Genomic DNA, 57,671 nt, shown 5'->3' with positions numbered 1-57,671 from the left:
GCCCTCGTGCTCAGCGAGTTCGCGGGGGCCGCCGACGAACTGCAGGACGCGTTCCTGGTGAATCCGCACGACGTGGACGGGCTCAAGGACACCCTGCTGCGGGCGATGCGGGCCGAACCCGCCGACCTGCGTGCCCGGATGGGCGCCATGCGCGAGCACCTGCGCGGGCACGACATCATCGCGTGGGCCCGGGCGTACCTGACCGCGCTGGACGACAGCGGGCGGCTGGCGAACCAACTGCCCCTGGCCGGGGGGCCGAAGGCGCGCGGCGCGGCGGCGAAGGCGCGGGCCATCATCCCCCGCTCCCGATCCGTGGCCCGCCGCCGCCCCCCGGCCTGACCACCCCACTCCCTGACAGACAACCGACTCGGCAAGGCACCCCCACAGACCTTGCAGACTTCCGGTGCGCCGCTCACCCCAACTCACCAACTTCGGCGGCCCACCCCGCGCCAACAACGCCCCCGACACGGAACGCGCGGCTCCCAGGGCACCACCCACAGATCTTGAAGACTTCAGGTACGCCACTCACCCCAACTCACCAACTTCGGCGCCCCACCCCACGCCGACAACAATCCCCGCACAAAGCGCGCACCTGCCCAGGATGCCGACCACAGATCTTGAAGACTTCAGGTGCGCCGCTAACCCGAACTCATCAACTTTGGTAGGCCAGCCCGCGACGGCAGGTATCTGGGCTGGCCGGGCCGGAAGGATCCCGGGGTCGCCGATGCGTCGTCAGGGCTGGTGGTTTGGGTCGTGGGGGTGGCCCGAATCGCGGCTGGCCCGAGTCGCGGCTGGCCCGAGTCGCGGCTGGCCCGACGCGGGTGCCCCGAATCGCGGGTGCCCCGAGTCGCGGGGTGGCACGGATCGCGGGGTGGCACGGATCGCGGGGTGGCACGGATCGCGGGGTGGCACGGATCGCGGGGTGGCACGGATCGCGGGGTGGCACGGATCGCGGGGTGGCACGGATCGCGGGGTGTGGGGTTATGGGGTGGTGGGGGGCAGTTCCTTGCCGAGCCAGTCCAGGATGGCGTCGATCGGCTCCGCCCAGCCCGCGTCCAGCATGAGGTCGTGGCCCATGCCGGGGAACAGCAGCGGCGCCGCGCCGAAGCGGGCGGCCGTGCGGTCCAGCGCGGCCCGCGGCACCACCCGGTCGTCCGGACTGCCCACCACGAGTACGGGCGGGGAGCCGACCGGCCGGGGCGCGGCCCGGTGCGCCAGCAGCTGCCACTGGGCGCGGGCCCCCGCCGGCACCAGCCGCCCCCGGTACGCGTCCGCCTGCTCGACCGGCAGTTCCGGGCTGAACAACTGGCGCCGGCTCAGCCGCAGCGCACCACCGACGATCGCGGGCAGCGTGCCCAGCGGGTTGGCGCGCAGCGCGGCACCCAGCCCCGCCCAGCCGTCCAGCACCGGCGCGACGAGCACCCCGGCGCGGGCCGGGTAGCGGGCCAGGGCGCGGGACACCACCAGCGCCCCGGCGCCGTGCCCGATGAGGACGGCCTGGCGGGGCAGGCTCGCGGCCGTCTGCACCACGTCGTGGGCGTACGCCCGCAGGTCGCCGCGCTCCCGCAGGCCCACCGCGTGGGCGGGGAAGCCGCGCCGGGCGGCGTGGCCCAGCCAGTGCTCGGTGAACGCCCACGGGCCGTGCCCGAGCCCCGGCACGAACAACAGTGGCGGCCGGCCCTCGTCGCCGTCGGGCAGGGCGCTGCTCAGCTCCCGGGCGACCGGGCGCACCGGGGAACTCCAGTCGGCGAACCGCAGCAGGTCGGATCTCACGCCGGCTCCAGGCGGGTCAGAAGGTCCTCCAGGGCCCGCAGGTAGCGTGTGGATTCCACCGCGAACCAGTCGCGTGGCGCCGGCCCGGCCCGGCGGCCCGACCAGCCGCGCGGCGCGCGGGTCGACTCGCGGCGCTGCACCTGCGCGGCGCGGGCCCGGTCGGTGGCGTACAGGCGCAGCCAGCGGGCGACGGCGACGCTCTGCCAGTGCGCCAGCGGCAACAGCCCCGCGTCCGGCTCCAGCAGACCCACCACCGCGAGGGTGGGGTGTTGCCGGGCGAACGCGTGCAGGTGCAGGTCGGGTCGCCCCTCGGCGTCGGTGTCGAGCAGTTCCGGGGCGAGGAACTCGAACTGTGGCCGGTAGCCGGTCGCCGCCACCACCAGGTCCGGCTCGATGTGCCGCCCGTCGGCCAGCGTGACGCCGACCGCGTCGAAGCGGGCGATGTCCGGCACGGCGACGATCCGGCCGTCGTGCAGGTACTCGGCCAGCTGGCCGTTGCGGACCGGATGTCCCAGGTCGGGGCGGTGCGGCGGCGGTGCGACGCCGTGGCGGGTCAGGTCACCCACGACCAGGCGCAGCGCCCGGCGGTAGAGCCACCGGCGCAGCGGCGACGGCACCCGGCGGCGCAGCAGCCGCGCCTGCACCTGATCGACGGGGCGCCCGGCGAGGTACCGGGGGCCGTACCAGTGGCCGCGCCGGGTGGAGTGCCACACCTCGGCGGCGTGCTGGGCGCCCGCGACCGCGAGGTCGCAGCCGGTGTTGCCTCCCCCCACGATCAGCACCCGGCGCCCGCGCAGCTGGGCCGGGTCCTTGCACATCGCCGCGTGGATCAACCGGCCCCGGTAGGAGTCCGCGCCGGGGAACTCGGGCAGGTACGGCGCCCAGTTGTGGCCGTTGGCGACGACCACCGCGGCGTACCGCTGGGTGTGGGAGGCGCCGCCGCCGGGGCTCTGCGTGGTCACGTCCCAGCTGCCGTCGCCGGCCGGCACCACCGAGACCACCTCGGTGCCGAACCAGATGTGCTCGGCCAGGCCGAAGTGCTCGCAGTAGCGCTCCAGGTAGGACAGCAGGCGGGTGTGGTCGGGGTAGTCCGGCCAGGTGTCCGGCATCGGGAAGTCGGGGAACTCGGTACGCGCCCGGGAGGTGACCAGCCGGGTGCCCGCGTACACGGGGCTGCGGTGGTGGCGCCAGTTCCAGGCGCCGCCGACGGACGTCTCGCGTTCGTAGCAGTCGACGGCGAAGCCGTGCTCGCGCAGGTTCTTGATCGCCGCCAGGCCGCTGGCGCCCGCGCCGATCACACACACCGCCGCGCGGCGGTCCGCGACCTCTCCGGTGTCGTGCACGCGAGGATCCTTGCAGAATGCGGGGCTACGAGGAAGGCAGCAACAGATCCGCGAGGACGGGCAGGTGGTCGCTGGCCCGCCGGGCCCGGTCGGTGTCCACCACCTCGTGGGCGGCGACGACGACGTCGGGCGAGACGAACAGCCCGTCGATGCGCTGCCGCGGCAGGGTCGCGGGGAAGGTCGGGGCGCCGCCGCCGTCCACGGTGTCGGTGAGGCCGTCGGCGACCGTACGCCAGGCACCGCCGCCCGGCCCCTCGTTCAGGTCGGCGCCCACCACCAGCGGGCCGTCCAGCGCCGCGACCGCGGTCTTCCACCGCTCGGCCTGGCTGGGCCGTTCCGCCGGGTCGGTGGCCAGGTGCGAGCCGGTCACGGTGAACCGCGCGCCCTTGACCGAGCAGCGCGCGAACGCCGCGCCGCGCAGGTGCCGCCCCGGGGTCAGCGGGTAGCGCAGGCACCACGTCTCATGCACCTTGACCCGGAGGTTGACCAGCAGCAGGTTGCCCAGCGACGGCAGCCCGCCCGCCGCGACGACCAGGCCGAAGTCGTCCGCGAGGGCGGCGCACTTGTGCCGCCAGCGGAACCGGCGCGGCGCCTCCTGCACGATCATCAGGTCGGGGGCGAGGTCACGGACCAGGCCGACCAGGGCGGCCCGGTCGTCACGCAGGCCGTGGACGTTGTAGCTCAGTACCCGCAACGGAACCCCGGCCACCCGCCCGCTCCTGTTACCTAGATCCGCCGGGCGAGGTCGGCGGCGCCCACCACCCCGGCCGCGTTGCCCGCCTCCGCCGGCCTGATCTCGGCCACCGGGAAGCGGCGCCGCTGGGCCAGCTGATCCCGGTACGCCCGTTCGGTGGGGGCCAGCAGGAGCTCCCCGGCCTCGACCACGCCGCCGCCGACCACCAGCACCTGCGGGTCGAAGACCTGCGCCAGGTCGGCCAGCGCCACCCCGAGCCAGTAGCCGACCTGCGCGAACGCGTCGCGGGCCACCTCGTCGCCTTCCTGGGCGGCCTCGGTGACCATGCGGCCGCTGATCCGGTGCGGGTCGCCCTCGGACAACACGAGCAGGCCGGCGCCGCGCTCCGGGTCACGCATCGCACCCGCCCGCGCGAAGCGGACCAGGGCGTTGCCGCTGGCGTACTGCTCGATGCAGCCCAGCCGGCCGCAGCCGCAGGGGTGGCCGTCGGGCACCGACTGGATGTGGCCCAGCTCCCCGGCGATGCCGTTCGCACCGCGCCACAGCGCGCCGTTGAGCACCACCCCGCCGCCGATACCCGTCCCGACGGTGATCATGACCATCGAGTCCTCGGCCTGGCGGGCGGCGCCGAAGCGGAACTCGGCCCACGCCGCGACGTTCGCGTCGTTCTCCAGCACGGTGGGCAGGCCGACGGCCTTGGCCACGTAGTCGCGCAGGGGCTCGTCGTGCCACGCCAGGTTCGGCGCGAAGAGCACCGTCGACCCGGTCGCGTCGATCCACGCGGCGGCGCCGATCCCGATGGCCATGGCGGACGGGTACGCCGCGGCCAGCTCGGCGGCCACGGCCACGATCGTGTCCCGGGTACCGGCCTGGTCGTCGGCGGGCGTGTCCCGGCGCACCTGCGCCAGCACGTTGCCCTGCTCGTCGACCACCCCACCGGCAACCTTGGTTCCGCCGACGTCGACTCCGATGGTCAGCGTCACGCTGCCCGTCCCCTCTGTTGGTTCACCCCGCGGCGCCGGCTGGGGCGTCGTCGCCCGTGCCCGCGGCGCGGTCCTCGGTCGCCGCTGCGACCGGCGTGGTCCCGGCCCCCGCCCGTTCGGGCTGGGCCGCACGGCCGGGAACATCATGATCGACGGTGGGCGACGGCGCCATGTCGGGAACGCCACCTTCGGCGTCGGCGGTGGCGGCGGCCCACGGATCTTCGTACGGGCGGGGACGGGGACCGGCGGGGCGGGGCGCTGCGGACCCGGTGCGCAGCGTCCCCCGGCCCGCCCCCCGACGGACACCGGGCGTGGGCGGGCGGGTCCCGTCGGGCCGCCCGGCTGCCGGGGGCCGCTCCGCCTCGGCGCGGGTGGCGGCGGACCAGGTGGTGTCGGGGTCGGGCGCGGGGCGCGGGACCGGCCCGGGGGTTTCTGAGCCACCCGGGTGCGGGGCCGCAGGGCGCTGCGCGGCCATGGCCGAGAACGCGCGCAGCAGGCTCGCCAGGCCCGTGGCGAAGTCGCCCGCCCCGGTGGCGAGCCGCTCGGCCATGTCGGGGCTGGGGTCGCGCAGATTGGTGATCACCCGGCAGATCGGGCACACGCAGCACTCGGCACTCCCGGTCGCCCAGCCCCCGGCGTGGTGGTCGGCACCGGCCTGGCCAGCCGACCGCTGGGCGAAACCGCTCTCGCCCGACTGGCGGGCCGGACCGGTCCCGCCACCGCGCTGCTGGGTGGGACGGGTCTGGTCGTCTGGCCGCGGGCCAGGGTCCGGTTGATCGTCGACCGTGCGGCTGGTGTCCGGCTGCGGGGGACCCGGCCGCGGTGCGTCGGATCGTGGGCTGTGGCCGGGGTGGGCCTTGGTGGTGTCGGGGGCCGGGTGCGCACCGGTGAACTGGCCCAGCAGGCCCGCGACCGTGTCGCCGAGCAGGCCGAGACCGTCGGCGACCCGGGCGGCCGTACCCGAATGGGTGTCGTCCCGGCCGTCGCCGGCGCCGGGGAATCCGTGCTGCCCGGCCATGGCGAGCACCGTGGCGACGAGTCGCTCGGCCTCCTGCCGCGCCGACCCGGTGGTGCCTGGCATCTTCGTGCTCCTGCCTGCCCTGCCGGCCGCTCAGGCCCCGGCGAGGCTCTCGACGCGGCGTTTGAGCTGCTTCAGCGCCGTATCCATGATCATCTTCTCGGCCTTTCGGCGGAACATGCCGAGCATGCCGATCGCGAGTTCCACCTCGAGGGTGTACGTGACCGTGGTGGTGCCGTCGCCGTTGTCGGCCAGGTCGTAGGAGCCGCGCTGGGACTTCTGCGTCTTCGACGGGGCGACCAGGTGCCACTCGACGCGCGACAGGTCCTCGGCGTACTCGTACTGCAGCGTGTACTCGTCGTTCATCACGCCCGCGTCGATGACGTAGCGGACCTGGCTGGCGTAGCCGTCCTCGTACTCCTCGATGACCTCGACTTCCTTCATCGCGTCCGCCCACTGCGGGTACGCCGGGAAGTCACAGATCACCGCGGCCACCCGGTCGAGGGGCGCATGGACCTGGATGGACTGCGTCGAGGTGTCCGCCATGCTCGGAGGCTACCGCGTCCCGGCCCGGATCCCGGCCACCGGGCCCGGCGGCGCACATCGCGGGGCGCGGCCGCAGCAGGGCTACCATCCGTCACGTGCCAACCTCAGCTAGCACCCCCGCGCGGGTCCAACCGCTCGCGGTGGCCGCCCGTATCGTCATGCTCGCCCTGGTCGGTGCCCTGACCCTGATCGCCACCCAGGATCTCGCGGAGCTGCGCTGGATCGCCCTGCTGGCCGTCGCCGCGCTGCCGGCGCTGCTCACCCCGGACCACCGGATCGCGGCGCCGCTGGGCCGGTTCGCGGAGGTCACCATCACCGGCCTGGCGGCCGGGTCGGTGGCCGCCGCCGCGGACCTGACCGGCACGGTCGACGCGGGCTTCGGCGCCGAGGCGGTGCTGCCGTACCTGGCGGTGCCGCTGCTCACCGCGGCGCTGCGGCGCCGGCCCACCGAGGGCGCGGCGCTGCTGGGCGTGGCCGCGGTGGCGATGGTCGCGGGCGGGCTGATGGGCGGGGACGTCCCGCCGATCACCCAACCGGGATATCTGGCCGCCTGCGGGCAGTGGCTGGTGCTGGGCGCGATCGTCACGTTCGCGGCCGACACCATGCGCCAGCTCATGCAGCCCGCCGAGCAGCAGCCGCAACCGTACGCGGAGGCCACCCGCCTGCTCACCCAGCTGCGCAGCGTGGCCCGGTCCCTGCCCGGCGCCACCCTCGACCCGGGCGGCATCTCGGAGCACCTGCTGGAGGAGTTGCGGGCGGCGGCGCCGGGCAACCGCGCGGCCGTGCTGTCGGCCAGCGGGGGTGGCCGCCTGGTGGTGCTCGCCCAGACCGGCGCCGAACGCGTCGACTGGGAGGTCACCCTCGACGCGGACTCCGCCATCGCGGACGCCTGGGCCTCCCAGCAGCCGCAGGTGGCCAGCCGGTCGCAGGCCCGTACGCATGCCGGCGCGGAGGTGTCCTCGCTAGTCGTGCCGCTGGTCGCGGGCGTACGCACGATCGGGTTGGTGATCCTGGAGTCCGACGTGCCGCAGGCCTACCCGCCGGCCGTGGTGTCGGGGGTGCTGGAGGTGACCGGCCCGGCGGCGTTGCGGCTGGAGGCGGCGCTGCTGTTCGACGACGTCCGGTCGCTGGCGACCAACGAGGAACGCCAGCGACTCGCCCGGGAGATCCACGACGGAGTGGCCCAGGAACTGGTCATGGTCGGCTACGGGATCGACAACGCGCAGGCCACCCTCCCCGAGGGAGCCGAGGAGACGGCCGAGGAACTGCGGATCCTGCGTGGCGAGGTGACCCGGGTGATCACGGAGTTGCGGCTGAGCCTGTTCGAGCTGCGCTCGGAGGTGGACCGCAACGGCGGCCTGGCCGCGGCGATCGCCGAGTACGCCCGCACTCTGGGCACCTCGGCGGGGCTGCGGGTGCACTTCACGTTCGACGAGTCGACGGCCCGGCTGCCCGCCGCCACCGAGGCGGAACTGCTGCGCATCGCCCAGGAGGCGATCACCAACGCGCGCAAGCACGCCGGTGCGTCTAATCTGTGGGTCACCTGCACGGTGGACCCGCCGTACGCGGAGATCGAGGTCTCAGACGACGGCAAGGGTTTCGCGGACGACCGCCCCGACGGGAGGTACGGCCTTGCGATCATGGCCGAGAGAGCGGAACGTATCCGGGGCCGTCTGGAGATCAGACCGCGACACCCCAGCGGGACAACCGTTGCGGTAAAGCTTGGAACTTCGACTCGGCGCGATAGCGTGCGGGATAGCGTTTCTGCACCAGAAGGAGAGTAACCCGAGCATGTCGACCAGTCCGCTGCCGACGACCCGCACCAAGGTGCTGCTTGTCGACGATCATGATCTGATCCGTAAGGGGCTGCGGCACGCATTCGAGCGGGACCGGCAGTTCGAGGTCGTCGGTGAGGCGGCCACGGCCGCGGAGGCGGTCCGGCAGGCCGGTGCCCTGCAGCCCGACGTCGTCATCATGGACCTGCGCCTACCGGACGGCAGTGGCCTGGAGGCCACCCGGGCGCTGCGCAAGAACAACGCCAACATGGGCATCGTCGTGCTGACCATGTACGCGGGTGACGACCAGCTCTTCGGCGCCCTGGAGGCGGGTGCCAGCGCGTTCGTCCCGAAGACGGCACCGGCCGACGAGGTGGTCGCGGCCGCCCGGCACGCCGCGAGCGCGCCCAGCGCGTTCACGGCCGCCGATCTGGCCGAGGCGATGAAGCGGCGGCTCGCCCCGTCCGGACCGCAACTGTCGCCGCGCGAGGGTCAGGTGCTGCGCCTGCTGGCCGACGGCATGAGCGTGGCGGGCATCGCCAAGCAGTTGTTCGTCAGCGAGTCCACGGCGAAGACGCACATCTCCAAGCTGTACGAGAAGCTGGGTGCGGCCAACCGCGCGCAGGCCCTGATGACCGCGCTGCGGCTCGGGCTGCTCGAAGCGCCGGACGCGCCGAAGTTCTGATCCACTGTCCAGGTCCGCCCGGCATGCGCCGGGCGGACCTGTCCGGTCCGGTCCGGTCCGGCACGACCGGCGCACTGGCGGTCATGTTCGCCTCCGGCCAGTACCGCCTGCCGGTGCCGTGCGCGCTGGTCGCGGCCTCGTCCGGCGCGGGCGCGTTCTCTCCCCCGCGCCCGCGCGCCTGACGTCGTTCGTGGCGGTGCCGGTGGGCAGCGCGCGGGCCGGACCGCTGTCGCAGGCGTACGGCATGGCTGGCGCACGGCCGGATTGCGCAGGTCACGTGCGGAGCAGGGCCGCCATCCGGTCCGCCTGCTGCTCCCAGCGCCACTCCCGTTCGACCCACGCCCGGCCCGCCGCGCCCATCGCCCGCGCCTTGGCCGGGTCGGACAGCAGCTCCACCAGCCGCTCGGTGAGCGCGGCGAGATCCCGCCCGCCGACCACGTACCCGGTCTCGCCGTCGCGGACCGCGTCGGGGGCGCCGCCCGAGTCGCCGCCGACGACCGGCAGGCCGGTGGCGGACGCCTCCAGGTAGACGATGCCGAGCCCCTCCACGTCGAGCCCGGCCGCCCGGGTGCGGCACGGCATCGCGTACACGTCGCCGGCCGCGAACAGGGCGGGCAGCTCCGCCCAGGGCACCGAGCCGGTGAAGACCACATCGGACTCGACGCCGTGCTCGCGGGCCAGCCGCGCCAACGTCTTGCGGTACGGGCCGCCGCTGCCCAGCAGCAGCGCCGCCCCGGGCACCCGGCGGCGGACCTCGGGCAGCGCGCGGATGAGCGTGTCCTGACCCTTGCGCGGCACCAGCCGGGACACGCACACGATCACCGGCCGGTCCGTGAGGCCGTACCGGGCGCGCACGGCGGCACCGTCCACATCGGGGTGGAACGCGTCCACGTCGACCCCCGGCGCGAGCCGGTGCAGCTCGGTGCGCTCGCCCAGCGCACGGGCGAGCCTGACCCGCTGATACTCGCCCAGGTAGGTCAGCACGTCCGCGCCGTCGGCGATGCGGCGCAGCAACTGGCGGGCGCCCGGCAACGCCGCCCAGCCGATCTCGTGGCCGTGGGTCAGCCCGACGGCCCGGGTCACCCCGGCCCGGCGGCGCAGCCCGTCGGCCAGCAGCCCGAGCGGGGCGGCCGCGCCGAACCAGACCGAGTCGCAGTCGTGGGCGCGGGCCAGTTCGGCCGCGCGCCGGGCCACCGCCGGGGTCGGCAGCAGCACCCCGGTGTCCTCGCGGACCACCTCGAACGGCTGCTCGGCGTCGAACTTCGCCGCCCCCCGCCAGGTGGAGGCGTAGACCACCACGGAACCGGCGGGCTGGCGTACGGCCAGGTTGTGCACGAACTGCTGGATGCCGCCGGGCCGGGGCGGGAAGTCGTTGGTGATCAGCAGCGTGCGGCCCATCAGCGCTCACCCCGGGCGTACGCGCGGGCCGCGGCCATCCGCTCCACGGTGGACGGGTGCGAGGCGGACATGACGTACTCCCAGGTCGGCGGGTCGGGGTCGGCGAGGTTGACCGTGCCGAGGCGGCGCTGCATGGACTCGAAGGTGGCCGGGTCGTCGGTCAGCGCGAGCGCGTGCGCGTCGGCCCGCGCCTCGATCCGGCGGGTGAGGAACGCCTGTCCGGGGCCCGCCACCAGCCCGGCGACCGTGCTCACCGCGAGGAGCAGGGCGATCGCCCGGGGCTCGCCGATGCCGCCCACCCCGGCCCACCGCAGCAGCGGGCTCCAGCCGCCGAGCAGGAACAGGGCCACCACGGCCGTCGCCGCGCCGAGCGCGCCGAGCAGGGTGCCGGTGAGCACGTCCTGGTCCTTGGCGTGGCCCAGCTCGTGCGCGGTCACGGAGACCACCTCGGCGGGGGTGGCCTCGGTCAGCATCGTGTCGTACACGACGATGCGCCGGGTCGGCCCGAACCCCGACACGTACGCGTTGACCGCGCGGGTGCGCCGCGAGGCGTCCGCCACGAGCACGTCGCGCACCGGCACCCCGTCGCGGGCGGCCAGTGCCAGCAGCTCGGTGCGCAACGGCCCGTCGGCCATCGGGGTGAACCGGTTGAAGATCGGCTCGACGACCACCGGCAGCACGAAGGACAGCAGCACCACGAGCGCGGCGGCCCCGGCCGCCCCGAACGCCCACCACCAGCGCGGTGCCAGGCGCACCACCGCGAAGAAGCCGAACAGGACGACCCCGCCGAGCACCGCGCCGACCGCATACCCCTTGAGCAGGTCGAGCGTCCACGGGCCCCAGGACTGGGTGGAGATGCCGTACCGGACCGCGATGGTGTGGCGCCACGCGGCGAACGGCAGGGTGAGCACCTCGAGCAGGAACACCACGGCGAGCCCGCCGAGCACGGCCTGCGCGGCCCAGTGCCCGCCGAAGGGCCGCCCCACCAGGTCGACCAGCCGGGCACCCAGCGGGGTCAGGCCCAGCACCAGCGCGGCGACCAGCCCGAGCACGAGCGCGCCGTACGTGGCGGGGCGCAGCTCGGCGTGGAAGGCGCGGGAGCGGGCCACCTGTTCGGCCGGGAAGTCCCGCAGCGCGTCCACCTGGTCGGCGCGCGGGGCGGGCGGGCGGTGCCACGGGACGGTCACGGCCGCCGCCACCACCACGGCGACGACGAGGACGGCGAGGGCGCAGGCCGCCCAGAGGCGGGGGGTCATCCGTCAGCTCGCGGGCTCATGGCCGCCCATCGTAGAGAACCACCGCCGATGATCACGCAACGTGTGATCATGCGACGTGGCGGGCGCGGCGCAGCGGCACCACGACCGGTGGCGGCGGGGTCTCCAGCAGCTCGACCTCGAACCCCGCCAGCTCGAAGGTCTCGACGGCACGCAGCTCGCCGGGGGTCAAGTCGGCGATGCCGTCGGGAGTGTCGTACAGCGTGCTGACCAGGCAGCCGTGGCATGCCTCGGTCCGCTCGGCGCACTGCCCGCAATCGATGATCATCTCTACTCCCTCCGCACTGGCGACCGGCCGCGATGCCGACCCGGCAGGTCGACGGGGGAAGTTGTCGCGGACCGACCACCATCGGTGACCATCACGCTATGCGAGGGGTACGACAAGAATGCCGTGCCCGGGACGGCTCAGGAACGCGCGAGGCGGCGCAGCAGCGAATCCGCGCCCATGGGATAGGCGCCGTGGCGGCGGACCCCGTCGGCCACCTCCCGGTCGGAGGAGACCACCACGATCGGCCGGCCCGCCGGCTCGGCCCGCACGAGCTGGCGGATCAGCTCGTCCGCGGTGTCGCCCTTGCGCGAGAACAGCACCCGTACGCCGCGCGGCGCCGGCGGCAGCCCGTGCACCCGCTCCGCGCCGTCGAACACGACCGTCACCTCGTCGCCGGTCTGCGCCGCGATCCCGCCGAGCCCGGTGATCAGCCGCTTGCGCTGGTGCTCCAGGGACATCTCCGCGAAGCCGCGCTTGGTGACGTTGTAGCCGTCCACGATGAGATGTGCCCGGGGCAGCGCCAGCAGCTGGTCGAGCCGCGCCGGGTCGTCGGTGTCCTGGGCCCGCGGCCGGGACCGCTCCTGCTGGCCGGGGCGGTCGGCGGCGGTGTCGGCCACGAAGTCCGCGGGCAGCCGGTCGGAGGGCCCCAGCGCCAGCTCCCGGCGCAGCCCGGAGGCGGCCTGCCCGATCGTCTCGATCAGCAGCCACAGGCGGGCCTCGTCGGCGGCGCGGGCGTCCCGGGCGCTCTGCCGTCCGCTGGCGGCGGCCGCCTCCGCCTCGGCGAGTTTCGCGCGCAACCGGCGTACCTCGGCCTCGTGATCCGCCGTGGCCCGGGCCGCGCGGCCCTTCTCCGTGGCCAGCAGGTCGCTGGCCCGCTTCTGCGCGGCCTGCGCCTCGCGCAGGGCGCGCCCGGCGGTGCGGGCCTCCTCGCGCACCTGGCCCAGCTCCTCGCGGACCCGGGCCAGTTCGTCGCGCAGCTTGTCCGCCTCCACCTTGGCGACCGCGCGGTCGTGCTCGGCGCGGGTGGCCCGCTGCTCGGCGTCGCGGACCAGGCCCGCCACGGCGGCGCTGTCCGCCTCGGCGCGCACCGCGTCACCGGCGGCCTCGACCAGCCCGCGCCAGCCCTCCGGGCGGGCCAGGTACGCGAGCGCCGCCACCTCCACAGGGTCGGCGGCGGCGGGGGCGACCCCGTCGGTGATCGCGACGCCGAGATCGCCCGCCTCGCCGACGATCCGGGCGCCGACCCGCTGCCGGAACAGCGGGTCCGCGGTGAGCTGGGCGGCGATCGCCGCGCCGCCGAGTTTGGCCCGGCGGTTCGGCGCGAACCGGACGACCCGCCGCAGCGCCACCGGCACCTCGTCCGCGCTCAGCCCGGGCAGCGTCGCGGCGACCAGCGCGGTGACCCGTGCGCGGACGGGCTCGGGCAGCGCCGGCTCGGCCCCGGACACGTCGACGACCGCCTCCTCGGGGAGGCGGTCGTCGAAGGATGGGACCGCGGACATGCCACCAGTCTCCCACCGCGCCCGACCCGACCGCCCTGGGCGGAGGCGATCACTTTCGCCGCGGCCCCGGCGGATTGTCGTACCCCGGCCCTAATGTGCCCGCCGTGGCACAACCGGCATACGTGCAGGGCACTCTGGACACCCTCCTGAGCGCCGACGGCTCCGTCGCACCGGCGGCGCTGTCGCTGCGGGACACGACGTTCGTGGTGCTGGACCTGGAGACCACCGGCGGCGCCGCCGACGGCGCCGGGATCACCGAGATCGGCGCGGTGAAGGTTCGCGGCGGCGAGCAGCTCGGGGTGTTCGCGACCCTGGTCAACCCGGGTGAGCGGCTCCCGCCGTTCATCACGGTGCTGACCGGCATCACCGAGGCGATGCTGGCCCCCGCCCCGCCGATCGAGGTGGTGCTGCCCAGCCTGCTGGAGTTCCTGCGCGGTGCGGTCCTGGTCGCGCACAACGCGCCGTATGACGTGGGCTTCCTCAAGGCCGCCTGCGCCCGGCACGGCTACCCGTGGCCGCAGCCGCGGGTCGTCGACACCGCCGCGCTGGCCCGCCGGGTCCTGACCCGCGACGAGGTGCCCAACCGCAAGCTCAGCACGCTGGCCCGGCACTTCCACGCCGCCGTCGAGCCCACCCACCGGGCGCTGGACGACGCCCGCGCCACCGTCGACGTCCTGCACGGCCTCATCGAGCGGCTGGGCGGCCACCGGGTGCACACCCTGGGCGAGGCGATCGAGTTCGCCAAGGCGGTCACCCCGACCCAGCGCCGCAAGCGCCACCTGGCCGACGGGCTGCCGCACGCCCCCGGGGTCTACGTGTTCCGCGGCGCGGACGAGCGCGCGCTCTACGTCGGCACGTCGAAGGACATCGCCACCCGGGTGCGCACGTACTTCACCGCCAGCGAGAAGCGGGCCCGGATCTCGGAGATGCTGGCCGCCGCGACCCGGGTGGAGGCGGTGGAGTGCGCGCACGCGCTGGAGGCCGAGGTGCGCGAACTGCGGCTGATCGCCGCGCACGCGCCGCCGTACAACCGGCGGTCGAAGTATCCCGAGCGGGTGGTGTGGCTGAAGCTGACCACGGAGGCGTATCCACGGCTGTCCGTGGTGCGCCAGCTCGCCGACGACGACGCGACGTACCTGGGCCCGTTCTCCTCCCGGCGCACCGCCGAGCTGGCCGCCGCCGGGGTGTACGACGCCGTGCCGCTGCGGCAGTGCACCCACCGGCTGTCCGTGCGCACCCCCACCCCGGCCTGCGCGCTGGCCGAGCTGGGCCGCTGCCCGGCCCCCTGCGAACACCAGATCACCACCGACGAGTACGCCCGCCGCGCGGCGCTGCCGTTCCGCACGGCGACCCACGGTGATCCCGAGCCGATCGTGGACGCCCTGCTGGCCCGCATCGCGGCACTCAGCGACCGGCAGCGCTACGAGGAGGCGGCGGTGGTCCGGTCGCGGCTGATCGCCCTGCTGCGCGCCACGGTCCGCATGCAGCGCCTGGGGTCGCTGACCCGGCTGGCCGAGCTGGTCGCGGCCCGCCGGGACGGCAACGGCGGCTGGGAGATCATCGTGGTCCGGCACGGCAGGCTGGCCGCCGCCGCAACCTCTCCCCCGCGCCAGCACCCCCGCCCGACCCTCGACGCGGCCCGGGCGACCGCCGAGACCGTACGGCCGGGACCGGGCCCGGTGCCGGCCGCCTCCGCGGAGGAGACGGAACGGATCCTGGCGTGGCTCGACCGGCCCGACACCCGCTTGGTGGAAACTTCTGGTGACTGGGTGTCACCGGCCCGTGGCGCCGCGCGGTTCAGTAGCCTGCTCAACAGGGCAGAAGCCGCGGCATCGGGCCGGGACTCGGCCGTTTGCTCATCGGTAACTGACCGTTCGGATGACCGCCGCTCGCATAGGCTGTAGGGCACGCGGGGTTACCGGCGAGTCGGCGGGTTCGGCGAGCCGTGGTTTCGGCGATCGGTGGCGTGTCCGCCGGCATCTCGGTGAGCCGTCCGTTCCGGTGCGCCGGCCAGGCCCCAAGGTTGTTCCGTGCGTGCGCGTGACAGATCGGTGAGGGGGTGTCCGGGGTGGATGTCGACGCCGGTCACGGCGCCGCGTTTGGACGCGCCCTGTCGACGGCCCCCTCCGAGACCACCCTGACCCAGCGCCTGCGCTCCCTGCTGAGCTTCCAGAACGGCGAGGACGATCCCGTCGCCACCCTGACCAGGACGCACAAGGCCGTACACCCCTCGGCGGACGTGGGCATGCTGCGGCGCAGCTACTCGATCGCCGCCGCCATGCACGAGGGGCAGAAGCGCAAGAGCGGTGACCCGTACATCACCCACCCGCTCGCGGTCGCCCAGATCTGCGCCGAGCTGGGCATGGACACCACCACCCTGGTGGCCGCGCTGCTGCACGACACGGTCGAGGACACCAGCTACACGCTCGAGGCCCTGCACGGCGACTTCGGCCCCGAGGTGACCCACCTCGTCGACGGCGTGACCAAGTTCGACAAGGCGTTCTACGGCAAGGTGGCCGAGGCCGAGACGATCCGCAAGATGATCGTGGCGGCCGGCAAGGACGTCCGGGTGCTGGTCATCAAGCTCGCCGACCGCCTGCACAACATGCGCACGCTGGACGCCCGCTCCCCCGCCTCGCGGGCCCGCATCGCCACGGCCACCCTGGACGTGCTCGTACCGCTCTGCGACCGGCTCGGCATCCAGGCCCTCAAGCGCGACCTCGACGACGTGGTGCTGTACCACCTGCACCCGGAGGCGTACGCCCGGATCGACGAGCACGTGAAGAACCGCCCCGGCTGGGCGCAGTACCTGACCGACGTCACCCACAAGACGCTGACCGCGCTGCGTCGGTCCCGGGTGGACGCGAAGGTCACCCCGCGACCCCGGCACTACTACTCGATCTGGAAGGACACCGTCGCCGGGGACTACCCGGTGCCCTTCGACCTGCCCCGCATCGCGGTGGTGATCGACGGACCGGACACCGACTGCTACGCCGCCCTCGGCGCGATCCACGGCCGGTGGCGCCCGGTCGCGGGCCGGTTCAAGGACTTCATCGCCTCGCCGAAGAACAACCTCTACCGTTCGCTGCACACGACGGTGACCGGGCCCGACGGCCGGCTCGTCGAGGTGCTGATCCGCACCGAGTCGATGCACCGCTGCGCGGAGTACGGCGTCGCCACCGGCTTCCGCTACCCGAAGAGCGAATCGGCCGAGACCCCCGGCTCCGACCAGCTCACCTGGCTGCGCCGGGTGCTCGACTGGGAACAGGAGACCACCGACGCCGGACAGTTCCTCGCCTCGCTGCGCTGCGACCTGGCCGAGGCGCAGATCCAGGTGTTCGCCGACGGCAGCACGGTCGAGCTGCCCGCCGGTTCCACCCCGGTCGATCTCGCGTACGAGCTGAGCCCGGACAAGGGCGACCAGTGCCTCGCCGCCACGATCAACGGGCGGCTGGCGCCGCTGAGCTCCCCGCTGCGCGACGGCGACGTCGTGGAGATCTTCACCGAGACGGACGGGCACGTCGACGTCGAGCCGGACGCCCCGCGCGGTCCCCGCAAGGAGTGGCTGGGCTTCGTCAAGTCGCCCCACGCCCAGATGCAGATCAACCGCTACTTCGCCGAGGCCGACGCCCCCGGCATCAGCATCGCGGACAAGGTCCGCCTGGGCCGCGCCACGATCGGGCTGACCCTGCGCAAGCACGACCGCGGCCTGGCCAGCGAGGTGCCGCTGCGCCGCCTCGCCGAGGAGCTCGGCTACCCGGATCTGGAGACCATGCTGGTGGCGGTCACCGAGCGCAGCCTGGAGCCCGACAACGTCGTCGAACAGCTCATCGCGCTGGTGGATCACCCGGACTGATGGGGCGGCGGCCGATGGGAGTGCCCCGATAGCCTGATGGGGTGAATCTTCGGCGGCGGCTGCGTGGCTACGGGTACCAGGTGTTGTATCGGCTGCCGGGCCGCGCGCGTCGCCGCCTCGTCCGCCTCGTCTCGCCGAAGTATCTGGTCGGGGCGGTGACCCTGCTGCACGACTCGGAAGCACCGGAACCGGGACGCCTGCTCCTGCTGCGCCAGCCGCCGGGCCAGGGCTGGGGACTGCCCGCGGGCCTGCTCAAGCGGCACGAGCCGCCCCCGGTGGGCGCCGCACGGGAGCTGTTCGAGGAGAGCGGGGTCGCCCTCGACCCCACGGCGCTGACGCCCGCCGTGCCCAACGCCGTCGTGCACGTCAAGGGCTGGGTGGACACGGTGTTCACGGCGGCCGTGCCGGCCTCCCGCACGGAGTTGGTCGTGGACGGTGGCGAGGTGCTGGAGGCCCGCTGGTTTCCGCTGGACGACCTGCCACGGCTGACCCCGAACACCGAGATCCTGCTGGGCCTCTACGGCATCGGCCCGGCCGCGGAAGAGGACGGCGCGTCGTGATCTGCGCGGTCGTGCTGGCCGCCGGGGAGGGGCAGCGGCTGCGACCGCTGACCGAGCTGCTGCCCAAGGCGCTGTGCCCGGTCGGCAACGTGGCGCTGCTGGACCGCGCGCTGCACCGGCTGGCCGGGCTCGGGCTCGCCGGGCCGGACACGACCGCGGTCAACGCCGCGTACCTGGCCGACCAGGTGGTACGCCACGTGGACGGCCGAGCGCACCTGTCCGTGGAGCCGGACGGCCCGCTGGGGACCTCCGGCGGCATCGGCCGGCTGCGCGGCTGGATCGACGGTCGCGGGGTGCTGGTCGGCAACGCGGACGCGTACCTGGCGGACCCGCGGCGCGAACCCGGCAAGGACATCGCGGCGCTGCTGGACGGCTGGGACGGCGAGACCGTACGCATGCTCACCCGGCCCGTGGAGCCGGGCGCGACCGGCGGATTCAGCGGCCGCCGCTTCGCCGGGTTCTCCCTGCTGCCGTGGCGGCGCGTCCGCGACCTCGCGGCGCAGCCGGGCGACCTGGTGCGGACGGTGTGGCGGCCCGCCGAAGCGGACGGCGCCCTGGAGCTGGTGGACTTCGACGGCATGTACCTGGACACCGGCACCCCGGCCGACTACCTGGCGGCCAACCTGCACGCCGCGGGGAACGGCAGCCTGATCGATCCGACCGCGACGGTCACGGGCCGGTCCGAGCGGTCCGTGATCGGGGCCGGGGCGCTCGTGCGCGGCGACGTGGACCGGTGCGTGGTGTGGCCCGGCGCGACGGTGTCCGTAACCGAGCGACTGTGCGAGGTCGTCCGCGCGGGCGCGGGCCTTACCGTGCCGGCATGAGCCCGGAGCACGGGTCGTCCGGTCAGGCGATCTGGCGCAGGTCGTTGCCGTAATCAAAGATGATCCGCATGCGCGCGCCGAGTGCCTGCGCATAGCGGCTGAGGGTAGCGACCTCGTTCGCGTCGAGGTCACCGTTCTCGATCTGGCTGACCCGGCCGGGCGTGACACCCATGAGGTCGGCCACCTCTCGCTGCGTCAAGCCGAGGCGCTTGCGCTCCTCGGCCAGGTGGAAGGCGCTGACCCATGCCTCGGTACGAGCGCGTTCCGCAACGAGCGCGCCATTGTCCCCGTCGTCCAGTTCGGCACGAACATCGTCCCAATCGTGGAACTCGGTCATGCTCCCTCCCTCCGCTTGCGTTCGACGGCCAGCAACTCTCATCCGCTAGCTCCGCGGCCGGAATCGCGAATCTGTACCACCGCGACCAGTCGCCGGCCTTATTTCCCGCGACCAGCAGTATCGCCTGCGACCAGGGGTCGAAGACGAACAGCACGCGGACCGCCGTATCGCGGCCGGACCGGGGCCGCAGTTCCTTCAGATTGTTGATGCTCGACCCCTTCACCGTGTCGACCAACGGCCGCGCCAGACCAGGGCCGGCCTCGGCGAGCATGTCGATCGCCACGTTGACCGACCTGTAGGTTTCCGGGTCCGCCTGCCGCAGAGCTCGCAACCACTCGCGAACGTCAGTGGTGGTCTTGATCGTCCAACGCCGGTGTTCGGGAGTGATGGACACTCCCGGAACTATAGCTCGAGCTAAACATCACCGCCATCCGTACCTGGCGCCCAAGCCAGCGGCCGATGTGAATCCTGGCAACCTGGCGATCCGCATGCCCAGGCTGAACGCGCCCGGCAACCGCGGCTCGCCGCTGTCCACCGCGCCGATAGCATGAGCCCATCCGTCCGACCGGATCTGGAGCGAGGAGCCCGCAGGTGAACACCGCGATCGTGCACATCGACTGCGCCACCGATTCCATCCCCGAGGTCGCCCAGGCGCTCGCGGAACTGCCCGGCGTCAGCGAGGTGTACTCGGTCGCCGGCAACGTCGACCTCATCGCGATCGTCCGGGTGCCCCACTTCGACGACATCGCCGAGGTCATCGCGGGCCGCATCTCGAAGACACCGGGGGTGCTGAACACCGAGTCGCACATCGCGTTCCGGGCCTACTCCCGGCACGACCTGGAGGACGCGTTCGCCATCGGTCTGCCCGACGCGGACTGACATCCGGCACAGCGAAAGGGCCCGCCGTGCGGCGGGCCCTTTCGTCGTGCGGTGGTTCAGCGACCGGAGGTGATCTCCTCGCGATCCTCGCGGGTCACCGGCGGCACGGCGGGCGACACCGGGGCCTCCGCCGGCTTCTCGACCGGGTAGAAGAAGCCCTTGATCGCGGGGGCGAGCGCCCCGAGCCGGTTCATCTTCTTCGGTACGACCCAGCCGGCGTAGTCCAGCGGCAGCGGGTGGCCGTGGTCGTCCACCGGGCCGAGCGGCTGGTGCACCTCCATGAAGCGCCCGTCCGGCAGCCGCTTGATGATGCCGGTCTCCGCGCCGTGGGCCAGCACCTCACGGTCGTGCTGCTGCAGGCCGAGGCAGATGCGGAACGCGACGTAGTACGCCAGCGGCGGCAGGAGGATCAGACCGATACGCCCGGCCCAGGTCATCGCGTTCAGGCTGATGTGGAACTTGTCCGCGATGACGTCGTTGCCACCGGACAGCGTGGCGACGATGAAGAACGTGAACGCCATGGCGCCCACGCCGGTGCGCTCGGGCGCGTCGCGCGGCCGCTGCAGCAGGTGATGCGTCTGCTTGTCCTTGAGCCGCCGCGCCTCTATGAACGGGTAGAACATCGGCACCGTGGTCAGCGCCCCCAGCCCCACGACCGCGGGCCAGAACAGCGGCGGAATGCTGTAGCCGTCGCCGAACGGCAGCGTGATCTGCCACGCCGGCATGAGCCGGACCAGGCCGTCCATGAACATGACGTACCAGTCGGGCTGGCTGGCCGAGGACACCTCGGACGCCCGGTACGGGCCGAACAACCAGATCGGGTTGATCTGGAACAGACCGGCCATCAGCGCCACGACGCCGAAGACGGTCATGAAGAAGCCGCCCTGTTTGAGCGCGTACCGCGGGAACATGCGCTCGCCGACGACGTTCGAGTTGGTCCGCATCGGGCCGGGCCACTGGGTGTGCTTCTGCTTGAACACCAGCGCGAGGTGGGCGCTGATGAGGCCGAGCAGGCCGGCCGGGATCAGCAGCACGTGCGCGATGTAGAACCGGCCGATGATCAGGTGGCCGGGGAACTCGCCGCCGAAGATCGACGCCGACAGCCAGGTGCCGATCACCGGGATCGACAGCATGATCGCGGAGGCGATGCGCAGACCCGTGCCGGACAGGCCGTCGTCCGGCAGCGAGTAGCCGGTGAAGCCCTCCAGGAAGCCCAGCAGGAACAGGATCAGGCCGATCGCCCAGTTCGCCTCGCGCGGCTTGCGGAACGCGCCGGTGAAGAAGACGCGCGCCATGTGCACGATGATCGAGGCCATGAACAGCAGCGCCGCCCAGTGGTGCAGCTGCCGCATGAACAGGCCGCCGCGTACCTCGAACGACAGGTCCAGGGACGACGCGTACGCCGCCGACATCTCCTGGCCGCGCAGCGCCAGGTAGGCGCCGTCGTACGTGACCTCGCGCATCGACGGGTCGAAGAACAGCGTCAGGAACGTGCCGCTGAGCAGCAGGACGATGAACGAGAACAGCGCGATCTCGCCCAGCAGGAACGACCAGTGGTCCGGGAAGACCTTGTTCAGCAGGCGACGCAGCGGCGTGGCGACCTGGAAACGTTCGTCGATGCCGGCCGCGGCGGCGCCGGGCATCGCACCGATGTCGAGCTTTCGGCGCTTCATGGCCGCTCCCAGAAGTCAGGGCCCACGGTCTCGCGGTAGTCCTCGCGCGCCACGAAGTATCCCTCCGCGTCCACCTCGATGGGCAGCTGCGGCAGTCTCCGGCTGGCGGGCCCGAAGATCGGCCGGGCGTTGTCGGTGATGAGGAACTGCGACTGGTGGCACGGGCAGAGCAACCGGTTGGTCATCTGCTCGTACAGGCTGGCGGGGCAGCCGGCGTGGGTGCAGATCTTCGAGTACGCGACGTAGTTGCCCCACATCGCGCCCTCGTTGATCGGCGCCGAGTTCTGGCGGGTCGTCTCCGCGTCGTCCGCCCGCAGGTGGATGAGCAGGGTCGGCGAGTCGGCGTACTCGTTGGTGGCGCCGTGCGGGACGCCCGGGAAGACCGTGATCTGGCCGCCGACGCTGACGTCCTCGGGCCGGATCGCGCTGCCGTCCTCGCGGGTCAGCCGGATCTTCTGGCCGTCCCGCGGGGTGAAGCCGGTACGGAACAGCGGCGGGTCCTGGCCCCGGTCGGCCTTGTGCGGGTTCTTGATCAGACCGCCGACCAGCGGCGCGGCGGCGACCAGACCGATCGGCGCCAGCCCGAGGGCGACCGCACCCTTGAGCAGGGGCCGCCGCTGGATGCCCAGCTCGTCGACCGTGAACAGCATCGTCTGGCCGGTGATCTGCTGATCCTCGGAGCTGGACGGGCCCGAGTGGCGGTCCTGGATCGCGACCTCGTGCGGCAGCAGCTTCTTGGCCCAGGCGAGGATCGCCAGGCCGATGCAGAGCAGCGCGATGCCGAGCGAGATGCCCAGGATCGGGGTGTAGTAGTCACTGGGCGTGTGGCCCAGCTCGAACTCCCACGGCCACCAGATGTAGGCGGCCAGGAACCCGAGCGCCATGATCCCGGCGATCACGAACAGCAGGGCAATGGCCCGCTCGATCCGCTTCTCCGCCTTCGAGCCCGGCGCGGGGAACTGCGACTCGTACGTGACGATCTCGATGTCGTCGCGCCGCGCCCCCTCGCGCACGATGTCGAAGCGCGACAACCGCGGGTCGGTGAGGTCGACCGGCTGGGTGCCGCCGGTCGTCCCCTCGTCCTTCGTAACGGTCATGGCCGTGCCTTTCTTGTCCTGCTCTCGATGCGCTCGGTCATGACTTGCCCGCGATCCACAGGGTCGTGAACACCAGGATGGTGATGCCGACCAGGAAGATCGCCAGACCCTCGGTCACCGGCCCGTACCGGCCCAGGTTGAACAGGCCGCCCGGGTCCTTGTCCTGCTGGAGCTGGTACGTGATGTAGCTGATGATCTCCCGCTTCTCGTCCGGGGTGATCTCGTTGTCGCCGAACACCGGCATGTTCTGCGGGCCGGTCAGCATCGCGGCGTAGATCTCCTCCGGCGTGGCGTCGCCAAGGCTCGGGGCGAACTTGCCCGAGGACAGCGCGCCACCGGCCCCGCCGAAGCTGTGGCAGGAGGTGCAGTTCTGCCGGAACAGCTCACCACCGCGGGACAGGGCGCCCGGGTCGTCCTCGGGGTCGACCGTCAGCGGCCCGGTCGGCATCTGCGGCCCACCGCCCAGCTCCTGGATGTACCGGCCGAGCTGCTTGACCTCCTCGGCGGTGAACACCGGCGCCTTCTGCTCGGCCTGGGCCTCCTGGCGGACCATCGGCATGCGGCCCGTGCCCACCTGGAACTCCACCGAGGCCGAGCCGACGCCGATCAGGCTGGGCCCGCGGCCCTCGACACCCCGGGCGTCGCGCCCGTGGCAGGAGATGCAGCTGTTGTCGAACAGCGCCTTGCCCTCCTGCGCGGCGGCGGAGAGCTGGAGGTTGTCCTCCGCGAACGCGCCCGGCGCGAAGGCGGTGTAGACGCCACCGGCCAGGGCCAGCGCGGCGATCATGCGAACCGCCGCGCCGAGGCGCCGGCGTGCCCGGCTGGGCGCCGACCGCCGTCGGCGGAACACCCGGAAACGCCGGCCGGCGGGGGTGTCAGAAGTCATGGGCCTGAGTCCTCTTGATTTCGACCTGGTGGGGACGGGCGGCGGGCTACTGAAGCCAATAGATCATGGCGAACAGCGCGATCCACACGATGTCGACGAAGTGCCAGTAGTACGACACGACGATCGCCGACGTCGCCTGCGCCGGGGTGAACCGCCCCATCGTGGTGCGGATCATGTAGACGATGAAGGCGATGAGACCACCGGTGACGTGCAGGCCGTGGAAGCCGGTCGTCAGGTAGAACATCGAGCCGTACCCGTCCGCGTTCAGCGCGATGCCGGCGGGCACGAGGTGGCGGTACTCGTTCGCCTGGCCGAGCACGAAGATCAGGCCCATGACGAAGGTGACGGCGAACCAGCGCCGCAGCGCGAACACGTCGCCCTTCTCCGCCGCGAACACGCCGAGCTGGCAGGTGACCGACGAGAGCACCAGGATCACCGTGAACGTCGTCGCGTACGGGACGTTCAGGTGCGGGGTGTGCTCTTCCCACATGCTGTAGTCCGCGGCGCGGATCGAGAAGTACATCGCGAACAACGCCGCGAAGAACATGAGTTCGCTGGAGAGCCACACGATCGTCCCGACGCTCACCATGTTGGGGCGCGTCAGCGAGTGGATCCGGCTCTTGTCGATGGCTGGGGCCGCTGTCACGGGCTCATTATTGCCCCGCGATCACCGCAACGTGTCGCGGGGGGCCCAATCCGGTACGTGTCGACGCCCGGTGACCGGGCCACCCCGGCGAAGTCCTAGCCTCAGGTGGTGCAGCTAGTCGAAACCACCACCCTCGCGGGCTCGGCGGGGGACACTGTCCCCCCGCCGTTCACGGCGACGGAGATCTTCACCCAGATCCGGCTGGACAGCCTGATCGCGCTGGGCCTGCTGGTCGCCGCCGCCCTCTACGCGTACGGGGTGCACCGGCTGCGGCGGCGCGGGGACGCCTGGCCGACCGGCCGGTCGGTCGCCTTCCTGCTGGGCGGGCTGGGCTCGATCGCCGCGGTGACCGTCAGCGGGCTGGAGGCGTACGACACCACCCTGCTGTCGGTGCACATGGTGCAGCACATGGTGCTGTCCATGGTCGGCCCGATCTTCCTCGCGCTGGGCGCCCCGATCACGCTGGCGCTGCGCACGCTGGCCCCGCCCGCGCGCCGGGCCTTGCTCAAGGTGCTGCACAGCCGGGTGGTCGGGGTGCTGACCTACCCTCTGGTCGCCTTCGGCCTGTTCGTGGCCAACCCGTTCGTGCTGTATTTCACTGACCTCTACCGGTACACCCTGGCGCACTCATGGGCGCACGAGTTCACCCACGCCCACTTCATCCTCACCGGCTGCCTGTTCTTCTGGCCGCTGCTGGGGGTGGACCCGCTGCCGAACCGGTGGCCGTACCCGGCTCGGGCGCTGCTGATGGTGCTGTCCGTGCCGTTCCACACCGTGCTGGGCCTGACCATCATGCAGAGCCGGACCCTGCTCGGCGGCGACTGGTACCCGTCGCTGCACCTGGGCTGGGCCGACCCGCAGAGCGACCAGGTGGTCGCGGGCGGCGTGCTGTGGGCCGGCGGCGAGATCGTCAGCGTCACCATGCTCGGCATCCTGGTCGTGCAGTGGATCCGCCAGTCCGAGCGCGAGGCCCGCCGCATCGACCGCGCCCTCGACCGCCAGGAGGCCGCGGAGCGCGCCCGCGAGCGGGCCGCCCAGCAGACCGTCCAGCAGGCCGCGGACCAGGACCGGGACCCGGACCGGGGGCAGGATGCGGAACCGGGCGGCGGGCAGGGCGCCGAGCAGGGGGCGCCACGGGCCCGGCTCGCCGGGACGCCGACGCGCCCGCAACCGGACGCCGAATAACCGGTTCGCTACGATCAGCGGGCAGCTACGAGCGTGGGAGCCGGGCACGACATGAGCGACGCACACAGCCACCGGGACACACCGCCTCAGCGGACCGAGCCGGAGCGCTACACCATCCTGCTGTACAGCGACGATCCCGCGGTGCGCGACCGCATCCGGCTGGCGATCGGCCAGCGGCCCGCCGCCGACCTGGCGGTCGAGTTCGTCGACGCGGCCACCTGGGAGCAGTGCCGGGAGTTGCTGGACGACTACGAGATCGACCTGATGGTCCTCGACGGCGAGGCCGCCCCGGCCGGTGGGCTGGGCATCGCCCGCCAGGTCAAGGACGAGTACAAGGTCCCGCCGCCCACCTGCGTCGTCATCGCCCGCGCGGCCGACCGGTGGCTGGCCGCGTTCGCCCAGGTCGACGCGACCCTGGTGCACCCGCTGGACCCGGTGACCACCGGCCAGACGGTGGCCGGCCTGCTGCGCGCCCGCCGCGCGGGCGCCGTGCCGCTGGGCCAGCTCGGCTGATCGTCCACCACCCGCCGTACCCCCGGACGGAGGCCCCGTTATGGGCGCACGTACCTGGCCGAACCTGCTGAGCGCACTGCTGCGCGGCGAGGAGCTGTCGACCCAGGACACCGCCTGGGCGATGGGCGAGATCATGACCGGCAGCGCCACCCCGGTCCAGGTCGCGGGGTTCGCGGTGGCGCTGCGCGCCAAGGGTGAGAGCCCCGCGGAGCTGGCCGGCCTGGTCGAGGCGATGCTCCGCAACGCCACCCTGGTCCCGCTCCCCGACGACGTGCGCGCCGACGCGGTGGACGTGGTGGGCACCGGCGGTGACCGGGCCCACACAGTGAACATCTCCACTATGGCGGCGGTCGTGGTGGCCGCCAGCGGGGTGCGGGTGGTCAAGCACGGCAACCGGGCGGCCTCCTCCGCCTGCGGCACCGCGGACCTGCTGGAGCACTTCGGCATCCCCCTCGACCTGGGCCCCGAGGGGGTCGTGCGCACGGTGCACGAGGCGGGCATCGGCTTCTGTTTCGCGGCCCGCTACCACCCCGGGATGCGGCACGCCGCGGTCACCCGCCGCGAGCTGGCCGTGCCGACCTTCTTCAACATGCTGGGCCCGCTGACCAACCCCGCGCGGCCGCGCTCGGCCGCGGTCGGCTGCTTCGACCTGCGGATGGCCCCGGTGATGGCCCACGTCTTCGCCCGCCGCGGCGACTCGGCCCTGGTGATGCGCGGTGAGGACGGCCTGGACGAGTTCACCACGGCCGCGCCCACCCGGGTCTGGATCGCCCGCGCCGGCACGGTCGAGGAGGCCCTGGTGGACGCCACCGACCTGGGGCTGCCGCGCAGCTCCCCCGGGGATCTGCGCGGCGGCGACGCGGCGTTCAACGCGGACGTGGCGGTGCGGGTGTTCGGCGGCGAGACGGGGCCGGTCCGCGACGCGGTGCTGCTCAACGCGGCCGCGGCGCTGACCGCGCACGCGGGATTCCCGGGCGTCTTCGCGGACGACCTGCGGGCGGGCATCGCGCGCGCCGCGGCGACGGTGGACTCCGGCGCGGCGACGGCCCTGCTGGAGCGTTGGGTGGCGGCGGCCCGCGCGGCGAAGGCCGCGGAGCCCGCCTGAGGGGATGATCACGCCCGGCCGGGCTGTGCAAAAGATCATCTTCGGTACGGCCTGAGCTGCCGCGCGACACGCCGGTCAGCGTCCACCGCTGTGCCCCGTTCGCATGACAGCGTTTTACCAGGATTCGGGTAATTCCACCTTCCGGCGAAGAGGAGACACCCGTGCGAGAACGCGAGATGCACTGCGTGACATGCCGGCGCGACATGTTGTTCGAGATGGCGACCGGCGAGGACGCCGACGACTGCCCCGAGCTGATCTGCACCGGCTGCGGCATGGCGGAGGTGCTGGTCCCCGCCACCCTGCGGGTGTGGACCCAGCCCTACGGCACGCGGGGCCACCGGGTGGCTCCGCAGCAGCGCCGCGCCGCCTGAGCAACGACGACGGCCCGCGCCCCAGGTCGGGGCGCGGGCCGTGGCGTTGCGTACCGGGTCAGTGCTCGGCGGGGTGCCGGGTCCCGGAGTAGTACTCGAAGAGCAGGCCGCTGGACGCGAGGATGACCGCGACGAGCCCCGCGGCGACCAGCCACCACATCACGTACACCAGGCCGACCGCGGCGACGGCCGCCGCCAGCGCCACCCCGAACGGCCAGTAGCTGCCGGGGCTGAAGAAGCCGATCTCCCCGGCGCCCTCGGCGATCTCGCCGTCGGGCCGGTCCTCCGGGCGCAGGTCGATGCGGCGCGCCACGAACCAGAAGAACCCGCCGCACATCGCGCAGAGCAGTCCGGACAGGATCAGCGCCACGGTGCCGACCCACTCCGTCTGGTTGTTCGCGAGGTGCGTCCACACCCCGTACACAGCGGCGGCGCCGAACAGGAAGAGAGCTACCCCACTGAAGATCTTGTATTCGGTCTTCATCTGGTCCCTACTTCCCGATGGCTGTCTGCGGCTGGTACCAGCTCTGCTCCTGCCGCCGCGTGTCGAGCGGCTTGGTCGTCACCGCGAAGGCGTTGTCACCGGTGAAGCCGATGACGGCCATCGCCTCCGGCGTGGTGGAACCGGCCACCTTCGCCTTGATGAACTGATCGAACCGCTCGGGCGACACCACGACCAGCTCGAACTGCATGAAGGCGTGGTACGTCCCGCACAGCTCCGCGCACCGGCCGACGTAGCGGCCCTCCTTGTCGAAGGTCACCTCGAACACGTTGCGGGTGCTGCCGGGGAAGACGTCGCGCTTGAACAGCATTTCCGGCACCCAGAACGAGTGGATGACGTCCTTGCTGGTCTCCTCGAACCGGATCGTCTTGCCGGTGGGCACCACGAGCAGCGGGATCACATCGGCGGAGCCCACGGTGGACGCCACCGTGCGCCCGTCCGGGCCCTGGCCCTCGCGGTAGTTGAACTGCCAGTTCCACTTGAACGCGACGACCTCGACGACCTGGTCGGGGTTCTTCGACAGCTTGTCGACGCTGGTCTGCACGATCGCGGTGTAGTAGAAGAGGATCGCGACCACCAGCACCGGCGTGACCGTGTAGAGGACCTCCATCGGCATGTTGAACCGGGTCTGCACGGGCAGCTCGTCGCCGCGCTTGCGATACCGGATGATGCACCAGAAGATCAGGCCCCACACGAAGAAACCGACCACGAGCGCCGCGATCACCGACGCGATCCAGAGGTCGTACATCTGGTGGCCCTGCGGCGTGATGCCCGTGCCCGGCCATCCGAAGTAGCCGAACTTGGCACCGATGCTGTCCGCGGAACAGCCCGCGAGCAGGGTCAGCAGCAACGCCCCACCGACGCCGAGCCCGGCGAGCCGGACTGCTCGTGGCCGTGCGGCCGAACTCTTTTCGCCCACCTGCTCCTGCCTCCTATGCAGCGCCGCCTGGCGCCGAGCCCCTTTGAGCGCCTGCCGGGCCCCCACGAGCGCCTGCCAGGCGCTGATTCCGGACACCGGCGGCAAGGCGTCACCGACGGTCGCACATTACTCGACCAGGCCCTACCGTCCCGTTGCGGGGGTCCGATCTTCGGCTCACCCAGGCGCTGCACCGACAAGCTGGACGATACCGTTCCAGAGGTGGAATACACGTCCGATCGCGCCCGCGCCGCGACCTACCTGGACGCGGCCACCGCCGCACCGCTGCACCCGGTGGCCCGCCAGGCGCTGCTGGCGGCGCTGGAGGACGGCTGGGCCGACCCCGACCGCCTGTACGCGGGCGCCCGCCGCGCCCGGCAACTGCTGGACGCGGCGCACGGCGCGATCGCCGAGGTGCTCGGCGTACGCCCGGACGAGGTGAGCTTCACGGCCAGCGGCACCGCCGCGGTGCACGCCGGGATCCTGGGTGGGCTGGCCGGACGGCGCCGCGCGGGCACCCGGCTGATCCACTCCGCCGTCGAGCACTCCGCGGTGCTGCACGCCGCCGCGCTGCACGGCGACGCCGCCGAGGTCGGCGTGGACCGGCTCGGCCGGCTGGACCTGGACGCCTGGCGGGCGGCGGTGGCCGCCCCCGGGGTCGCCCTGGCCGCCCTGATCAGCGCGAGCCACGAGGTCGGCACGGTGCAGCCGGTGGCCGAGGCGGCGGGGGCGTGCGCGGACTCCGGGGTGCCGCTGCTGGTGGACGCGGCCCAGTCGCTCGGGCACACCGGCGTGCCGGCGGGCTGGTCGGTGCTGACCGGCAGCGCCCGCAAGTGGGGCGGGCCGCCCGGGGTGGGACTGCTGGTGGTCCGCAAGGGCGTGCGGTGGCTGGCGCCGTACCCCGGTGATGATCGTCACCGGCCGCATCCGGTCGGCGCGCTGGACCTGCCCGCGGTGGTCGCGGCCGCCGCGTCGCTGCGGGCCGTCGCCGCCGCGGCGACCGCCGAGGCGGCCCGGCTGTCCGCCCTGGTCGAGCGCGTCCGGGCGCGGGTCGCGTCGAGCGTGCCCGACGTCGAGGTGGTCGGCGACCCGGTGCGGCGGCTGCCGCACCTGGTCACCTTCTCCTGCCTGTACGTCGACGGCGAGGCGCTGCTGCACGCGCTGGACGCCGCCGGGTTCGCCGTCTCGTCGGGCTCGTCGTGCACCGCCTCCACCCTGCGGCCCAGCCACGTGCTGGAGGCGATGGGGGTGCTCAGCCACGGCAACGTCCGGGTCTCGCTGCACCGCGACACCACCGAGGAGGAGGTGGAACGGTTCCTGGCCGTGCTGCCCGGCATCGTGGCCGAGCTGCGCGCCGCCGCCGGGGTGAGCGGGCTGTGATCGTCCTGGACTGCCTGGGCCAGCGCTGCCCGCTGCCGGTGATCGCGCTGGCCCGGCGGCTGCCGCAGGTGCCGGTCGGCGAGGTGGTCCGGGTGCTGGCCGACGACCCGGCCGCGGCCAACGACATCCCGGCGTGGTGCCGCCTCAAGGGCCAGCAGTACGTCGGCGCGGCCGACGGCCCCGGCTACGACGTGCGCCGGGTCAGCTGAGGCACTCGACCACCTGCGTGACCGGGTCCGCGGCTCAGGCGGGCAGGTGGGGGATGACCTCGGCGGCGGCCTCGTCGCCGTACGAGTCGGCGAGGCGCTTGGCGAAGAAGTCGCTGCGGACGTCGTACTCCTGCGGGCCGACCGTCTCCAGCACCAGCGCGGCCAGCAGCGAGCCGACCTGCGCCGCCCGTTCCAGCCCCAGCCCCCAGCTCACGGCGGCGAAGAAGCCGGCCCGGAAGCCGTCGCCGACGCCGGTGGGGTCGCCCACCACCACGTCGCGGGCGACCGGCACGTGGATGCGCTCCAGGCCCTTGCCGGTGATCTCCACGCCGTCCTTGCCGAGCGTGGTGACCCGGATCTTGACGTGCTCGAGCACCTGCGCGTCGGTGAGCTCCGCCTTCGTCTCCAGCAGCGACTTCTCGTACTCGTTGGTGAGCAGGTAGTCGGCGCCGTCGATCAGGGTCAGCACGTCGCCGCCGTCCATGCGGGCGAGCTGCTGCGACGGGTCCGCCGCGAACGCGTAGCCCCGGTCCCGGCACTCCTGCGAGTGGCGGATCATCGCGGCGGGGTCGTTCGCGCTGATCAGCACGAGGTCGAGACCGCCCGCGCGCTGCGCGACCGGGGTCAGCTCGATGTTGCGGGCCTCGGACATGGCGCCCGCGTAGAACGAGGCGATCTGGTTGAGGTCGTCGTCGGTGGTGCAGACGAACCGCGCGGTGTGGGCGACCTCGCTGACGTGCACCGAGTCGCAGTCCACGCCGTGCCGCTCGAGCCACGAGCGGTAGTCGGCGAAGTCGGCGCCGACCGCGCCCAGCAGGATCGGGCTCAGGCCGAGCTGCCCCATCCCGAACGCGATGTTCGACGCGACCCCGCCACGCCGCACGACCAGGTCGTCGACGAGGAAGGACAGCGACACCTTGTGCAGCTGGTCCGCGATGAGCTGATCGGCGAACCTGCCGGGGAAGTGCATCAGGTGATCGGTGGCGATCGAGCCGGTGACGGCGATCTTCATGTGAACCCTCGTGGTCGGGTGCGGCGGGGGGATTACCGGGTGAGCGTACCGGTCCGAACCCAGCTGGCCACTCTTACGCCACTGGGCGGACGCAGCACGGCCGTCCCCGGTCACCGGGGACGGCCGTGTGGTGCGTCGGTGCGGGTGCGGCTCAGTGGAACGAGTCGCCGCAGGCGCAGGAGTTCTGCGCGTTCGGGTTGTCGATGGTGAAGCCCTGGGCGTCGATGCGGTCGGCGAAGTCGATCGTGGCACCGGCCAGATACGGCGCGCTCATCCGGTCGACGACCACCTCGACGCCGTCGAAGTCGGAGACGACGTCGCCGTCGAGCGAACGCTCGTCGAAGAAGAGCTGGTACCGCAGGCCCGAGCAGCCGCCCGGCTGCACGGCGATCCGCAGCCGCAGGTCGTCCCGGCCCTCCTGCTCGATCAGGGCCTTGACCTTCACAGCCGCGACGTCGGTCAGGATGACGCCGGTCGGCGCGGCGGCCGGGGCCTCGGTCGACTCGGTGTGCGCTTCAGTGGTCACGTGCGGTTCTCCCTGCGATGGCGGATGTGCGGCGGTAGAGAGTGCTGCCGTAGTCCACCAACGCTAACCCGCATCCCGGGCATTCCCAATTCGTGGGGCCGAGATGTCCGACACCGGCTCAACGGCTAAATTGCCGGGCCAGCCTGCCGGCGATCTCGCGCAGCCCCCGGTCCGGCTCGGCCAGCGCGGTGCGTTCGTCGCCGAAGTGCTCGACCAGCGAGTGCAGCTCGCTCACCCCGGCGCTCGCCGCCTCCCGGTGCCCGGTTTCGACCCGTCCGGCCACCACCACACACGGCAGGCCCCGGTCCCGGGCGCCGCCCGCGATCCCGGCGCACACCTTGCCGCGCAGCGACTGGTGGTCGAAGGCGCCCTCCCCGGTGAGCACCAGGTCGGCCGAGTCCAGCTCGGCGTCAAGGCCGATAAGGCCCATGACCAGGGCGATTCCGGACACGGTACGGCCGCCGAGGGCCAGCAGAGCGGCACCGATCCCGCCGGCCGCCCCGGCACCGGGTCGCGCGGCCAGGCCGGTCGTCCGGAAGGCATCCTCCAGGACCCCCGCGAAGTGCTCCAGTGCGGCGTCCAGGCGCAGCACGTCCGCCCGGGACGCGCCCTTCTGCGGGCCGTACACGCTGCTGGCGCCGTACAGGCCGGTCAGGGGGTTGTCGACGTCCGTGGCGGCGACCAGGGAGACCTGGCGCAGCTGCGGCGCCCCGGCCAGGCCGGCGGCGGCGGTGAGCGCGGCGCCGCCGTAGGGCAGGGCGTAGCCGGCCGCGTCGACGGGGCTCGCGCCGAGGGCGGCCAGCATCCCGGCGCCGCCGTCGTTGACCGCCGAACCGCCCAGGCCGACCACCACCTCGGCGGCGCCGGCCTCCACGGCGGCGGCCAGCAGCAGGCCCAGGCCGTAGGAGGTGGTGACGTTCGGGTCGCGTTCGGCGGCGGACAGCAGGTGCAGGCCGCACGCCTGGGCGCTCTCCACGTACGCCGTGGCGCCCACCAGCAGCAGCTCCCCCGGCACGGGGCGGCCCAGCGGGTCGACCGTACGGACCGGCACCCGGCGCCCGGGCAGCGCCTGCGCGAGGACCTCGACGAAGCCGGGGCCGCCGTCGGACAGCGGACGCCGGACGAGGTCGTCGGCGGGTGCCACGGCGCGCCAGCCCTCGGCCAGCGCGGCGGCCACACCGGGAGCGGGCAGCGTGCCCGCGAACTTGTCCGGGCAGATCAGGACGCGCACCCCCGGAACCTACCGGTCCAGGCGGACCGCTCCGCCAGGGCGCCCCGCCGCTCTCACCGGGCGGGCGGCCGGCGTGGGATAGGACACGATTTCTCGCGTGTGACGCTGTGGAAACATGGTGTTCGTGACGTCGACCTGGACCGAACCCTCCCCCACCGCGACCGCCCTGCTGCTGCTCGGCCACGGCTCCGACCCGGCCAGCGAGCGCGGGGTGGACTGCCCCGGCGACCTGCCGGCTCCCAGCGACCCCGGCCTGGTGGCCCGCGCCGAGGCGGCCAAGGCGGCGCTGGGTGACCGGGTCTTCGTGCTCGGCCACCACTACCAGCGCGACGAGGTCATCCGGTTCGCGGACGTGACGGGCGACTCGTTCAAGCTGGCCCGCGAGGCGGCGGCCCGGCCGGACGCGGAGTTCATCGTGTTCTGCGGCGTGCACTTCATGGCCGAGAGCGCGGACATCCTCACCGGCGACCACCAGCGCGTGGTGCTGCCGGATCTCGCGGCCGGGTGCTCGATGGCCGACATGGCGGTGCTCGGTCAGGTGGAGACCGCCTGGGACCTGTTCACCGACCTGGGGATCGCCGACTCGGTGGTCCCGGTGACGTACATGAACTCCTCGGCGGACATCAAGGGCTTCGTCGGCCGCAACTCCGGGGTGGTCTGCACCTCGTCGAACGCCAAGCGGGCGCTGACCTGGGCGTTCGAGCGGGGCGAGAAGGTGTTCTTCCTGCCCGACCAGCACCTGGGCCGCAACACCGCCGTGCTGGAGATGGGCTTCGACCTCGACGACTGCGTGCTGTACGACCCGCACAAGCCGCACGGCGGTCTCACCCCGGAGCAGCTGCGCGACGCCAAGATGATCCTGTGGCGGGGGCACTGCTCCGTGCACGGCCGCTTCACCCTGGACAGCGTCCGGGAGGTCCGCGAGCGGGTCCCCGGCGTCAACGTGCTCGTGCACCCGGAGTGCCGCCACGACGTGGTCCGCGCCGCCGACCAGGTGGGTTCGACGGAGTACATCATCAAGGCGCTGGAGGCCGCCCCGGCCGGTTCCGCGTGGGCGGTCGGCACGGAGCTGAACCTGGTCCGGCGGCTGGCGCTGGCCCACCCGGACAAACAGATCATGTTTTTGGACCGGACGGTCTGCTACTGCTCCACCATGAACCGCATCGACCTGCCCCACCTGGTGTGGGCGCTCGAGGAGCTGGTCGCCGGCCGGGTGCCGAACCAGATCACGGTCGATCCGGACACGGCACACCACGCCCGGGCGGCCCTGGATCAAATGCTCGCCCTGCCGTAGCTGAACGTCACGCAGCGTTACGTTGCGTCACCCGAGTGCGCCTCATGAAATCTTGAGTCATGCTTGAGATCAGCAATTCGTGCCATCCTGAGCATTCTGGTGGTTTCTGCAATCATCACTCAGCGCTATAGTGCCCGGGCGGCGCTTCCACGGGTCTCCCCCCGACCCCGGCGCCCCACCCCCGTTCCTACGGGCGCTGACGCCCCACGCTGGAGGTTGCGTTGACCAACGACGTCCTGGTCGTACACGGCGGCTCGCCGCTGCACGGACAGATCCGCGTCCGTGGCGCCAAGAACCTGGTCTCCAAGGCCATGGTGGCCGCCCTGCTGGGCGAAACCCCCAGCCGCCTGTACGACGTGCCGCGCATCCGCGACGTCGAGGTCGTCAGCGGGCTGCTCGAGCTGCACGGCGTCAAGGTCAGCGACGGCGCGGACGACGGCGAGCTCGTCATGGACCCCACCAACGTGGAGAGCGCCACCGCCGACGAGATCAACGTGCACGCCGGGTCCAGCCGGATCCCGATCCTGTTCTGCGGCCCGCTGCTGCACCGCCTCGGCCGGGCGTTCATCCCGGACCTCGGCGGCTGCCACATCGGCCCGCGCCCGATCGACTTCCACATCCAGGCACTGCGGCAGTTCGGGGCGATCGTCGACAAGACGCCCGAGGGCATGCACCTGACCGCGCCCAACGGGCTGCACGGCACGAAGCTGGAGCTGCCGTACCCGAGCGTCGGCGCCACCGAGCAGGTGCTGCTCACGGCCGTCCGGGCCGAGGGGGTCACGGAGCTGCGCAACGCCGCGGTCGAGCCGGAGATCATCGACCTGATCTGCGTCCTGCAGAAGATGGGCGCGATCATCACGGTGCACACCGACCGGGTCATCGAGATCAAGGGCGTGCCCCGCCTGCACGGCTACCAGCACAAGCCGATCCCGGACCGGATCGAGGCCGCGAGCTGGGCCGCGGCGGCGCTGGCCACCCGCGGCGAGATCGAGGTCCTGGGCGCGCAGCAGGCCGACATGATGACGTTCCTGAACGTGTTCCGCTCCGTGGGCGGGCAGTTCGAGGTCACCGACGCCCGCGCCACGCGTCCCGGCGTGCCCGGCACCGAGGGCGGCATCCGCTTCTGGCACCCCGGCGGCGAGCTGCAGGCCGTGGCGCTGGAGACCGACGTCCACCCGGGCCTCATGACCGACTGGCAGCAGCCCCTGGTGGTCGCGCTGACCCAGGCCCGCGGCCTGTCGATCGTGCACGAGACCGTGTACGAGCAGCGGCTGGGCTACACCGAGGCGCTGGGCAAGATGGGCGCCACGATCCAGGTGTACCGGGACTGCCTCGGCGGCACCCCCTGCCGGTTCGGCCGGCGCAACTTCAAGCACTCCGCGGTCATCGCCGGACCGGCCAAGCTGCACGCCGCCGACCTGGTCATCCCGGACCTGCGGGCCGGTTTCAGCCACCTGATCGCGGCGCTGGCCGCCGAGGGCACCTCCCGGGTGTACGGCGTGGACCTGATCAACCGCGGCTACGAGGACTTCGAGGGCAAGCTGGCGGCGCTCGGCGCCCGCAGCGAGCGGCTCTGACCGGCGGAGCGACGGCGGTGCGCGGCGAGGGTAACCCGGGCAGCTAGGCTTTGCGGGTGCCCTCGCTGTTTCGCCGCAAGTCCGCCGACGTCGTCACCGACGCCATCGAATCCGTGACGCCGGAGGCTGCCGAGCAGCCCCGGCCGAAGAACTACACCCCCAGCAAGAAAGAGCTGGGCCAGGCCACCCCGAAACGCGCCGCCACCGGCCGCCGGGTGTCCGAGGCCACTCCCCCGGCCAACCGGCGCGAGGCGTACAAGCAGATGCGCCAGCGCCAGCGCCAGGACCGGGCCGACGCCGCCGAGGGCATGCGCCAGGGCGACGAGCGGTACCTGCTGGCCCGCGACCGCGGCCCGGAACGGGCCCTGGTCCGCAACATCGTCGACTCCCGCCGTACGGTCGGCACCTGGTTCTTCGCTGGGGCGCTGATCGTCCTGGTCGGTTCGTCGGGGCGGATGCCGACCGTGGTGCAGCTGGGCGCGAACCTGCTCTGGCTACTGCTGGCGCTCGGTGTGATCGTGGACAGCGTCCTGATCGCCCGGCGGATCAAGCGGCTGATCGGCGAGCGGTTCCCGAAGACCACCCAGAAGATGGGGTCGCTGTACCTGTACGGCATCATGCGCGGGCTGACGTTCCGCAAGATGCGCGTCCCGAAGCCGCAGATCGAGATCGGCGCCACAATCTGACGACCCCGAGACACGAAACGGCCCGGCGCCAAATCGCCGGGCCGTTGTCGTCAGGACGCGGAGGCTCAGTCGATCACCGGGACCGCGGGGTAGCCGAAGGCCACACCCTCGCCGTACGACGTCGCCTGGCGCGCGCCCCAGCAGCTCACCGAGCCGGTCACCAGCTGGGCGCACGAGGTGGCGCCGTTGGTGGCGAACGCGGCGGCCGGCAGGATGCCGGCGCTGTTGTACACCACCTGCGGTACCGGCTCCACGGCCCGCAGCAGCCCGTTGCCGGTCTGCCCGCCGGCGCCCGCGCCGAAGCACCAGCCCTGCGCGTTCGGGCTCTTCACACAGGTGACGTCGCCGCCGCCGACCACCTTCGAGGGGGTCATGTTCGGCACGGCGGCCGGAGCGGACCGGCCCGTGGTGTCGCCGAGCCCGAGCTGGCCCGAGGCGTTGGCGCCGAAACACCACAGCGCTCTGGCCGGGGCCAGCGACACCGCGCAGGTGTGCGCCCGCCCCGCGCCGATGCTGCTGACCGCGGTCAGCCCGGGAACTCCGGTGGCCAGGGCACCCGAGCCGGGCGCGCCCAGCCGGGAGTCGGCCGGATCGCCGAAGCACCACACCGCGCCGGACTGCGGCACGGCGACCGAGTACTGGTTCACCGCGCACACGTGCCGGTCGCCCGCCGCGATCAGGGCGATGCCGGTCAGCCCGACGCCCGGGGCGGTGAGCACCTGGACCGGGACGGGGTGCGGCGCGGTGCCGGTCAGACCGGCGCCGAGCAGCCCGGAACGGCCGAAGCACCACAGGGTGCCCCCGCCCTTACGACCGCAGGTCACCTCGTGGCCCACCACCACGTCGGAGACGGACGTGAGAGCGACCTTGGCGACGCCGGCCGTGGGCGCGGGCGCCTGCCCGGCCTGGCCCGCGTCGTTGGCGCCCCAGCAGAACAGCTCGTTGACGGTGGTGGTGGCGCACGCCGTCGCACCACCGACGGCCACGGACCGGGCCACCGCGCCGTCGGGCAGCGCGACCCGCGCCGGTGCGGGCACCGGCATCCCGGCCGCGGCACCCGCGGCACCGAACCGGTTCGGCCCCCAGCACCACACGCCCGAGTCGCGGACCATGCAGTTCGCGTCCGCGCCCATGGCGATGCGGGTGGCGCCGTCGAGTCCCACGATCGACTCGCTCGGCTGCGACCGCAACTGGGTGGCGCCCGTACCGATCTGCCCCGAGCCGTTCGCGCCGAAGCACCACAGTGAGCCGTCGCGGGTCAGGGCGCAGCTCGTGTCGCCGGCCCCGGCGACGACCGAGGTGGCGGTGTCCAGGTTGAGCACCGACGCCGGATCCGAACGGTCCCGGCCGGTGCCGTCGCCCAGCTGGCCCGAACCGCCCGCGCCGAAGCACCGGGCCTGCCCGGACAGCAGCGTCACGCAGGTGTAGCGGTTGCCCGCGCTGACCGCGACCGCGTTGGGGACGGTGACCGCCGCCGGGGCCCCGGACGTGGTCGCCGGGCGGCCGAGCTGCCCGGCGTCGCCCGCCCCGAAACACGACACCGCCGCACCGGACAGCACGCAGGTGTGGTCGGCCCCGGCGCTGACCGCGGAGACCCCGGTCAGGCCCGCGACCCGGACCACGGTGCGCGCCGACGACGGGCTGCCGGAACGCTGGCCGTGGGCGTCCGCGCCCCAGCAGGCCAGCGTCGCGTCCGCCAGCACCGCACAGGCGTGCTGGCGGCCCACGGCGACGTCGGTCGCTGCGGCGGGCAGCGTCACCTTGACCGGGGTGGCGCTGGAGGTGGGCCCGCCGAGCTGGCCGGAGGAGCCGTCGCCGAAACACCACACCGAACCCGCGGCCACCGCGCACGTCGTGGCGCCGCCGGCCGCGAGCGCGGTGACCCCGGACAGGCCCGGCACCGCGGCGGGCAACGTTGCCGGCGCGCCCGGCGTCGCGCCCCAGCACCACACCGCTGCGCCACCGGCCACGGCGCACGCGTGGCGGTCGCCGGTGGCCACCCGGGTGACGCCGCCCAGGCCGGTCACCACGACCGGACCGGTGGCGGCCGCCACGGTCGAGCCGTCGCCGAGCTGGCGGCTGTCGTTCGCGCCCCAGCAGCGCACGCCGCCGTCCACGTGGACACCGCAGGCGAACGCCGCACCGACCGCGACCCCGCGCCACGGCGCGCTGGGCGCCGCCACGGACACCGCCGACAGCGCGGACCCCGAGCCGTCGGAGTAGATGGCCTGCACCTGGAAGCGGTACGCCCGCCCGTCGGTGAGTTCCCGGACGGTCATCTCGTCACCCGTACCCGAGCGCACCTCGACGCCGTCGCGCAGCACCCGCCAGCTGGTGGCCGGGTGGCCGGCCGCCTCGGTGAAGCTGAGCAGCGCCTCCTCGTGCCCGCTGACCACCTGCAGGGTGGGGGCGTCCGGGCCGGGCGAGACCGGGGTGCCGGTCACCGCCTGCGACTCACCCGACTCCACGCCGCGCCCGTCCAGGGCGGTGACGGTGTAGTGGTATGCGGTGCCGTTGTCCAGCGCGCCGTCGCGCACCGGCGACGTCGCGGTCTCGGCGACCAGCGCGCCGTCGCGGTACACCCGGTACCGGGCGGGGGCGGGCACCGGCATGTCCCAGCTCACGGTGACCTCGCTGTCGCCGGCGTCCGTGGCCACCCCGGTCGGGATGGCGGGCGGGATCGCCTGCGGGGTCACCGACACGGTCGGGGAAGGCGCGGACCGCTGGTCGTCGGCGCCGATCGCGACCAGGGCGTACGCGTACGTGACGCCGTTGACCGCCGAGGTGTCGACGAACAGGGTGTCGGTCTGGACGCCACCCAGCGGCAGCCCGTCGCGCAGCAGCTGCCAGCGGGTGATGCCGTTCGCGGCCGACCAGGAGAGGGTGACCTGGCTGTCGCCGGCGCCCGCGGCGAGGGCCGCCGGGGCGGGCGGGGCCGGGGCCGGCACGACGGCCGCGGCCGAACTCAGCGGTCCGGCCGCGCTGTTGGCGTTACGGGCCAGGAGCGTGTACTGGTACGTCGTTCCGTTGCTGAGCCCGGTGTCGGTGTGCGCCGTCGCCGTGCCGGGCAGCTCGGCGACCACGACCCCGTTGCGGCGCAGCTCGTACGCGGCCACCGAGCCGGCGGGCGCCGACCAGGTCAGCGCGGCGGCGCCGTCGCGGGCGCGGGCCACCAGCGACTCCGGCGCACCCGGCGGGGCCAGCGGCGTCGCAGCCCGCATCGGCGACAGGGCCGAGGACTGCCCGGCCACCACCACCTGCACCTGGTACTGGAGGGTGACGCCGTTGGCCAGGCCGCTGTCGGTGCTGCGCGTGGTCGGGGCGTAGACCGTACGCAGATATTTGCCGTTGCGGTAGAGCAGGTAGCGCTGCGCGCCGACGGTCGGCAGCCAGGCCAGGTCGACCCGGGCGTTGCCGGCCGTGGCGGTGAGCCCGAACGGGCTGCGCTGCTGCTCGACGGTCGGCACGGCCGTCACGTACACCGACTTCGAGGGCGAGCCGTTGCGGTTCAGCGACTGCAGGGTGAGCAGGTACGAGCGGCTGTTCACCAGGTTGGCGACCACGACCGTGCCCGCCGTGGCGGGAACCGTGGTGACCCGGACGCCGTTGCGCAGCACCCGCACCGAGGTGGCCAGCGCCGACGTCGGCTTGTTCCAGTTGAGCGTGACCTGGCTGTCCTGGTTGCGCAGCACCACGCCGGTCGGGGCGGGCGGCGCCGCCAGTGGGGTCACCGTCTTCACCGTCGTCCAGTCGGACTTCTTGCCACGCGAGTTGACGCTGCGGATCGCGTACCGGTAGCTGATGCCGTTGCGCACGCTGGTGGAGGACCACTTCGAGGCGCGCAGCTTCTTCACCACGACCACGCCGTTGCGCTTGATGTCCACGGCCACCGCGCCCCTGGGCAGGTGCCACGACAGGCTGACCCGGCCCACCCCGGCGGTCGCCGTGAACGACTTGGGCTTGGGCGGGGTGGTCGCGGCGACCGCGGCGACGCCGCTGGTGAGCAGCATGACGACGCAGGCCAGCGCGACGAACAGCAGACGACGCGGTCGGACTCGGATCAGCGGCACGTGCCCACACCCGAATCGGAGAAGGGCACGGTGGCGGGCTGCGCCTGCTGGAAGTCCCAGGCGTAGCCCCCGTCGCGCAGGCGCATGAAGAGCACGCCGAACAGCGCGGCCGACGTGTCGGCGTACTTGGATTCGGTGACCTGCTCGACGTCCGGGTGGTCGTCCAGGCCGTAGTTGTTGGCCCCGCCCGTGCCGACGATCCAGCTGCGCATGCCCTGCGACTCCGGCACCGCCGTGGGCGCCACCATGGTCGAGTTGTCGATCGCGGTGGCCCGCCCGAGCGGCGTGAAGCGCTGGTAGTTGTGGTCGTGCGCGGTCATGACGACGTCCACGCCGTTGTCGAGCAGGGTGTTCCAGACCGGGGTCATCGGCGCGTACGCGCCGTGGTGACCCAGCGAGTACAGCGGATGGTGCCAGTAGGCCAGGGTGCACCGGTTGGGGTGGGCGGCGAGGTCGTCCTTCAGCCACCGGATCATCGGGCTGGTGTCGGTGCACGGGGTGATCGGGGCGCACAGGTTCGAGTTGATGGCGATCAGGTGCCAGCTGCCGACGTCGTAGCTGTAGCTGCCCGGCACGCCGTACGGGGTGTCCTTGTGCGCGGCGGCACCGAAGTACTCGTAGTAGCCCTGCCCGCTCGGCGTCTTGTACTCGTGGTTGCCCGGGACGGGCCGGCTGATCGCCTTGTACGGGCCGAAGAACTGGTCGTACACGTTGATGAACTCGTCCAGCCGGCCGTCCTCGTACTGCAGGTCGCCCAGCGGCAGGAACGCGTGCAGGCGCCGCCCGGCGAGCTGCGCGGCGACGGAGTCCTGCCGGCAACCGGCGGGGCTGCCCTCGCCGCCGCGGTACACCGGGTTCGTGGGCGCGCAGGAGATGTCGCCGACGATCGCGATGAGCTGGCCCTCCGAGGTCGAGAGCGGCTGCGCCGCGGCCGTGCGCCCGGGCGCGGCGGCGCGCACGGTCACCACCGCCGCCGAGGCCACCGTGGGCACGAGGACAACCGCCGCGAGCACGGCGAGCAGCGTCGCTCGCCCGCCCCGGCGACGCAGCCAGAGGTGGTTCATGCGGGCCACGGTGGCGGGTGATGGGAGCACACCGGTTGCGGCCCGGGTGCGACAACGGTGCCACCGGCCGCCGCACCACACCCGCACCCCGGCATGCACCGATCGGCTCCGCGCCGCGACCACGCTGGCGAGGTCGGAGAGGCGCGGCCTGCGATTCGGGGGACGGACAGGTGTACGTATCGGTGCGCGACCGCCCAGCGGCCGCGGGAGGCGCCGCGGGCCGCGTCGCCACCACGGTACTGCTGCTCGGCGTCGTCAGCCTGCTCACCGACATCTCCTCCGAGATGGTCGCGGCGGTCCTGCCGCTGTACCTCACCGCGCAGGCCGGGCTCGGCTACCTCGGGTACGGCCTGGTCGACGGCGCCTACCAGGGCGTCAGCGCGCTGGTCCGGATGGTCGGCGGGTACGCGGGCGACCGCAGCGACCGCGCCAAGTGGATCGCGGTGATCGGGTACGGCGTGTCCGCGCTCAGCCGGATCGCCCTGCTGCCCGCGCACGGCCTGGCCGCCATCACCGCCGTGATCACGGCGGACCGGCTCGGCAAGGGGCTGCGGACCGCGCCACGCGACGCGCTGATCGCCGCCGCCTCCCCGCCGCACGCGCTGGGCCGGGCGTTCGGGGTGCACCGGATGCTGGACACGATCGGTGCCGCGCTCGGGCCGCTCGTCGCGTTCCTGCTGCTGGCCGCCGTGCCCCAGGGCTACAACGCGGTGTTCGTGGTGGCGTTCGCGGTCGCCGCGGTCGGCCTGGCCGTCCTGGTCCTGCTGGTGCCGGACCGGCGCACCAACCGGGGCACCCGGGTGCGGCTGGGCGACATCCTGCGCGAGGTGACCGGAGCCCGGCTGCGCCGCCCGCTGCTGGCCTGCGCGCTGCTCGGCGCGGTCACCATCGGCGACGGCTTCCTCTATCTGGTGCTGCAGCAGCAGGATGAGCTGGACGTCCGGTGGTTCCCGCTGCTGTTCGTCGGCACGAACGTGGCGTACCTGCTGCTGGCGCTGCCGCTGGGCCGCCTGGCCGACCGGGTGGGCCGGGCCCGGGTCCTGCTGGCTGGCCACGTCGCGCTGCTGGCCGTCTACCTCGTGGCCGCGGGTCCGGTCCGCGGGCCGGTCACGATCGTGGCCGTGCTGGCGCTGCTGGGTACGTTCTACGCGGCCACCGACGGCGTCCTGCCCGCCCTGGTGAGCCGCCTGGTCTCCGCCGAGACCCGGACCAGCGGCATCGCCGCCGCCCAGACCGTCACGGTTGTCGCCCGTTTCGCCTCGTCGGTCGCGTTCGGTGCACTATGGTCGGCCGTCGGGGCACGTCCGGGCCTGCTGGCGTTCGCGCTGCTGCTGGCCGCGGCGCTGCCGGTGGCCGCCGTGCTGCTGCGCGGCGCCGGCCGCACGCCGCTGCCGTCCGGCGCCGCGGCCGCCTCCCCCGAACCGGCCGGAAGCCCGTGAACCACGAGCCGTCGGCGGCCCCGGACCCGACGCCGGGACGGGACGGCGACGGGCCCGAACGGAGACCGATGAACGACGGCGCGGCCCACGACCCGGGCGAGACCGGACCCGGCGGACGGGGCCGCGCGCGGCTGCTGGCCGTCGTCGCCGTCACGGTGCTGGCCGCGGTCGGCGCGTCCGCGTACGTGGTGCATGCCCGCCGGGAATCCCAGCGCGCGACCGAACGGGCGCCGCACGCCGCCACCGGCGGCGACTGGGCGTCGGTGTCGGCCGGACCGCACGTGGTGTTCCGCAACACCGGCGCCGGGCCCGACCAGGGCAAGGTCGCCGTGGCGCCGCTGACCGACCCGGCCGGCCCGCGGGCGCTCACCCCGGCGAGCTGCGACCGGGTGTACGCCACCCGGGCCCGCGCGGTGTGCCTGTCCGCGCACACCGTCCTGACCACCCGCAGCTACCAGGTGCGGCTGCTGCGGCCCGACTGGTCCACCGAGCGGGACCTGGGCAAGCTGACCGGCCTGTACAGCCGCACCCGGCTCGCCCCCGACGCCGGGCACGCCGCGGTCACGGCCTTCGTGTACGGCGACTCGTACACCAGCCCCGGCAAGTTCTCCACCCGCACCACGATCACCCCGGCGGCCGGCGGCGCACCCCTCGACCTGGAGAAGTTCGAACTGGTCGTGGACGGGAAGGTGCGGCGCGACCGGGACCGCAACTTCTGGGGCGTGACGTTCGCGGACGGTGACCGCTTCTACGCCACCGCCCTGGCCGGCGGCAAGACCTGGCTGGCGCGCGGCAGCGTCGCCGCCCGGCGGCTCACCGCCCTGTACGAGGACGTGGAATGCCCGTCGCTGTCCCCGGACGGCACCCGGATCGCGTACAAGAAGCACGGCGATCTGCCCGACGGCCAGTGGCGGCTCACCGTGCTCGACCTCGCGACCGGGCGGCAGACCCCGCTGGCCGAAACCCGCAGCGTCGACGACCAGCCGGAATGGCTCGACGACCAGCACGTCCTGTATGGCCTGCAGTCCGGCCCCATGGCCGCCCGGACCACGGACGTGTGGGTGGCCGACGCGGACGGCGGCGGCACCCCGAGCCTGTTCATCCCCAACGCCTGGTCGCCCGCCGTCGTCCGCTGAGCCCGCCGCTCCGCCCGTTCCAGGCTGAGCTTCTAACCGGCGGCCGGGTCCGGCGGCCGATCCCGGTAGAGCCGGGCCACCACGTCCTCGATGTCCGGCTCCACCAGCGACAGATCGCGCAGCGAACCCAGCGCGGTCAACGCGGCGACCACCGCCCCCGCCGACGCCGACTCCAGCGCGAAGCTCACCCGGTGCCCGTCGGCCTCGACCGCGGACACCGCCGCGCCGTCCACGGCGAACCCGGGCGGCAGCGGGGCGTCGAGGTCGGCGACCAGACGGCGGCGCGAGCCGTACCGGGTGTGCAGGGCGTCGATCGTCCCGTCGTGCACCACCCGGCCGTGGTCGATCACCACGAGCCGGTGGCAGAGCCGTTCGATGTCGGCCAGGTCGTGGGTGGTGAGCACCAGCGTCACGTCGCCGGCCGCGCCCAGCTCCGCCAGGAACGAGCGCACCGCCCGCTTGCTCGTCACGTCCAGGCCGATGGTCGGCTCGTCGAGGAACAGCACCTCGGGGCCGTGCAGCAGCGCCGCGGTCAGCTCACCGCGCATCCGCTGGCCCAGCGACAGCTGCCGGACCGGGGTGTCCAGGAACTCGTCCAGATCCAGCAACGCCCGGCAGCGGCGCAGCCGGGCCGCGTGGTCCGCGACCGGCACCCGGTAGACGTGCCGCAGCAGCGCGAACGACTCGCGCAGCGGCAGGTCCCACCACAGCTGCGAACGCTGACCGAAGACCACCCCGATGCGCAGCGCCAGCCGGGTCCGCTGCGGCACCGGGGTCAGCCCGCACACCGACACCTGGCCGGCCGACGGGGTGAGCACCCCGGTCAGCATCTTCAGCGTGGTCGACTTGCCCGCGCCGTTGGGGCCGATGTAGCCGAGCATCTCGCCCGGCTGGACGCACAGGTCCACCCCGGCGACGGCCGGCACGATCCGCTTCTCCCGGCGCAGCCGGCCGGCGCGTACCCGTACCGTGAAGTCCTTGCGCAGCCCCCGCGCCTCGATCACCGCGGCCATGACCGCCCACCTCCTCGCTCCCCCGTCATGCCCTCCTGGCCCTCGCTCCGCTCGGTGCAGTCGGTCACGACCCGGTGCTGCGGTACTGGCGGATCCCGGCCCGCCACGCGAGCGCGGCCACGCCGGCCACGATCAGCGCGACCAGCGGCGAGACGTACCCGGCCCAGGGCGGCAGGCCGAGCGGGTCGGTGAGACCCAGCAGGGCCAGCGCGGGCTGGTAGGCCACGAACGCGAAGCCCAGACCGTACGCGAACAGCGCCCGGAACCAGCCCTCGAAGACCGTGACCGGGTACGAGGCGAAGTCCCGCCCGCCGTACGTGAACGCACTGCCCAGCTCGCCCGAGTCCACCCACCAGAACGCCAGGCTGGCGCTCAGCACGAAGATCGAGCCGAAGAAGACCGCGCCGAACAGCGGGGCGGTGACCAGCAGCGCCAACCGCGCCGGGGTCCAGACGATCGGGTTCGCGTGCAGCGCGACGCCGAGCACCACGAGCGCCAGCACCAGTCGCAGCGCCTTGCGCAGCGGCAGATCCATGAGCATCAGCTGAGCGAGCACGCCGAGCGGGCGGAGCAGCACCGCGTCCAGGGTGCCCGCCCGCACGTACGTCTGCAGCCGGTCGATGTTGCCCACGCAGATGTCGGCCACCACGAACGCGCACGACGCCAGGCTCACCATGAGCAGCGCCTGGGCCAGCGTGAACCCGCCCACCCGCGGCGCGGGCCGGAACAGCACCACGACGGTGAGCACGTCCATCGCCGTGGCGCCGAGGTTGGTCGTCAGCTCCACCACGAACGACGCCCGGTAGGAGGCGGCGGCGCGGGCCTGGGCGGCCAGCAGTGCCGCGTACGCGAAAAGCCGTCCCTGGCGCTGCTCACCCACCCTGGGCCACCAGCCTGCGCTCCGCCCGGCGCTGCACCGCGGCGCATGCGGCCAGCAGCGCCCCGGCCCACACCACCTGCAACCCCACCAGGCCGGCCTGCAAGGCCGGCGGGTCGCGCTCGGTCAGCACGTCGAGCGGGGTCTGCAGCATTCCCGGGAACGGCGTGCCGACCCACAGCAGCACGGCGAGCCCGTGCGGGAGCAGTCGCAGCGGGAAGTACAACCCGGCCAGCGCGCCACCCGCGAGGGTCCACAGCATCACCGGCCCCCGGGCGTCATGCAGCCAGAACGCGGTCGCGTTCACCAGGAAGCGGCACCCGAAGCTGATCACCACGGCCAGCACGACGGACACCGCGAACAGCGGGACGGTCCACCAGCGCCCCGGTACGTAGAGGTCGAAGACAAGCGCCCCGACGAGCACCGGGGGCACGAACCGGGTCATCATCCGGTGCAGCGCCCGCCCCAGGTCCGGGGCGAGGTACGAGACCACCGGATGCACCGGGCGCAGCAGGTCCACGGTCACCTCGCCCGACCGGATGCGGTCGGACAGCTCCGACCACCCCAACAGGGCCACTACGGTGAGTAGCCCTTGGCCCACCCAGACGTACGTGACGAGCTGCGTCTCGTCGTATCCGGCCGGGCGGCCGTTAACCGTGGCCGCCGCGACGGCTAACAGTACGTAACAGCGCAGGAACCCGAAGACGATGTTCGTGAACGATCCGGCCATCGTGGCCTGCCGGTAGGACGCCCAGCGGCGGAAACCCGCCCAGACGAGCGCACCGAACGTCGTGGCCACCCCCCGGAACGGACGACGTGGAGAGATCGTCGGCACCCTGGCGTCCTGCCCGTCCACGCCGTTAATCTCCTCCCCGATACCCCAGCAGCGGAGCCGGGCGAATGTACCCGGTGTGCCCCCCTGCCGCCGCCAAATTTCCCGACAAGGTGGATCTCGTCGTGACGGAGCGTCGCCAAGCATCAGCCACCCTTCCGGGTGCCAGATGAACGGCTGGAGCTCTCACGCGGGTGCCGGCGGCTGGGACGACGAGCCCGGCTGGCTGTACGAGATCACCTGGGAGTGGCAGCCGGTGCCCGGCCAGCGCTACCCGGGCGACCAGGGACGCCTGCGCGCGGTGCACACCCCGGTGTTCGACCCCACCGTCGATCCGCCCCCCGCCGACCCGCCGTCCTGGACCGACGGCGCGGACAACCGCGACCCGGACGGCGCCGCCGGCCAGCGCGCGGCGGCCGCCCGTGAACAGCCCGCCCGTGCACAGCCCGCGCGTGAACAGCCCGCCTGGAACCGCCCGGTGCCGCACCCCGAGCACATCCGGCCGGTCGACAGCCGGACACCGTTCCGGGACGCGCAGCCGAACCTGCAGGAGGCGCTGGCCAACTACTACGGTCCGCGGATGGCCGAGCGGAGTCCCCGGCCCCCGGCCGCCCCCGCGTCGCCGCCGCCGTCGCGGCCGGGTTCCCCGACACCGTACGTCGGTGGTCCGTACGACGAGGCACGGCCGGGTTCCCCGGCGGGGCGGGGCCAGGCCGGGCCGGGGTCCGCGCCGTACCCCGGGCGGGCCGGGGGACCGCCGGCCCCGCACCGGGCCGGTCCACCGCAGCCTGGCCCATTGCAGCCTGGCCCCTCGCAGCCTGGCCCATTGCAGCCTGGCCCCTCGCAGCTTGGCCCGTCGCAGCCTGGCCCCTCGCAGCTTGGCCCATTGCAGCCCGGCCCGTCGCAGCCTGGCCCGTCGCAGCTTGGCCCCTCGCAGCCTGGCCCGTCGCAGCTTGGCCCCTCGCAGCTTGGCCCGTCGCAGCATGGCCCGCAGCCTGGCCCATTGCAGCCCGGTCCGGGGCAGCCCGGTCCGGGGCAGCAGTCGCGGCCCGGGGCTGGGCGTGCGCCACAGCCGCCGTTGCGGCCGGGTGAGGTGCCGCCGCCGCACGGCGGGTATGCCATGCCGCCGGGCTCCGGGCGGTCCGGTGTTTCCGTACCGCCGGACGCCCGAGTCGGCGGACCCCCGCCCAGCGGCGGCGAGCGGCCCCAGCGCGCGCAGTACCGCGACGCGGGGCCGGACGGTCGCCGTGGCGACGGACCGCCCGGGCACTGGCGCTCCGATCCCGCCGCACAGTCCGGGGGCTCCCGGGAACTTCGACCCACCGGTCCGCACCCGGAGAGTCGGCCGCAGCCGCCGCACCACGACACCCGGCCGTATTCGGGTGCCCCACACCAGGGCAACGCGCCGCGCTCCGGGGTTCCGTACCAGGACAACCGGCCACAGTCCGGGATCCCGCACCAAGGCGTCCCGCCGCAGTCCGGCGTCCCTTACCAGGGCGCTCCGTCCCAGTCTGGCGTCCGTTACCAGGGCGCTCCGCCCCAGTCTGGCGTCCCTTACCAAGGCGCTCCGCCCCAGTCTGGCGTCCCTTACCAAGGCGCTCCGCCGCAGCCGAGCGTCCCTAGTCAAGGTGTCCCCCCGCAGTCGGGTGTCCCCTACCAAGGCGCTCCGCCCCAGCCTGGTGTGCCTAACCAAGGTGCCCCGCCGCAGTCGGGCGTTCCCTACCAAGGCGCCCCGCCCCAGCCCGGCGTCCCCTACCAAGGCACCCCGCCCCAGTCGGGCGTTCCCTACCACGGTGCCCCGCCGCAACACCACGGCGCCGCGCCGGAACCGGGGCACCAGGACGCCTGGCCGCCCGCGGGTGCTGCCCCCCGTCCGGGGCCCGCCCAGTCGCACGGCGCACCGCATCGCGACGCTGGGCGGGCGCCCGGCGCGCGCTGGGAGGAGACGACCGGACAGCGTCCGGCGAACGTCCGGCCCGAAGACCACGCGCGTCCACAGGGGTGGCAGGACGCTCCGCTTCCCCAGGCCAGCCCGCGCGGGCCACGGTCCGGCGTACCGCTGCCCCCGGCCCGGCCCACCGCCGCCCCGCCGCGCGGCGCGCAGCCTCCGCCCGCCCCGCACGGCCCGGGCCCGGATCCCGCTGGGCACCGCCACGCCGCGCAGTCGTACGACAGCCGTGGCCGGGCCTTCGACGACACTCCGCCGTACGGCATGCCGACGGTGCCGAACCCGGCGGCGGGAATTCCGGCCGGGCACCAGCCTGCCGCCGGAACGCCCGGTGGGCCTCCGCCCGGCCCAGCGGCGTACGCCCGGCCGGAGCAGCCACCGCACGCGCCCGGAGCCAGGCCCACGCCGCCCCGCGTGGTTCCGGAGACCGGCCCACCGATGCAGTACCGGCCGGTGCCGCAGGCTCCCTATCCGCCGCAGCCCCGGCATGCGCAGGCGAGCGAGCCGCCGGTGCGGCACGCCATGCCGCCCGAGGCTGACCACACGGTTCCCACTGCACCGGTCACGGCACCCCCTGCAGGACCCGTCACGGCGCCGCCGGCCTCGCCGTCGACCGCCGGACCGGTGGCGCCCGTTTCACCCACGAGCTGGTTCGCGCACCCTCCGCACTCTGAACCGGCGTCGGACGAAGAAAACAGCGACGCATCGGGCGAACCCGACGACGCCCGACCACGGCTCGGCGGTTCCTCCGGCACCGACCCGTATCGGCGCGCCGACGGACCGGTGCCCGCAGACGAAGCGATCGACGTCGGCACCGTGCCGCTCTCCCCGGACGAGGCCGGAATTGGCCGCCGCCCGACCGGCTCACCAACGACCGGCGTCGATCAGGTCATCGATGCTTCCGAACGGGCCACCACGCCATCCGCCGACAACGTTGACAGCGACCCAGCCGACTCGGACGGCGAAACCCGCGGTCTCGGCTGGCTGCTGCAGCTCAACGGGCTGGGGGCGCCGTCGCTGGGGCCACCGGCGACCATCCGGCCGACGCCGGAGTCCACCGAGGACATCTCGGCAGCGCGGGACACGACAGAAGTTACGGCCGTGGCGGCCACGCCGGTCGTCTCCCGGGCCATGCCCGCGCTGGCACCGGACACCGAGCACCCCACCGCAACCGTTCCGGACGCGCAGGGCTCGACGGTGACGGTTTCAGCGGCCCAGCACCCGGCCCCGGCAGCCGCACTCGGCCTCGGAGGCAGCCCAGGTAACCCGGCCGACCCAGGTGACCCGACCGACACCGCAAGCAGCGCAGGCGACCCAGCGGTAATCGCAGCCGGGCCAGCAAACACAGCCAGCGGTCCGACGGACGCGGCAGCCGACGCGGCAAGCACCGCAGCCGACACCGCAACCGAGCCAGCAAGCACCACAAGCGACTCGACGCACACCGCAGCAGGGTCGTCCCGAGACACCTCGGACGAGGTGAGCGCGGCATCCCCTGACGCGGATGCAACCAGCCCGGACACGACCAGCCGAGACCTGAGGGATCCGAACCACTCGCCTTCCGTGGCGGCGTCCGCGCCCGATGACGACGCAGCCTCCACGGACGCCCCACCGCTGCTCGACGCCACCGACCCCGCCAAGGCGACAACCGAGACTGCATCCAGCACGGACACCAACGACGCCATCGACGCCGAACCCGCCGACACCGTGGTGGAGGACGGCCGCACCTCCAAGATCTTTGAAGAGTTCCGGTCAGAAGCTGACCCGAACTCCTCAAGATCCGGAAGTGCTCCCCTTGCGCTCGCGGACGAGGCGAGCGCGGCATCGCCTGACGCAGATCCGACCAGCCCGGACACAACCCGCCCCGGCGCGACCAGCCCCCACACGACCAGCCCCCACACGACCAGCCCCCACACGACCAGCCCCCACACGACCAGCCCCCACACGACCAACCCGGATGCGACCAGCCGAGACCTGAGGGATTCGGGTCACTCGCCTTCCGTATTGACCTCCGCGCCCGAAGACGACGCAACCTCCACAGACGCCCCACCGGTGCTCGACGCCACCGACCCCACCGAGGCGAAAACCGAGACTGCATCCAGCACGGACACCAACGACGCCATCGACGCCGAACCCGCCGACACCGTGGTGGAAGACGGCCGCACCTCCAAGATCTTTGAAGAGTTCCGGTCAGAAGCTGACCCGAACTCCTCAAGATCCGGAAGTGCTCCCCCTGCGCTCGCGGACGAGGTGACAGCCGACACGGCGAGCAAGGTGGACACACTCTCGACAGAGCAAGCGACCGAACCGGCCCCACGGGCCGCGGCCGGCGACGCAACACCCGACCCGGTAGCGAAGACCGCGACCCCCGCGGTCAAGCGCGACGCCCCGGCGCCGTCCGACACCACCACCTCCGCAAGCCCCGAACCCGACCCACCCGCCCCGAAGCCGGAGCCGGAGCCCGGCCCGGCCGTGGCCCCCTGGGGACCAGAGCCCGAGCCCGGACCACCCGCGCCCGAGCCCGAGCCCGGACCACCCGCGCCCGAGCCCGAGCCCGGACCACCCGCGCCCGAGCCCAAGCCCGGACCACCCGCGCCCGAGCCCAAGCCCGGGCCACCCGCGGCAGAGCCCGAGCCCGAGCCCGGACGGGCAGTAGCCCCCTGGGGAGCGGAGCCCGAGCCGGCCGTAGCCCCCTGGGGAGCGGAGCGGACCGTACCCACCGCCCATCCTCCGGTCAGCACCCCCGCCGGGCCGGCGCGTACCCGGACCGAACCCGAGGACGTGCTCTCCGCGTACCCGTGGCGGTTGTGTCCGAAGACGCTGCGCGAGTTGGCCGACGACCCGGACCCGCTGCGGGTCGTGCGGGACCGCCTGACCGACAAGCTTGAGTACGCGGAACGCGCCGCCGTCCGCGCCCGGCTGCTGAGCCTGCGCGCGGTGGCCTCCCGCGCCCTGGGCGACCTGGACCCGGCGCTGGCGGACGCCCGGGAGGCGCTGGACCACGCCGAGGCGACCACCGACCTGCACCTCACCGCGCTCGTCCGGACCCGCCTGGCCGTGGTGCTGCAGTGGCGCGGCGAGTACGCCGAGGCCGACCGCCGGTACGCCGAGGCCGACTCGGCGGAGCTGCCGGACGTGCTGCGGGCGGCCATCGCGGAGCTGGCGGCCCGGTGCCGTTTCGAGCAGGGACGCCACCTGGAGGCGTGCACGCTGTTCGAGCGCGCGCTGGATCTGCGCCGGGTGGAGGACCCGGAGCTGGTCGCGCGGGTGGAGCTGGCCCTGGACGTGGTGCACACCCGGGTTCGGGAGAGCGGTTGGGGTCCGTACGCGCGCACGGCCGAACAGGTCCGGCAGCAGCCGCCCCGGCCGCACCGGGCGCAGGACCACGAGTCGGGCCTGTGGGGGTACGCGGATTCCGACGGCACGCTGGTGGTGCCGCAGCGCTACGCGGACGTGGCGCCGTTCCACGACGGTCTGGCGTGGGTGCGCCTCCCGTCGGGGCGCGCGTGGGAGCTGATCGACACCGCGGGCACGACGGTGATCGACGAGTCGGCCGGGTACCGCGGGGTGGGCCCGTTCGGCGACGGGCTGGCGTGGGTGACCCGGGACGGCACGGGCGGCTGGTTCGCCATCGACTCGCGCAACCGGGTCGTGGTGGAGGGCGGCTTCGACGACGTACGCGCGTTCCGCAACGGGCTGGCCCCGGTGCGCCGCGGCGTCGGCTGGGGTGCGGTGGACCGCGACGGGCGGCTGGTGGTGCAGCCGAAGTACCTGGGGTTCGCGACCGCGCTGGCGGGCGGGCGGCATCTGGACGGCTTCACCGACGAGGGCCTGGCGGTGGTGGACGCGGGCAACCGCAAGGGTGTCGTGGACCGCGGCGGGCGGGAGGTCGTGCCCGCGGTGCACGCGGCCCTGCTGATCCACCCGACGGCGTTCGTGGTCGGTGACCGCGACGGCCGGTGGGGCGCGCTGGACCGCCAGGGCGAGCCGCTGGTCGAGCTGACGCATCCGAACCCGGCGGCGGCGCTGGACGAGGTGGCCCGGCGGCAGGTGGACATCCGGCCCGTTCTGTAAGGGGCGGGTAGGGTCGCAGGAATGGAGTTCCGTCACCTCGGCCGTTCCGGCCTCATGATCAGCGAGATCGCCTACGGCAACTGGATCACTCACGGCTCCCAGGTCGAGGAGGAGGCCGCCGCCGCGTGCGTGCAGGCCGCCCTCGACGTGGGCATCACGACCTTCGACACCGCGGACGTGTACGCGGGCACCCGCGCGGAGGAGGTGCTCGGTCGCGCACTGCAGGGGCAGCGCCGGGAGGGTCTGGAGATCCTCACCAAGGTCTACTGGCCGACCGGCCCGGGGCCGAACGACCGCGGCCTGTCCCGCAAGCACATCATGGAGTCGATCGCCGGTTCGCTGCGCCGCCTGCAGACCGACTACGTCGACGTCTACCAGGCCCACCGCTTCGACTATTCGACTCCGCTGGAGGAGACGATGCAGGCGTTCGCCGACATCGTGCACTCCGGCAAGGCCCTCTACATCGGCGTCTCCGAGTGGAAGGCCGCGGAGATCCGCGCGGGCGCCGAGCTGGCCAAGGAACTGAAGATCCAGCTCGTGTCGAACCAGCCCCAGTACTCGATGCTGTGGCGGGTCATCGAGGCCGAGGTCGTGCCCACCTGTGAGGAGCTGGGTCTGGGCCAGGTGGTCTTCTCCCCGATCGCACAGGGCGTGCTGACCGGCAAGTACCAGCCGGGCCAGCCGCCGCCGGCGGGCTCCCGGGCGACGGACGAGTCCGGCTCCGGGTTCATGCAGCGGCTGCTGACCGACGAGGTGCTGACGACCGTACAGAAGCTGCGGCCGCTGGCCGATCAGGCCGGGTTGTCGATGGCGCAGCTCGCCGTGGCCTGGGTGCTGCAGAACCCGAACGTCTCGGCCGCCATCGTCGGCGCCTCCCGCCCGGAGCAGGTCTACGACAACGCGAAGGCGTCCGGCGTGAAGCTCGACGCGGACCTGCTCAAGGCGATCGACGAGATCCTCGACCCGATCGCCGAGCGCGACCCGGCGCACACCGCCAGCCCGGCCCGGCGCCCCTGACGTGACCGACGTGGTTCTGGGCCGGGCTCAGGTCTCGGCCCAGAACCGCATCCACTCCAGGCCCACGCGTCCGGCGAGATCCGGAATGCCGATGGCGTCGCAGAGCACGCCGACGAATGAGAAGAACCACACGTTGATCTTGGACTGCCACAACAGCACGAAGAGCAGGATGAATCCGTACGGGGCGAACAGGTCGTAGGCGCGCTGGTATTCACGGTTCAGCCAGGGCCGGACGATGTTGCCGCCGTCGAGGCCCGGAACGGGCAGGAAGTTGAGCACGCTCGCGGTCACCTGCAGGAACCCCAGCGCCGCCAGGGCGATCCAGAAGTTGGCGTGCTCGCCGACGAGCTCCCCGCCACTGAAGCCGAGGTCCTGCCCCGCACCCAGCGCGAACGGCACCGCGATGAGCAGCGCGAACAGCACATTGGTGGCCGGGCCGGCGAGGCTGATCAACGATTCGCGGGCCCGGGTACGGACCAGCGAGTGGTCGATCCACACCGCACCGCCGGGCAGGCCGATGCCGCCGAGCACCACCGCGATGATCGGCAGCACGATGGACAGCAGCGGGCTGGTGTACTTCAGCGGGTTGAGCCGCAGGTAGCCACGCTCGGCCACGCCCCGGTCACCGCAGGCGTAGGCGACCGCGGCGTGGGCGTACTCGTGCAGGCACAGCGACAGCAGCCAGCCGGACACGATGAACAGGAAGACGTCGACCCGGACGTTGCCGAAGCCGGTCCACGCCATCCAGCCGCTCACCGCGGTCAGCGCGACGATGCCGACGAAGACGGGACTGGGGACGAACGCGTTGCGCGGCCCCACCGAACTGGGCACGTTCACTCGGCCGGCAGCAGACTCATCTTGTAGTCCTCCCGGTCGTCCTCGACCAGGGTGACGGCGGTGATGCCGGCGCCGGCCAGCTCGCGCCACGCCTGACCGATCCACGACTCGGCGTCCGCCTGGCTGCTGAACGTCTCCACCGGGCCGGCGATCGCCTGCCCGTCGGCGCCCTCGTACCGCCAACTCCACGGCATGCCGCGGCCTCCTCGTGTCTGTCAGCTCGTGTAGATCAGGTTGCCAACCCCCGTCCACCCTACGGCCTCACGGGCGCTGTTCGGGGCCGCCCGCACCCGGACCGGCCGCGGCCTTAAGGTACGGGGCATGTCCGTTGATCGGTGGAACACCGTCCTGGTGCTCGGCGGCATCCGTTCCGGCAAGTCCGCGTTCGCCGAGTCCCTGGTCGCGGACGCGGCGTCGGTCCGCTACATCGCCACGGCCGCCGGGGCGCCGGATGATCCCGAATGGAACGCCCGGATCGAGGCGCATCGGCGCCGCCGACCGGCTTCCTGGTACACCGAGGAGACCGCCACCGACCCCGCCCGGCTGGCCGTGCTGCTGGCGGACGCGAAGCCCGGCGACATGCTGCTCGTCGACGACCTGGGTGGCTGGGTGGCCGCCCTGCTCGACCCGGCCCGCCGCTCGGACCCGGCGGCGCACGAGGACTCAGCCCCGACCGGCACGCCGGTCGCAGCGGCCGGCACCGCGGTTCCGTCGGCCACCGGCGACGTCGTTGCGTCGGCCACCGGCGACGCGGTCGTGGCGCTGGCCGACGCGGTGCGCGAGTGCGAAGCCCGGGTGGTGTTCGTGAGCCCCGAGGTGGGGTTGTCGCTGGTGCCGACGAACCCGGTGGGCCGCGCCTTCACGGACTCCCTCGGCGCCGCGAACCAGGCCGTCGCGGCGGCCTGCGACGCCGTGGTTCTGGTCATCGCGGGCCAGCCGACCTGGCTGAAGCCAACCGGCCCGGAGGTGGCCGCGCTGTCCACGGCCCCGGCCCTCGCCGCAGCCGCCGCCCCGGGAACGACCGCCACCGCACCCACCGCCCCTGCAACGACCGCCACCGCACCCACCGCCCCGGACACGACCGCCACCACGACGCCCGCACCGACCGCACCGACCGCAGCCACGACCCCGTTGCCCGCGCCGACCATCGCGCCGGTCCCCGTCGACGTGGTCACCGCCGAGACGCCGGCCGGATCGGTGCCCGACATCGAACCCGGCATGGACCTGCCGCTGCCCGACAACGACGCCGGCCCGGACGCCCGCGACCGCCTGGAGACCCTGGACCTGCCCGGGTCGGGCCTGGGCGCCCTCGGCGAGGCGGTCGAATTCGCCGCGGCCGCCCAGGGCACCACGGTGCCGCGCCCGTGGGGCCCGGTACGCCTGCTGCTGCTGGCGGGCGAGCACACCGGCGACGCCGCCGCCGGGGCCGACCCGGACGACGCGGACCGCCGGGTCGCCGCGGCGACCGACGGTTCCGGGCCACTGGCCCGGCTGGCCGCCGGGGCGGACGCCGACATCCAGGTCGTCCGGGTGGCGGCCGCAGGGGCCATGGAGGACGGCCCGGTGCTCGACGCCGACGGCGTGGAGGCCGCGCTGCGGCAGGGCTGGGCGCTGGCCGAGCAGGCCGCGGACGACGGCCGGGACGCGCTGGTGCTCGGCGCGTGCGGCACCGGCACGGAGGCCGCCGCGACGGCCGTGATGGCGGCCAGCACCGGCGCCGAGCCGGTCGCCGTGCTGCCGCGGGTCCTGGTGCCGGGCGGCCGGTACGACGACGAGGCGTGGATGCGGCGCTGCGCGGCGGTCCGGGACGCGTTGCACCGGATCCGCCGGGAGCCGCGCGGCGCCCGCGACATCCTGTCCCAGCTCGGCGGCGCCGACGTGGCGGTGGCGACCGGGGTGCTGCTGGGCGCGGCGGCCCGGCGCCTGCCCGTGCTGCTGGACGGCCCGGTCGGCATCGCGGCCGGGCTGGTGGCGCGCGACCTGGCGGCGCAGACCCGGCACTGGTGCCTGCTGGCCGAGGCGGGCACGCTGGCGCTGGTGAAGCAGGGCGCCGACGTGCTGGGCCTGACCCCGGTGCTGCAGCTCGGCCTGGACCTGGGCGAGGGCGCGAACGCGCTGGCCGCCCTGCCGCTGCTGCGCAGCGCGATCGGCCTCACCGAGTCTCTCGGGGTGCATCCGGCCCTGCTGGACTCGCCCGGCGACCCCGGCTGGGAGGACGCCGACTTCGTCGAGCCGGAACCGGACGGTCCCGGCCCGGCGCGCGCCCCCGGTGCGTGACCTCGCGGCGGGCCTGCGGCTGGCGCTCACCACGCTGACCGTCGTGCCGTTGCGTGCGGGCCGGGTGGACCGTGCCGTGGCGGCGGTGGCGATGGCGGCGGCCCCGGCGGTCGGCGCGCTGCTGGGTCTGGCCGTCGCGGCGGTGCTGGCGGGCTTCGAGGCCGCCGGTGCTCCCGCCGGGCTGGCCGCCGTACTGGCCGTGGCCGCCGGGGCGGTGCTCACCCGCGGGCTGCACCTGGACGGGCTGGCCGACACGGTGGACGCGCTGGGCTCGTACCGGTCGGCCGGCGGCGCGCTGGAGATCATGAAGAAGCCGGACATCGGCCCGTTCGGGGTGGCGGCGATCGTGCTGACGCTGCTGGTGCAGGCGAGCGCGCTGACCGGGCTGGGCGCGGGGGCGGTGGTCGCGGCGTGGGCCGCGGGTCGCCTCGCGGTCCCGCTGGCCTGCCGCCGGGGCGTCCCGGCGGCGCGGCCCGAGGGGCTGGGCGCGCTGGTCGCCGGTACCGTGCCGGCACCGGTCGCCGCCGCCGGGGTGGCGCTGGTGGCGGCCGCGTCGATCTGGGCGG

Annotated in this window: 52 protein-coding genes and 1 pseudogene (2 of these 53 cut by a window edge); 24 read left to right on the top strand and 29 right to left on the bottom strand. The window is 73.6% G+C overall.

Going from position 1 to position 57,671, the window contains the following annotated elements:
* Positions 1–339, top strand: the 3' portion of a protein-coding gene (locus tag EV385_RS23700) for an alpha,alpha-trehalose-phosphate synthase (UDP-forming) (protein ID WP_130511453.1). 1,167 nt of this gene lie to the left of the window's left edge; the window shows 339 of its 1,506 coding nt (coding positions 1,168–1,506); its start codon lies off the left edge, out of view; the stop codon is at positions 337–339.
* Positions 340–981: 642 nt separating this feature from the next.
* Here the strand turns inward: EV385_RS23700 and EV385_RS23695 are convergent.
* Genes EV385_RS23695 through EV385_RS23670 form a run of 6 tightly spaced genes read right to left on the bottom strand, consistent with a single transcriptional unit; the run spans position 982 to position 6,357 of the window.
* Positions 982–1,773 (bottom strand): alpha/beta hydrolase, encoded by a 792-nt coding sequence (locus tag EV385_RS23695; protein WP_130511452.1) that lies wholly within the window; start codon positions 1,771–1,773, stop codon positions 982–984.
* Complete coding sequence (locus EV385_RS23690) at positions 1,770–3,116, bottom strand: flavin-containing monooxygenase (protein WP_130511451.1); 1,347 nt, start codon at positions 3,114–3,116, stop codon at positions 1,770–1,772. Before EV385_RS23690 ends, EV385_RS23695 begins: the two co-directional genes overlap by 4 nt.
* Before the next feature lie 25 nt (positions 3,117–3,141).
* Positions 3,142–3,825 carry an endonuclease/exonuclease/phosphatase family protein gene (locus tag EV385_RS23685; RefSeq protein WP_130511450.1) on the bottom strand — a complete coding sequence of 228 codons (684 nt, stop codon included), beginning with the start codon at positions 3,823–3,825 and terminating at the stop codon, positions 3,142–3,144.
* Between the two features lie 17 nt (positions 3,826–3,842).
* Entirely contained in the window at positions 3,843–4,793 is a 951-nt protein-coding gene (locus EV385_RS23680; protein WP_130511449.1) for an ROK family glucokinase, read from the bottom strand.
* A 22-nt stretch (positions 4,794–4,815) separates the two neighbouring features.
* Complete coding sequence (locus EV385_RS23675; protein ID WP_130511448.1) at positions 4,816–5,874, bottom strand: hypothetical protein; 1,059 nt, start codon at positions 5,872–5,874, stop codon at positions 4,816–4,818.
* Between the two features lie 30 nt (positions 5,875–5,904).
* Positions 5,905–6,357, bottom strand: coding sequence for an SRPBCC family protein (locus EV385_RS23670; protein WP_130511447.1), 453 nt, complete (start codon positions 6,355–6,357; stop codon positions 5,905–5,907).
* Between the two features lie 95 nt (positions 6,358–6,452).
* On the opposite strand from EV385_RS23670, the gene EV385_RS23665 reads away from it, so the two are divergent.
* The 3 genes from EV385_RS23665 to EV385_RS34000 are packed head-to-tail and all read left to right on the top strand — an operon-like array spanning position 6,453 to position 8,999.
* Entirely contained in the window at positions 6,453–8,141 is a 1,689-nt protein-coding gene (locus EV385_RS23665) for a sensor histidine kinase (RefSeq protein ID WP_423203077.1), read from the top strand.
* Positions 8,142–8,148: 7 nt separating this feature from the next.
* On the top strand, positions 8,149–8,817 hold the full coding sequence (locus tag EV385_RS23660) for a response regulator transcription factor (protein WP_130511446.1): 669 nt from the start codon (positions 8,149–8,151) through the stop codon (positions 8,815–8,817).
* 23 nt (positions 8,818–8,840) lie between these two features.
* Positions 8,841–8,999, top strand: coding sequence for a hypothetical protein (locus tag EV385_RS34000; RefSeq protein WP_165449569.1), 159 nt, complete (start codon positions 8,841–8,843; stop codon positions 8,997–8,999).
* 91 nt (positions 9,000–9,090) lie between these two features.
* Here EV385_RS34000 and EV385_RS23655 read toward each other — a convergent pair whose 3' ends face one another.
* From EV385_RS23655 to EV385_RS23640, 4 genes are all read right to left on the bottom strand, one after another.
* A complete protein-coding gene (locus EV385_RS23655; protein WP_130511445.1) occupies positions 9,091–10,215 on the bottom strand; it encodes a glycosyltransferase family 4 protein in 1,125 nt (374 codons plus the stop codon).
* A complete protein-coding gene (locus EV385_RS23650; RefSeq protein WP_130511444.1) occupies positions 10,215–11,471 on the bottom strand; it encodes a M48 family metallopeptidase in 1,257 nt (418 codons plus the stop codon). Before EV385_RS23650 ends, EV385_RS23655 begins: the two co-directional genes overlap by 1 nt.
* 67 nt (positions 11,472–11,538) lie before the next feature.
* Positions 11,539–11,757, bottom strand: a complete 219-nt coding sequence (locus EV385_RS23645; protein ID WP_130511443.1) for a hypothetical protein — start codon at positions 11,755–11,757, stop codon at positions 11,539–11,541.
* Between the two features lie 137 nt (positions 11,758–11,894).
* Positions 11,895–13,259, bottom strand: a complete 1,365-nt coding sequence (locus EV385_RS23640; RefSeq protein WP_130511442.1) for an NYN domain-containing protein — start codon at positions 13,257–13,259, stop codon at positions 11,895–11,897.
* 104 nt (positions 13,260–13,363) lie between these two features.
* Between EV385_RS23640 and EV385_RS23635 the strand changes: the two genes are divergently transcribed.
* From EV385_RS23635 to EV385_RS23620, 4 genes are all read left to right on the top strand, one after another.
* Positions 13,364–15,163 carry a DEDD exonuclease domain-containing protein gene (locus tag EV385_RS23635; protein WP_130511441.1) on the top strand — a complete coding sequence of 600 codons (1,800 nt, stop codon included), beginning with the start codon at positions 13,364–13,366 and terminating at the stop codon, positions 15,161–15,163.
* A 164-nt stretch (positions 15,164–15,327) separates the two neighbouring features.
* The gene (locus EV385_RS23630; protein ID WP_130511440.1) at positions 15,328–17,115 is read left to right on the top strand and encodes a RelA/SpoT family protein; all 1,788 of its coding nucleotides are present in this window, start codon (positions 15,328–15,330) and stop codon (positions 17,113–17,115) included.
* 41 nt (positions 17,116–17,156) lie between these two features.
* Positions 17,157–17,675, top strand: a complete 519-nt coding sequence (locus EV385_RS23625) for an NUDIX hydrolase (protein WP_130511439.1) — start codon at positions 17,157–17,159, stop codon at positions 17,673–17,675.
* Entirely contained in the window at positions 17,672–18,499 is an 828-nt protein-coding gene (locus tag EV385_RS23620; protein ID WP_130511438.1) for a nucleotidyltransferase family protein, read from the top strand. Before EV385_RS23625 ends, EV385_RS23620 begins: the two co-directional genes overlap by 4 nt.
* 22 nt (positions 18,500–18,521) lie before the next feature.
* Here the strand turns inward: EV385_RS23620 and EV385_RS23615 are convergent, their stop codons facing one another.
* Both EV385_RS23615 and EV385_RS23610 read right to left on the bottom strand, forming a co-directional pair.
* Positions 18,522–18,836, bottom strand: a complete 315-nt coding sequence (locus EV385_RS23615; RefSeq protein WP_130511437.1) for a transcriptional regulator — start codon at positions 18,834–18,836, stop codon at positions 18,522–18,524.
* Between the two features lie 49 nt (positions 18,837–18,885).
* Positions 18,886–19,224, bottom strand: a pseudogene (locus EV385_RS23610) (type II toxin-antitoxin system RelE/ParE family toxin); the annotation flags it as partial.
* Positions 19,225–19,427: 203 nt separating this feature from the next.
* Between EV385_RS23610 and EV385_RS23605 the strand changes: the two are divergent.
* Positions 19,428–19,715, top strand: coding sequence for an Lrp/AsnC family transcriptional regulator (locus EV385_RS23605; RefSeq protein ID WP_130511436.1), 288 nt, complete (start codon positions 19,428–19,430; stop codon positions 19,713–19,715).
* Between the two features lie 56 nt (positions 19,716–19,771).
* Here the strand turns inward: EV385_RS23605 and qcrB are convergent, their stop codons facing one another.
* Genes qcrB through ctaE form a run of 4 tightly spaced genes read right to left on the bottom strand, consistent with a single transcriptional unit; the run spans position 19,772 to position 24,017 of the window.
* Positions 19,772–21,388, bottom strand: a complete 1,617-nt coding sequence (gene qcrB / locus EV385_RS23600; RefSeq protein WP_130511435.1) for a cytochrome bc1 complex cytochrome b subunit — start codon at positions 21,386–21,388, stop codon at positions 19,772–19,774.
* Positions 21,385–22,485: a cytochrome bc1 complex Rieske iron-sulfur subunit gene (qcrA, locus tag EV385_RS23595; protein WP_130511434.1), complete on the bottom strand. Its 1,101-nt coding sequence runs from the start codon at positions 22,483–22,485 to the stop codon at positions 21,385–21,387. Before qcrA ends, qcrB begins: the two co-directional genes overlap by 4 nt.
* A gap of 37 nt (positions 22,486–22,522) precedes the next feature.
* Complete coding sequence (gene qcrC, locus EV385_RS23590; protein WP_130511433.1) at positions 22,523–23,371, bottom strand: cytochrome bc1 complex diheme cytochrome c subunit; 849 nt, start codon at positions 23,369–23,371, stop codon at positions 22,523–22,525.
* Between the two features lie 46 nt (positions 23,372–23,417).
* A complete protein-coding gene (gene ctaE, locus EV385_RS23585; RefSeq protein ID WP_130511432.1) occupies positions 23,418–24,017 on the bottom strand; it encodes an aa3-type cytochrome oxidase subunit III in 600 nt (199 codons plus the stop codon).
* Between the two features lie 108 nt (positions 24,018–24,125).
* On the opposite strand from ctaE, the gene EV385_RS23580 reads away from it, so the two are divergent.
* The 4 genes from EV385_RS23580 to EV385_RS23565 all read left to right on the top strand — a co-directional run bounded on the left by EV385_RS23580 (position 24,126) and on the right by EV385_RS23565 (position 27,191).
* Positions 24,126–25,202 carry a cytochrome c oxidase assembly protein gene (locus tag EV385_RS23580; protein WP_207229911.1) on the top strand — a complete coding sequence of 359 codons (1,077 nt, stop codon included), beginning with the start codon at positions 24,126–24,128 and terminating at the stop codon, positions 25,200–25,202.
* A 51-nt stretch (positions 25,203–25,253) separates the two neighbouring features.
* Complete coding sequence (locus tag EV385_RS23575) at positions 25,254–25,715, top strand: response regulator (RefSeq protein WP_130511431.1); 462 nt, start codon at positions 25,254–25,256, stop codon at positions 25,713–25,715.
* A gap of 40 nt (positions 25,716–25,755) precedes the next feature.
* Positions 25,756–26,820 (top strand): anthranilate phosphoribosyltransferase, encoded by a 1,065-nt coding sequence (gene trpD, locus EV385_RS23570; protein WP_130511430.1) that lies wholly within the window; start codon positions 25,756–25,758, stop codon positions 26,818–26,820.
* A gap of 161 nt (positions 26,821–26,981) precedes the next feature.
* Positions 26,982–27,191, top strand: coding sequence for a hypothetical protein (locus EV385_RS23565; RefSeq protein ID WP_130511429.1), 210 nt, complete (start codon positions 26,982–26,984; stop codon positions 27,189–27,191).
* A gap of 58 nt (positions 27,192–27,249) precedes the next feature.
* On the opposite strand, the gene EV385_RS23560 is transcribed toward EV385_RS23565, so the two are convergent.
* Together EV385_RS23560 and ctaC are read right to left on the bottom strand one after the other, a co-directional pair.
* Complete coding sequence (locus EV385_RS23560; RefSeq protein WP_130511428.1) at positions 27,250–27,675, bottom strand: cytochrome c oxidase subunit 4; 426 nt, start codon at positions 27,673–27,675, stop codon at positions 27,250–27,252.
* A 7-nt stretch (positions 27,676–27,682) separates the two neighbouring features.
* A complete protein-coding gene (gene ctaC / locus EV385_RS23555) occupies positions 27,683–28,612 on the bottom strand; it encodes an aa3-type cytochrome oxidase subunit II (RefSeq protein ID WP_130511427.1) in 930 nt (309 codons plus the stop codon).
* Between the two features lie 219 nt (positions 28,613–28,831).
* On the opposite strand from ctaC, the gene EV385_RS23550 reads away from it, so the two are divergent.
* Positions 28,832–29,989 (top strand): cysteine desulfurase family protein, encoded by a 1,158-nt coding sequence (locus EV385_RS23550; RefSeq protein WP_242625039.1) that lies wholly within the window; start codon positions 28,832–28,834, stop codon positions 29,987–29,989.
* Positions 29,986–30,198 (top strand): sulfurtransferase TusA family protein, encoded by a 213-nt coding sequence (locus EV385_RS23545; RefSeq protein ID WP_130511425.1) that lies wholly within the window; start codon positions 29,986–29,988, stop codon positions 30,196–30,198. Before EV385_RS23550 ends, EV385_RS23545 begins: the two co-directional genes overlap by 4 nt.
* Before the next feature lie 34 nt (positions 30,199–30,232).
* Here EV385_RS23545 and EV385_RS23540 read toward each other — a convergent pair whose 3' ends face one another.
* The 3 genes from EV385_RS23540 to EV385_RS23530 form a co-directional block, all read right to left on the bottom strand.
* Complete coding sequence (locus EV385_RS23540) at positions 30,233–31,210, bottom strand: carbohydrate kinase family protein (RefSeq protein ID WP_130511424.1); 978 nt, start codon at positions 31,208–31,210, stop codon at positions 30,233–30,235.
* A gap of 151 nt (positions 31,211–31,361) precedes the next feature.
* Entirely contained in the window at positions 31,362–31,736 is a 375-nt protein-coding gene (gene erpA, locus EV385_RS23535; RefSeq protein WP_130511423.1) for an iron-sulfur cluster insertion protein ErpA, read from the bottom strand.
* A 118-nt stretch (positions 31,737–31,854) separates the two neighbouring features.
* A complete protein-coding gene (locus tag EV385_RS23530) occupies positions 31,855–32,967 on the bottom strand; it encodes a glycerate kinase family protein (protein ID WP_130511422.1) in 1,113 nt (370 codons plus the stop codon).
* A gap of 115 nt (positions 32,968–33,082) precedes the next feature.
* Here EV385_RS23530 and nadA point away from each other — a divergent pair, with 115 nt between their 5' ends.
* From nadA to EV385_RS23515, 3 genes are all read left to right on the top strand, one after another.
* Positions 33,083–34,261, top strand: a complete 1,179-nt coding sequence (nadA, locus tag EV385_RS23525) for a quinolinate synthase NadA (protein WP_130511421.1) — start codon at positions 33,083–33,085, stop codon at positions 34,259–34,261.
* 221 nt (positions 34,262–34,482) lie between these two features.
* Positions 34,483–35,838 (top strand): UDP-N-acetylglucosamine 1-carboxyvinyltransferase, encoded by a 1,356-nt coding sequence (gene murA / locus EV385_RS23520; protein ID WP_130511420.1) that lies wholly within the window; start codon positions 34,483–34,485, stop codon positions 35,836–35,838.
* A gap of 56 nt (positions 35,839–35,894) precedes the next feature.
* A complete protein-coding gene (locus EV385_RS23515; RefSeq protein WP_130511419.1) occupies positions 35,895–36,524 on the top strand; it encodes a DUF3043 domain-containing protein in 630 nt (209 codons plus the stop codon).
* 65 nt (positions 36,525–36,589) lie between these two features.
* Here EV385_RS23515 and EV385_RS23510 read toward each other — a convergent pair whose 3' ends face one another.
* Both EV385_RS23510 and EV385_RS23505 read right to left on the bottom strand, forming a co-directional pair.
* The gene (locus tag EV385_RS23510; RefSeq protein ID WP_130511418.1) at positions 36,590–40,594 is read right to left on the bottom strand and encodes a hypothetical protein; all 4,005 of its coding nucleotides are present in this window, start codon (positions 40,592–40,594) and stop codon (positions 36,590–36,592) included.
* Positions 40,585–41,658 (bottom strand): metallophosphoesterase family protein, encoded by a 1,074-nt coding sequence (locus EV385_RS23505; RefSeq protein WP_130511417.1) that lies wholly within the window; start codon positions 41,656–41,658, stop codon positions 40,585–40,587. Before EV385_RS23505 ends, EV385_RS23510 begins: the two co-directional genes overlap by 10 nt.
* Before the next feature lie 182 nt (positions 41,659–41,840).
* On the opposite strand from EV385_RS23505, the gene EV385_RS23500 reads away from it, so the two are divergent.
* Both EV385_RS23500 and EV385_RS23495 read left to right on the top strand, forming a co-directional pair.
* Complete coding sequence (locus EV385_RS23500; RefSeq protein ID WP_242625038.1) at positions 41,841–43,097, top strand: MFS transporter; 1,257 nt, start codon at positions 41,841–41,843, stop codon at positions 43,095–43,097.
* Between the two features lie 68 nt (positions 43,098–43,165).
* A complete protein-coding gene (locus tag EV385_RS23495; protein ID WP_130511415.1) occupies positions 43,166–44,233 on the top strand; it encodes a TolB family protein in 1,068 nt (355 codons plus the stop codon).
* A gap of 32 nt (positions 44,234–44,265) precedes the next feature.
* Here the strand turns inward: EV385_RS23495 and EV385_RS23490 are convergent, their stop codons facing one another.
* From EV385_RS23490 to EV385_RS36155, 4 genes are all read right to left on the bottom strand, one after another.
* On the bottom strand, positions 44,266–45,246 hold the full coding sequence (locus EV385_RS23490) for an ABC transporter ATP-binding protein (RefSeq protein WP_130511414.1): 981 nt from the start codon (positions 45,244–45,246) through the stop codon (positions 44,266–44,268).
* Positions 45,247–45,310: 64 nt separating this feature from the next.
* A complete protein-coding gene (locus EV385_RS23485) occupies positions 45,311–46,126 on the bottom strand; it encodes an ABC transporter permease (protein ID WP_130511413.1) in 816 nt (271 codons plus the stop codon).
* Complete coding sequence (locus EV385_RS23480) at positions 46,119–46,979, bottom strand: ABC transporter permease (protein ID WP_242625037.1); 861 nt, start codon at positions 46,977–46,979, stop codon at positions 46,119–46,121. Before EV385_RS23480 ends, EV385_RS23485 begins: the two co-directional genes overlap by 8 nt.
* 4 nt (positions 46,980–46,983) lie before the next feature.
* Entirely contained in the window at positions 46,984–47,940 is a 957-nt protein-coding gene (locus EV385_RS36155) for a pentapeptide repeat-containing protein (RefSeq protein WP_130513513.1), read from the bottom strand.
* A gap of 3,012 nt (positions 47,941–50,952) precedes the next feature.
* Here EV385_RS36155 and EV385_RS33995 point away from each other — a divergent pair.
* Positions 50,953–52,974, top strand: coding sequence for a WG repeat-containing protein (locus EV385_RS33995; RefSeq protein ID WP_165449567.1), 2,022 nt, complete (start codon positions 50,953–50,955; stop codon positions 52,972–52,974).
* A gap of 21 nt (positions 52,975–52,995) precedes the next feature.
* A complete protein-coding gene (locus tag EV385_RS23455) occupies positions 52,996–53,991 on the top strand; it encodes an aldo/keto reductase family protein (protein WP_130511409.1) in 996 nt (331 codons plus the stop codon).
* A 27-nt stretch (positions 53,992–54,018) separates the two neighbouring features.
* Here the strand turns inward: EV385_RS23455 and EV385_RS23450 are convergent, their stop codons facing one another.
* Both EV385_RS23450 and EV385_RS23445 read right to left on the bottom strand, forming a co-directional pair.
* Positions 54,019–54,828, bottom strand: coding sequence for a site-2 protease family protein (locus EV385_RS23450; RefSeq protein WP_130511408.1), 810 nt, complete (start codon positions 54,826–54,828; stop codon positions 54,019–54,021).
* Positions 54,825–55,022 (bottom strand): hypothetical protein, encoded by a 198-nt coding sequence (locus tag EV385_RS23445; RefSeq protein ID WP_130511407.1) that lies wholly within the window; start codon positions 55,020–55,022, stop codon positions 54,825–54,827. The genes EV385_RS23450 and EV385_RS23445 overlap by 4 nt, the downstream gene beginning before the upstream one ends.
* Positions 55,023–55,149: 127 nt before the next feature.
* Here EV385_RS23445 and EV385_RS23440 point away from each other — a divergent pair, with 127 nt between their 5' ends.
* Together EV385_RS23440 and EV385_RS23435 are read left to right on the top strand one after the other, a co-directional pair.
* Entirely contained in the window at positions 55,150–57,105 is a 1,956-nt protein-coding gene (locus EV385_RS23440; protein WP_130511406.1) for a bifunctional adenosylcobinamide kinase/adenosylcobinamide-phosphate guanylyltransferase, read from the top strand.
* Positions 57,098–57,671, top strand: the 5' portion of a protein-coding gene (locus EV385_RS23435; protein WP_130511405.1) for an adenosylcobinamide-GDP ribazoletransferase. The gene runs 170 nt beyond the window's last position; the window shows 574 of its 744 coding nt (coding positions 1–574); its start codon is at positions 57,098–57,100; its stop codon lies off the right edge, out of view. Before EV385_RS23440 ends, EV385_RS23435 begins: the two co-directional genes overlap by 8 nt.

Source organism: Krasilnikovia cinnamomea, from assembly GCF_004217545.1.
GTDB lineage: Bacteria > Actinomycetota > Actinomycetes > Mycobacteriales > Micromonosporaceae > Actinoplanes > Actinoplanes cinnamomeus.
The sequence above is the reverse complement of the archived record's forward strand: the minus strand, read 5'-3'. Positions and strand labels throughout refer to the sequence as shown.

Coding starts and splice junctions, on each gene's coding strand:
- EV385_RS23675 (WP_130511448.1), bottom strand. CDS start 5,874: ATGCCAGGCACCACCGGGTCGGCGCGGCAGGAGGCCGAGCGACTCGTC.
- EV385_RS23670 (WP_130511447.1), bottom strand. CDS start 6,357: ATGGCGGACACCTCGACGCAGTCCATCCAGGTCCATGCGCCCCTCGAC.
- EV385_RS23660 (WP_130511446.1), top strand. CDS start 8,149: ATGTCGACCAGTCCGCTGCCGACGACCCGCACCAAGGTGCTGCTTGTC.
- EV385_RS34000 (WP_165449569.1), top strand. CDS start 8,841: ATGCGCCGGGCGGACCTGTCCGGTCCGGTCCGGTCCGGCACGACCGGC.
- EV385_RS23655 (WP_130511445.1), bottom strand. CDS start 10,215: ATGGGCCGCACGCTGCTGATCACCAACGACTTCCCGCCCCGGCCCGGC.
- EV385_RS23650 (WP_130511444.1), bottom strand. CDS start 11,471: ATGACCCCCCGCCTCTGGGCGGCCTGCGCCCTCGCCGTCCTCGTCGTC.
- EV385_RS23645 (WP_130511443.1), bottom strand. CDS start 11,757: ATGATCATCGATTGCGGGCAGTGCGCCGAGCGGACCGAGGCATGCCAC.
- EV385_RS23640 (WP_130511442.1), bottom strand. CDS start 13,259: ATGTCCGCGGTCCCATCCTTCGACGACCGCCTCCCCGAGGAGGCGGTC.
- EV385_RS23615 (WP_130511437.1), bottom strand. CDS start 18,836: ATGACCGAGTTCCACGATTGGGACGATGTTCGTGCCGAACTGGACGAC.
- qcrB (WP_130511435.1), bottom strand. CDS start 21,388: ATGAAGCGCCGAAAGCTCGACATCGGTGCGATGCCCGGCGCCGCCGCG.
- qcrA (WP_130511434.1), bottom strand. CDS start 22,485: ATGACCGTTACGAAGGACGAGGGGACGACCGGCGGCACCCAGCCGGTC.
- qcrC (WP_130511433.1), bottom strand. CDS start 23,371: ATGACTTCTGACACCCCCGCCGGCCGGCGTTTCCGGGTGTTCCGCCGA.
- EV385_RS23575 (WP_130511431.1), top strand. CDS start 25,254: ATGAGCGACGCACACAGCCACCGGGACACACCGCCTCAGCGGACCGAG.
- trpD (WP_130511430.1), top strand. CDS start 25,756: ATGGGCGCACGTACCTGGCCGAACCTGCTGAGCGCACTGCTGCGCGGC.
- EV385_RS23560 (WP_130511428.1), bottom strand. CDS start 27,675: ATGAAGACCGAATACAAGATCTTCAGTGGGGTAGCTCTCTTCCTGTTC.
- EV385_RS23540 (WP_130511424.1), bottom strand. CDS start 31,210: ATGAAGATCGCCGTCACCGGCTCGATCGCCACCGATCACCTGATGCAC.
- nadA (WP_130511421.1), top strand. CDS start 33,083: ATGGTGTTCGTGACGTCGACCTGGACCGAACCCTCCCCCACCGCGACC.
- EV385_RS23505 (WP_130511417.1), bottom strand. CDS start 41,658: ATGAACCACCTCTGGCTGCGTCGCCGGGGCGGGCGAGCGACGCTGCTC.
- EV385_RS23495 (WP_130511415.1), top strand. CDS start 43,166: ATGAACGACGGCGCGGCCCACGACCCGGGCGAGACCGGACCCGGCGGA.
- EV385_RS23490 (WP_130511414.1), bottom strand. CDS start 45,246: ATGGCCGCGGTGATCGAGGCGCGGGGGCTGCGCAAGGACTTCACGGTA.
- EV385_RS36155 (WP_130513513.1), bottom strand. CDS start 47,940: ATGCTGCGACGGGCCAAGCTGCGAGGGGCCAAGCTGCGACGGGCCAGG.
- EV385_RS23455 (WP_130511409.1), top strand. CDS start 52,996: ATGGAGTTCCGTCACCTCGGCCGTTCCGGCCTCATGATCAGCGAGATC.
- EV385_RS23445 (WP_130511407.1), bottom strand. CDS start 55,022: ATGCCGTGGAGTTGGCGGTACGAGGGCGCCGACGGGCAGGCGATCGCC.
- EV385_RS23440 (WP_130511406.1), top strand. CDS start 55,150: ATGTCCGTTGATCGGTGGAACACCGTCCTGGTGCTCGGCGGCATCCGT.